Source organism: Myxococcus sp. NMCA1, assembly GCF_026810205.1.
Taxonomy (GTDB): domain Bacteria; phylum Myxococcota; class Myxococcia; order Myxococcales; family Myxococcaceae; genus Myxococcus; species Myxococcus xanthus_A.
Map to the genome: position 1 here is coordinate 1083902 of NZ_CP113950.1, position 57671 is coordinate 1141572.

Consider the following 57671-nt stretch of genomic DNA (forward strand, 5'->3'; position numbering starts at 1 on the left):
GCCGTCGAAGAGGTTGCCGAAGAAGCACGCCTCCCGCTCGCTGAACGTCGACAGCTCCTGCTCCGTGTACGACAAGGCGGCGCCCCGCGCGTTGCGGCCCAGCACGGAGATGGCGACGGGAATCCCGAACTTGTTCGCATGGGCCGCCAGGCAGGCTGAGACGATTTCTTCTTCCTGGACTGTCGCCGGTGCGCCCGTGGCCCAGTTGTGTGCCAGACCCAGGCCTCCTTCCCAGGTGTACTTCACTCCCGTCACCGGGTTGGTGTACTTGCGCTGCTGATTCCCCTTCGCCGCGCACCGGATGATGTAACGCATGATTTCATCGGCGCGTGCGGGGTCCTGGTTGAACCAGTTGGAGAATCCAGTCGTGGACAGCCCATGGGTTGACAAGCCATTGATGGACAGTCCGTTGGTCGAAAGGCCATTGGTTGACAAGCCATTGGTCGACAATCCGTTGCCCGACTCGGCCGACCCGTGGGATTCGCACAACGTCCACGTATCACCCGCGAGCTCCGCTGGACCACATGCCCCGCCTCCGAATCCCAGTGTCAGGCCCAGCAGCCCTCCGGCGATGCGCGGCCGGCGCAGGTGTTTCAGGCAGTGATTGATTCGGATTCCAGACAGAAACGCTGGCATGAGACGCATGGCTTCCCCCGTTTCGGGGAGCGAGCAATGCCTGCTCCCCGGATGCCATCAGTTCCAGCTTCCACGAACTAAAACACTGTCGCTGATGGATGAGACCAGTGTGACGGTGTTCAAGTCGTGAGAAAATATGGCTCGGCGGGAATATTCGGGTGGGGGTCTGCCCGGAGACACCTGGTGTGTGTCATGGGCGACGGCGTCACGCCCACCTGCTCGCAAGCTGATAACAGATACGTGTTTTCCGTCAGCTAATCGCTCTCGTCGAACTCCAGGGCGAGCGACGCCGCTGGGGTGAGCGCGAAGCCATCCGCGGTGCGCAGGCGCCAGGTGCCCACGTCGGTGACGGGGCCTCCCACGACCTCCGACTCCGAGGCGTCGCCGCGCGTCTCCGCCTGGCCCAGGTGGACACAGAGGTGGACGCGGGCGTTCACCGGGTCCGCCAGCTTCTGCGCCATGTCCTGGAGCACCCGCAGCGTGCGCTCCGCCTCGCGCAGGTACTCGGTGCGCTCGGCGCTGGGGGCGCCGTGGTCCAGCGGGTGCACGGCCAGCAGGGAGGTGCCGGACTGGAGCGCCAGCAGGAAGCCGCCGCCGCGCAGGCCCTGCTCGAGCCCATCCAGCACGTCCGCGAGCACCGCGTACACGGCGTCGTCATCCTGGGCGGAGGCGGCGAGGACGACCTCGGCGTGGACGGCCAGCGCCAGCCGCGTGCGGCGCGTGGGCTGGACGGGCTCCTCGGCCGCTTCGCTGAGCGCGGCGAGGAAGGCCGTCACGCTGCCGAAGCGGCGGCTGCCGTCCTTCTCCAGGCAGCGCAGCACCACCGCGTCCACCGCCGGGGACACCGCGGCGATGGCGCTGGGCCGGGGCGCGGGCGCTTCCAGGTGCAGCCGCTCCAGCTCCATCCGGTCCTCGCACTGGAAGGGATAGCGGCCGGTGATGAGCTGATGCAGCAGCACGCCCAGCGCGTAGATGTCCGTGTGCGGGCCAATGGGGCCGCCGCGGAACTGCTCGGGCGCCATGGCGTGCGCGGTGCCCAGCCGCTGGCCGGCGATGGTGAGCCCTTCCTGTGAAGGCTCGGCGTGCAGCAGCTTGGCGATGCCGAAGTCCAGCAGCTTCACCCGGGGGCGCTCACCTTCCTCCACGACGAGGATGTTGCTGGCCTTCAAGTCGCGGTGGACGACGCCCGCACGGTGCGCGGCCTCCAGCGCTCCGCAGACGGGCTCCAGGTACGCGAGCGCGCGCGTCGACGACAGCCGGCCGCGCTCCAGCACCACCTGACTGAGCGTGCGGCCGGTGAGCAGCTCCATGACGTAGTAGGGGCTGCCGTCCGGCATCAGCCCGAAGTCGTACACATCCACGATGTTGGGGTGGCGAATCTGGTTCACCACGCGCGCCTCGCGCACGAAGCGCTTGAGCATCTCCCCCTGGTCCGCCAGGTGCGGGTGGAGGACCTTCACCGCGGCCCGTCGGCCCAGGATGCGGTGCTCCGCCTCGTACACGCTGCCGTGTCCGCCCGAGGCGAGCAGCGCCTTGAGGACGTACTCCCCGGCCAGCGTGCCCGGGCCTCGCTGCGCACGGGAAGGTTCGCTCTGGGCCCGCTCGGATGCATGCAGGTCCGCTCGGGCCTGGATGCGAAAGGTGCTCTCGGAGTCCGCCGCCATGGGGTGCCTCATCCTTACACCTTTCCCCAGGGAGTCTGCGCTGGCGCCGGGTTGAATTCCCGCCGCGCCGCGGCATCGGCGTGTGGGCGTTGGTCACCCATCGGGGAGGACGTGGGCGCGTCCCGCGGGGTGTTCGCTGGCGGAAGGTCTGCTGCCCTGGAGTCGGGGGGGATTGGACGGAGGGGCCCTGGCACTGATGGGATTCAGGGGGCGTGACGCTTAGAGCGGGGATGGCGGGAGAGTGGGGCTTCGGGCGAGCGTCGGGGGGCTGCTACATGACGACGTTGGATGAACTCACGACGTGCGCGGGCCTTGCCTTGGCGCCACCGTCCTCCACGGGAGCCTGTCTCATCCTCATCAGCACCACCACGCCGGCAGCCATCGGCAAGGCCTACCGTCTGGACCAGGGCGAGCACATCATCGGCCGCGGTTCCGACGTCACCGTGCGCATCGACGACCACGGGGTGTCGCGCAAGCACGCGCGCGTCGTTCGCGCGGGCGACGGTGCCTGCCACGTCACCGACCTGGACTCCACCAACGGCACGCTGCTCAACGGCGTGCCCGTCAGCACCGCCGAGCTGATGGAAGGGGACCGGCTGCAGATCGGCACCGTCACCGTGTTCCGCTTCTCCAAGCGCGAAGTCCTGGAGCAGCGGGAGGAGCAGCTTCGCCAGGCGCTGACCGCCGCGCGCGTGGGCATCTGGGACTGGAACGCGCAGAGCGGCCGGGTGACGTGGAGCGAGCAGGTGGACCGGCTGCTGGGGCTTCCCGTGGGGAAGCTGTCCGGCCGCGCCATGGAGCTGTCGGAGGTGGTGCACCCGGCGGACCTGCCGCGCGTGAGCGAGGTGCTGGGCGCCGCGCTGGAGAAGAAGACGCAGGTGGACGTGGAGTACCGCATCGAGCCGCAGGGGAGCGGCTGGCGGTGGATTTCCTGCAAGGGTGATGTGCTGTGTGACGCCTCGGGCGCGCCGGCGCGGGTGACGGGCACGGTGATGGACATCACCGCGCGCAAGCTGGCCGAACAGGAGCTGCACCGCCAATCGCTCATCTTCGAGAGCATCTACGACGGCGTGGTGATTACCGACCTGGGCGGCGGCATCATCGACTGGAACTCCAGCGCCGAGCGCATGTTCGGGCGGCAGAAGTCGGAAGCGCTGGGCCAGACGCTCTTCAGCGTGCTGCACCCGGATGAGCCCGACCGGCTCACCGGCCTGATTCTCACCGCGCTGGACAAGCAGGGGCGCTGGTCCGGAGAGCTGGAGTTCAAGCGCCGTGACGGCACCACCTGCTGGTGCGAGTCCGTCGTCGTGCCGCTGCGCGACAGCGAGGGGCGCGCCATTGCCAACATCATGGTCCACCGCGACACGACGGAGCGGAAGCAGCTCCAGGCGCACCTGGTGGTGGCGGACCGGCTGGCGTCGGTGGGCACGCTGGGCGCGGGCGTGGCGCACGAAATCAACAACCCGCTGGCCTACATGCTCGTCAACCTGCACCTCATCCGCGAAGGGCTGGAGCGGCTGGAGAGCCAGGCGCCCGCGGCGCCCGTGGCGTCGTTGCAGCAGCTGGTGCGTGAGACAGCGGAAGGCGCGGAGCGCATCGCCACCATCGTCCGCGACCTGAAGGTCTTCGCGCGCGGCGAGCAGGAGGCGCGGCTGATGCCGGTGGACGTGCGCCGGGCGGTGGAGCTGGCGTGCAAGATGGCGGACAACGTCATCCGCCACCGGGCGCGGCTGGTGACGGAGTTCGAGCCGGTGGCGCCGGTGGAGGCCAGCGAGTCGCGGCTGTGCCAGGTGTTCCTCAACCTGCTGCTCAACGCGGCGCAGGCGATTCCGGAGGAGGGCACGCCGGGCGTGGAGCACGAGATTCGCGTGGTCATCCGCGCCGGAGAGAGGGACCGGGTGGTGGTGGAGGTCCGCGACACGGGCATGGGCATGGGCCAGGAGGTGCTGGGCCGCATCTTCGACCCGTTCTTCACCACCAAGCCGGTGGGCGTGGGCACGGGGCTGGGGCTGTCCATCTGCCACGGCATCATCGAATCCATGGGCGGCTCCATCCAGGCGGAGAGCGAGCCGGGCCGGGGCAGCACGTTCCGCGTGGTGCTGTGCGCCGCCACGCGCGAGCTGGAGGTGCTGCCGCGCCTGTCCGCCGCCATGCAGGCCAATGCGCGCGCGCGCATCCTGGTGGTGGATGACGAGCCCAACGTGACGCTGGCGCTCCAGCGCTCGCTGGCCGCGGACCACGAGGTGGCCACCGCGAACAGCGCCCAGGCCGCGCTGCGGCTGGTGAGCGACGGCGGCCGTTTCGACCTCATCCTCTGTGATGTGATGATGCCCGGGATGACGGGCATGGACCTGTACCACGAGCTGGGCCGCTGCGCCCCGGAGCAAGCTGGACGCATGGTGTTCATGACGGGGGGCGCCTTCACGCCGCGCACGGTGTCGTTCCTGCGTGACGTGCCCAACGCCAAGATTGCCAAGCCGCTGGACCTGATGCAGTTGCGCGAGCTCGTGGGCCGCTCCGCCGAGGCGGGGCGATGAGCCACCCGGTGAGTGGCCTCTCTGGAACGGACCCTTCGGAGGTCGCGCCCGCGCCCTCCCTGTCCCTGGTGACGGAGCGCCCCGCGGCGCTGGAGTTGACGACGCGCGCGCTGGGCATGGGCCTGCTCATTGGTGGGCTGCTGGCCGTCACCAATGTGTACATGGGGTTGAAGACGGGCTGGTGGGAGAGCGGCTCCGTCACCGCCGCGGTGCTGGGCTTCAGCGCGCTGGCCTCGGTGTCCCGCAGGCGCGGCGTGCCCTATACGCCGTTGGAGAACAACCTCACGCAGACGGCCGCGGCGGCCGTGGGTGCCATGCCGGCGGCGGCGGGCCTCTTGGGCGCGTTGCCAGCGCTGACGCTGCTGGGCACCTCCGTCCCGGGCTGGGGTGTTGCGGTGTGGAGCGTGGCGCTGGGGGTGTTGGGCGTACTCGCCGCGCACCTGTTGCGGCGTCGGCTGGTGGCCCAGGAGGCCCTGCCGTTTCCCACCGGCATCGCCACCGCGGAGCTGATTACCGCGATGCACGCGTCCACGGGGGGCACGGTCCGCGCGGGCCGTGGACGGCTGCTGGCGGGCGCGGGCGCGGTGGCGGTGGCGGTCACCGCCGCGCGGGATGCGTTCAAATGGCTGCCTGGGATGACGGCGCTGCCCGGCACGCTGGCGGGCCTCCCCGCCGCGTCGCTGACGTGGGGCGTGGGGTGGAGCCCCATGCTGCTGGCCATTGGAATGATGACGGGGCCGCGCCTGGGCCTGAGCATGCTGGCGGGCGCGGCGGTGGCGTGGGGCGTGCTGGCGCCGGGGCTCGCGGGCGCGGGTGTGCTGGCGGACACGCGCTACGAGACGCTCTCCGCCTGGCTCACGTGGCCGGGCGTGGGGCTGATGGTGGGCTCGGCCCTGGCGGCGCTGCTGGCTCAGGCGCGCGACTTCCTGAGCGCGGCGCGTGACGTGGGCAGCCTGGGGCGGGGCGCGGCGGTGCCGTCCTGGGCGCTGGGCGCGGGCCTGGCGGCGTGCGTGCTGGCGGTGGTGGTGGGCGCGGCGCTGTTCGGCCTCAGCGTGCCGTACATGTTGCTGGCGCTGGTGCTGGTGCTGCCCCTGTGCGCGGTGTGCGCGCGCGGCGCCGGACAGGTGGACGTGTCCCCCGTGACGCAGATGGGGCAGGTGACGCAGGTCATCTTCGGCGCGCTGCTGCCGGGGGCCATGGCGCCCAACGTCGCCGCGGGCGCCGTGGTGTCAGGCGCGGCCGCGCAGACGGGCGTCAGCATGTGGTCGCTCAAGGCGGGGCACCTGCTGGGGGCCTCCGCGCGTCACCAGCTCGCCGCGCAGCTCGTGGGCGTGCTGGCGGGTTCGGTGGTGGGCGTGCCTGTGTACCTGCTGCTGTCCAGGACGCATGGCCTGGGCTCGGAGGCGCTGCCCGCGCCCTTCGCCCACCAGTTCCGCGCGGTGGCGGAGGTGGCGGTGCGAGGGTTGGACGGGCTGCCGCCTCACGCGGCGCTGGCGGCCTGCGTGGCCGTGGGCGTGGGCGCGCTGCTCACCCTGGTCTCCCGCGGCCGGGCGGCGCGGTGGCTGCCGCTGCCGGTGGCGCTGGGCATCGGCTTCATCCTGCCGGCCTACTACGCGGTGACACTGTGCCTGGGCGCACTGGGACTGGCGGCGGCGCGTTGGCGCTGGCCCCAGGCCGCGGACCGGGACACGTCCACGCTGGCGGCGGGCGCCATCGCGGGCGAGTCGCTGGCGGGCGTGCTCATCGCCGCGCTGATGGCCTTCGGCCTCACGTAGCCGGCGAAGACTCGTGCACCTTCTCCAGTGAGCGGCGGATGCGGCCCTCCATGAGATTGGGCACGTGCCGCGCGCGCTCCAGCGCCTCGCCCAGCACGCGCGCTGCTTCTTCCCGGTCGCCCCGGCGCAGCGCCGCCAGCCCCATCATCTCCAGGACCTCCAGCGGCTCCTGCTCCACGGACACCTGCGCGGAGCGCTCGCGCAGGGACCACCACGCCTCGGGGGCGGCGTCTCGGGTGGCCAGCTCCACCATGGAGAAGAGGACCTCCTCCGACGGGCTCAGCTCCACGCCCGGCGGGCCTTCCGCCATCACCTGCCGCACCTGGGCCAGCACCTCGCGGGCACGGGTGTGCCGGCCCATCCAGGCCAGGGCCCGCGCCTGGAGCAGCAGGGCCCACGGGCGCGACGCCACCTCCGGGTGTCGTCGCTCCAAGGCAATGGCGCGAGCGATGTGGGGCGCCGCGGCGTCGGCGTCGCCGGCCTGGTAGTGCAGCTCACCGAGGTTGTGCTCGGCGAAGTACTCCCAGCCCACCATGCCCAGCTCGCGGCCCAGGTGCATGAAGCGCTCCTGGTCCTTCAGCGCCCGCGTCAGCTCCTTGCGCGCTACCCACAAGTTGCGCCGGTTGTTGATGGCGCTGCCCAGGTGGAAGTGGTCACCGCGCTCGGTGCAGGCGGTGATGACCTCGGTGAGCACGTGCTCCGTCTCGTCGATGTCGCCCAGGTTGGGAAGGATGACGGCCAGCAGCAGCTGCGCCACCACCTGCGTCTCATAGCCAGCATCGCCCAGGCGGCGCGCGCGCTCGGCGGCGGCCTCCAGGGGCATGCGCGCTTCCTGCCACTCACCCTTGCGGAACTGGGCGCGTCCCAGCGCCAGCAGCAGCCGAGCCTGTACGTAGGGCGAGGCCACGGTGGCCGCCAGGTGCTGGGCCTCCAGCGCGCGGGCCTCGCTGCGCGTGTAGTCGTTCACCCAATCCAGCGCCATGGCCTCGTCCAGCAGCAGCTCCACCTCCGTGCGCGTGTGGCCCAGCCGGCGGGCACGCTCGCGGGCCGCGGCGAAGTCCGCCAGCGAGTCGTCATACCGGCCAATGCGGATGCGCATCAGGCCCCGGCCGCGCAGCGCGGTGAGGCAGCGCAGCTCGTCGGTGGGCTCCAGCAGCTCCAGCGCCCGCGTGTACATGGCCTCGGCGTCGAGGAACGCGTGGCGGCCCCGGGCGGACTCGGCCAGGTCGATGGAGAGCGCGGCGGCCTCGTCGCGGCGCCCGGCGGCGGCCGCGTGCAGGGCCAGGCGAGGTAGGCGCTGGCGCTCACCGGCGCCGGCCGCGCTGAGGAAGTAGCGGTAGGCGGCGTGGTGGACGTGCTCGCGCTCGGCGGCGGGCAGGGTGGAGGCCACCGCCTCGCGCAGCAGCTCGTTGCGGAAGCTCAACCCTTCGTGGCGGTGGGATACCAGCAGGCCGGAGTCCAGGAGCCGCTTGGTGGCGTGGCCCGCGTCCAGGGGGAATCCGCCCGCGGCGCCTTCGCGCTCCAGCTCACGCACCACGCCTTCGGCCGTGGCCGCGGTGAAGTCCGTGCCCAGCATCGCGCACAGGCGCGCGTGCGCGGCCAGTGATGGCGGCAGCGCGCCCAGCTCGCGGTCCGCCAGCCACTCCACCAGCCGCAGCTCGGGCACCTTCTCCAGCCCGTCTGTGACGAGGTACCAGCTCCCGCCTGGCGCGCGCTGGCGCACCAGGCCCTGGCGCTTGAGGCCGCGCACCAGCTCCACCAGGTAGAGGGGGACGTATTGCGCGCGCTCGACGATGCGCTCCACCGCTTGCGCGGGCACGTTCTCCACCGGCTTGAGCAGCAGGCGGCACAGCGACTGCGCCTGGTCGGCCGCCAGCACCGGCAGGGCCAACGTGGCCTGCTTCGCGGCGCGAGTGCCCCAGGTGGGACGGCTCTTCTCGAAGCCCGGGCGCGCCAGCACGCACACCCACAGGGGGACACTGGCCTCGGCGAGGCAGGCGTACTCCAGCGCGTCCAGCGCCGTCTCCTCCGCGAAGTGCGCGTCGTCCAGGACGAGGCACAGCGGACGCTCGCGGGCATTGGCGGCCAGCAGCTCACCGGCGGCGCGCATGGCCAGCGAGCGAAGCGCACCGGGCGCGGCGGCCCAGCTCTGGAGCTCCGGACCACCGGGCGTGTACCAACCCAGCGTGGCGGCCACGCCGGGCCACAGCTCGGTGCCCAGCGTGGGGCCCAGGCGCTGGAGGATGGCGGCGCGTGTCTGCTGCTCGGTGTCCGTGTCGTCGCGCTCGAAGGCGTTGAGGGCGCACCGCAGCAGCGTGCGCAGGGTGCCGTCGGGGTCGCCCTGCACCGGCTCCCGGGAGCGCGAGCAGTACACCCGCGCGTGGGGCAGCAGCAGGCGGAGGCGGCGGGCGAGGGTGGCGGCCAGGTGGCTCTTGCCCAGGCCGCGCTCGCTCAAAACGGTGACGATGGTGGGCGTGGCGCCGCCCACCGCGGAGCGTGCGCTCTCCAGCAGCTCGGCCAGCTCCGCCTCGCGGCCCACCAGCACCTCGCTGCCCAGTTGTAGGACGGTGATGTCCGGACGGGGCGCGGCGCCTGGCGGCGCGGGGCGCAGCAGGCCCCGCAGCTCCGGCACCTCCATGCAGGGCACTTCGGGCACGGCCTCGGCGGCGGCGGGAGACAGCAGGAGGCCATGGGCCTCGGGCCCGCTGGGATAGCGGTCCTCGCGGGACAGGATGGCGCCCAGGTAGCGCGGCGCGCCGGTGGGGCGGCGCTGCACGGTGACTGCGGACACGTCCACGAGGCCGTTGGGCGACAGGCCCCGCTCCGCCAGCCCTTCCGCGGCGCGCATGGCGCGGCGCACCGGGTTCTCTCCCGCGTCCGGGTCGAAGACGGCGGCGATGCGCTGGGCGTCGGAGAAGGCCAGGTGGCCGCCATAGGAGGCCAGGGCCTTCTGGAGCGATACTGGGTTGGCGCGCGAGGTGAGGAACAGGATGGCGACGGAGCGGCGTACCTGTGCGGGGCGCGGCTCGCCCGGCGCCGCGGGCCGAGGCGTCGCGGGCTCGGTGGCGCGGAGGGCGTGCTCGAAGGCCTCGCGCAGCGCGCTGCCCAGCGCGGCGGCGTTCTCCGGACGTCGGGCGGGCTCCTTCGCCAGACAGCGCAGCACCACCTCCTCCACCGCGGGCGCCACGGGCGCGAAGTCGGACGGGGGCGGGGGGCGCAGCGACAGGTGGGCCTGGAGCACGTCCGGGGTGGGGCCGAAGAAGGGCGGCCGTCCAGTGAGCATCTCGTAGAGGAGGACGCCCAGCGCGTACACGTCCGTGCGCGTGGAGATGTCCGCGTTGCCCGCACATTGCTCGGGGGCCATGTACTCCGCGGTACCGGCGAAGCCAGACGCGTCACTGGGCGTGGAGGCATCGCTGGGCTGCGAGGCGCTCTCCGTGGTGGCGCCCCGCACCAGGCCGAAGTCGAAGACGCGCACGCGGCCCGTCGCTTCGTCGACGAAGAGGTGCTCCGGCTTGAGGTCGCAGTGGGCGAGCCCGTGCGCGTGGACCTGGGCCACCGTGTCCACCACGGCCAGCGCGCGGGGGGCCAGCTCTTCAGGGGGCAACGGTCCCGGGGCGCGGGCCAGCCGGTCCGCCAGGGTGGGCAGCGGCACGTACTCCATGGCCAGGAAGCGCGCGCCGCCCGTCAGCGCGCCCGCCTCGTAGAGCGCGGGCACCGTGGGCGGCCCGAGCACGCGCAGGGCCTCCGACTCACGGGCGAGCTGGGCGCGGCCCAACCAGTTGCTCCCACGGGCCACCTTGATGGCCACACGCAGGCCGTCCGCTGCGCGCAGGGCGCCCAGCAGCACGCCGAAGCCCCCCTGCGCGAAGACGCCGTCCACCTGGTAGCCCGGAACAGCGGGCACAGGGGACGGCGAGGGCGTGTCTCCCTGAGGAGGCGGTCCTGGCGGGCACGGCGCATGAGAGCCTTCCCATCGCCGTCCGCATGTCTGGCATCGCGGCACGGAGGGGACTCTACGTCAGGTGTCCGCCGGTTTCAGAACCCCCGGGGTCGTCTACGTACCATCCCGGGGGTCCAGAGTTTCCCACCACCGCGCTCAGCGTTCCGGGACTTCCACCGCGCGCAGCAGCGTGGACTCCGAACCCGGCATGCGCACGCGCAGGAGCAGCGCGGCGCCGGGCTTCGCGGACGTCAGCGCCTGGGCGGCGTCCGACACGCTGGCGATTTTCTGGTCGCCCACCTGGACCAGCACCATGCCCGGCACCAGTCCTCCGCGCTCGGCGGGGCTGCCCGGCTCCACGGCCACCACCTGCGCGCCGCCGTCCCGCGTGTCCGACAGCTGCACGCCCAGCCGCCTCGGCGCGGAGGCGGACGCGTTGCGCGGAAGCACCTCTTGCTCGCCATTCTGCGCGGGCCGCGTGCCCAGGGTGACGTCCATTGACTGCGCCTTGCCACCGCGCAGCAGGTCCACCTTCACGCGGCTGTCGGGCTGGAGCAGGGCCACGGCGCGCGTCAGCCCGCCCGCGGACTCCACCGGCTTGCCGTTCACGGAGGTGATGACGTCCTCCTCGCGCAGGCCGGCGCGCTCGCCCGGGCTGCCGCGGTTGACGCCTGCCACCACCGCGCCCTTCATCGCTTCCAGGCCCAGCGCCCGCGCCAGGTCCGGCGTGAGGTCCTGTACGGCCAGGCCCAGCCAGCCGCGACGCACCACGCCCGTCTCCTTGAGCTGCGGCAGCAGCGCCTGGATGAGCTTGCTGGGCACCGCGAAGCCGATGCCCGTGGCGCCGCCGACGATGGCGGTGTTCATGCCCACCACCTCGCCCTGCATGTTGAAGAGCGGCCCGCCGGAGTTGCCGGGGTTGATGGCGGCGTCCGTCTGGAGGAATTCGTCATAGGGGCCCGCCTGGATGTCGCGGGCCCGCGCGGAGAGGATGCCCGCGCTCACGCTGGACGCCAGGCCGAAGGGATTGCCAATGGCCATGACGGCGTCGCCCACGCGCAGCGCGTCCGAGTCCCCCAGCGGCACCGCCGGCAGGTTGCCCGGCGCCCCCTTCAGCTTCAGCAGGGCCACGTCGGTGAGCGGGTCGCGGCCCATCACCTCCGCGTCGAAGGCACGTCCGTCATCCAGCTTCACGCGCACCTGATCGGCGTCCTCCACCACGTGGTTGTTGGTGAGGACGATGCCGGAGGCGTCGATGATGAAGCCGGAGCCCGCGCCCTGGCGCGCCGGGCCGTTGCCTTCGCCGCCGAACCCGGGCGGCAAGCCGAAGCGCTCCGCCATGCCGGGTGGCAGGCGCTGCATGGCGGCTGACCTGCGGGGCCGCGCGCGCACCTCCACGTTGACCACCGCGCCCTTCACTGCGTCCACCAGCGGCGCCAGCGAGGTGATGCCGCCCTGGCTTCCGGCCACGGCCGGATTGAAGAGCGCCTTCTGGATGGGCGGCGCCGCCTGCGCCGGAACAGCGGCGGCGACCTGGGCGGTGGGAGCGGGCGGCGCCGCGGACGCGGAGCCAATCGCCTGGCCGCAGGCGCCAAGCGTCGCGGCGGGAAGAAGGACCAGTGCACTGAGGAAGCGGCGGGAGGGGAGCGAGCAGGCCATCGTTCGTTCTCCAATCGAGAGGGAAAATGCCGGTCCAGGCGAGGGGCCTGCGCGAGAAAGGTCCCACCTTGGAGGGGTGGAAGGTGATGCCCTGCGGCCGACTGTCCCCCGACGTCAGCAGCGGTCATCGCCATGGGGCTTCTTGCGTGAGCCCCGCGCCCGAACCGATGCTGGGAGGCATTGCAGTTGGCGGGCCAACGCTCCTCGCCCTCGGGATGCCTCGGAGCCACGGCCCGTGCGTGCCCCAGGTGCCCCATCATCCCGGGGCAAACTGCCCCGGCTTGGGGCATTTCTCCCCGGGGCAACGTGCCCCGCCCCAGCTTCTGGGGCGCCAGCGGGTCATACAGCGGGTGGAGGACCTGTCCGGAGGGTCCCTCACCCGGGCCGGCGCGCTGTCCGGGTGTGCCGCGCCTGTCCCAGAAGCGGAGCGCCTCCTTATATGAGCGACAGGGATTGGGGTTCCTGGCGGCCCAGGCATGGGAGGCGAGCGAGCCCCCGCGGGCCGGCTGGCGGGCGGGCAGGGGCCAACGCTCCAGGGGCCATGGCGTGGCACGGCGGATGCTCTTGCGTTGGGCGCCCGGCGCCGCCCCGTCCCGAAGCGGGGAAGGGGCCCAGGTGCCGGGCGTGCCCACCACACCACAAGGAGCAGCCATTGATGGGGCCAGACGAAGTCACGGCGGTCAGCGACGAGGTGCGGGAGTGGCCGCGGTCGACGCGTGAGTGGGTGTCGCGCCGCAGCGCTCCGCGCATCCTCCTGGGGGAGGACCAACCGGAGATGCGCAGCCTGCTGCGACGGGCACTGTCCCGGCGCGGGTATGACGTCGTGGAAGCCCCGGACGGCCCGGGGTTGGTCAAGGCGCTGGTGGACGGACTGCTCGCGCAGCAGACGCAGGTCCCCGACCTCATCGTCACCGACGTGCGCATGCCCGGCTTCTCGGGCATCGAGGTGCTGGCCCGCCTGCGCCGCGAGGGCTGGACGACGCCCGTCATCCTCATCACCGCCTTCGGCGATGCTCAGCTCCACCAGGAAGCGGAGCTGCTCGGCGCGGCACGCGTGCTCAACAAGCCCTTCGCCATGGAGGATTTGTGCGAGGCGGTGGAGACGCTGGTGCCGCCTCCGCGCTGAGCCTTCACGGCGCGCGTGCCCCCACTGTTCACCCTGTGTCGTGGGCCCGGCGCTAAATCCGATGGACGCGGTGGGACGGGTGCTTGCACCCTGACGGGCCTGGGTCCAGGCTCGCGCGGGGCGGTGGGCGTCGCACGAACCGCTTCACTCGAGGCGTCTCATGCGGATTCCATCCTCGCTGCTGTCCTTGCTCGCGCTGGGTGCGGCGTGCCATTGCAGCCCCACGAACCGGCCGGTGCCGGATGCGGGAGGCGGCGTGCAGGAACCCGTGCGGCGCGTGGCGCACATCATCCGTGAGTATCCCCACGCGACGAATGCCTTCACCCAGGGACTGGTGTTCCACCAGGGGCATCTCTTCGAGAGCACCGGGCACCAGGGGACGCTGCGGCAGCTGTCGCTGGAGAGCGCACAGCCGGTGTGGATGGAGCGCCTGGGGAACATCTTCGCGGAGGGCCTGGCCAGCGACGGCGAGCGCCTGTACCAGATTACCTGGACCGAAGGCCTGCTCTTCACCTGGAGCGGCATGCCGCCGCGGCGCGAGCGGACCACGCGCTACTCGGGGGAAGGCTGGGGCCTCTGCTACTGGGACGGGAAGCTGGTGCGCAGCGATGGCGGCACCATGCTCACCTTCCACGAGCCCGACGGCTTCGCCCTGCTGGGCGCGGTGCAGGTGAAGCTGCGCGGCCAGCCGGTGGAGCTCATCAACGAGCTGGAGTGCGCCAACGGCGTCATCTACGCCAACATCTGGCACAGCTCGGACGTGCTGGAAATCGACCCCGCCACGGGCACGGTGGTGGGCGTCATCGACGCGTCGGCGCTGACGCGCGCGGTGGCGGGGCAGGTGACCAACCCCGAGGCGGTGCTCAACGGCATCGCCGTGGAGCCAGGCTCGGGCCGCATCTTCATGACGGGCAAGCTGTGGCCCCGCATCTTCGAGGTGCGCCTGGACGCGGTGGACTGACGTCAGCCCTTGCGCGTGTCGTCGTCGCGCTCCAGCTTGCGGTACAGCGTCTTGCGGTCGACGCCCAGGATGCGCGCCGCCAGCGTGCGGCTTCCGCCCACCGCCTCCAGAACGCGGTGGATGTATCGCCTCTCCAACTGCTCCAACGTCACCAGCTCCGAGGCGTCCTGCGTCTCCGGCACCACGCGCGGCTGGCTGTAGTTGCGGACGCGCTCGGGCAGGTCGTCCACGGTGATTTCCTCGAAGGAGGTGAGCGCCACCGCGCGCTCCAGGCAGTTCTGCAGCTCGCGCACGTTGCCCGGCCAGCCGTAGGCGAGCAGCCGCTGGGCCGCCGCGGGGGACAGGCCCAGCACCCGCTTCCCGGTGCGCGAGGCGAACTGCTCGATGAAGCGCTGAGACAGGGCCAGCACGTCGTTGCCGCGCGCACGCAGCGGCGGCAGCTCCACGCCGATGACGTTGAGCCGGTAGTAGAGGTCCTCGCGGAAGCGGTCCTCCTCCACGGCCAGCTCCAGGTCGCGGTTGGTGGCGGCGACGATGCGCGCGTCGAAGGGCACCTCCGTGTCGCCGCCCACCGGGCGCACCGTGCGCTCCTGCAGGGCGCGCAGCAGCTTGGGCTGGAGGGTGAGGGGCAGCTCGCCCACCTCGTCCAGGAAGAGGGTGCCGCCGTTGGCCTGGACGAACAGGCCGGTGCGGGCGGCCTTGGCGTCGGTGAAGGCGCCCTTGGCGTGGCCGAACAGCTCGCTCTCCAGCAGGGCCTCCGGCATGGCCGCGCAGTTGATGGCGACGAAGGGCCCGTCCTTGCGGCGCCCGCGCGTGTGGACGGCCCGGGCCGCCACCTCCTTGCCGGTGCCGCTCTCGCCGGTAATCAGCACCGTGGAGTCCAGGTCCGCCACGCGGTCGATGAGCGCGTAGGCCTGCTTCATGGCGGGGCTCTCACCCACCACGGTGCCGCTGTCCTCGCGCCGGCCCAGCTCCTGGCGCAGCCTGCGCACCTCTTCCCGCAGGGCGCGGTGCTGCACGGCGCGCTCCAGCACCAGCACCAGCGCGTCCACGTCGATGGGCTTGGTGACGAAGTCGTACGCGCCGGCGCGGATGGCGGCCACCGCCGTCTCCAGGCTGCCGAAGGCCGTCACCACCACCACGGGGATGTCCGGGCGGTTGAGGGCGATGCGCTCGCACAATGCCAGGCCGTCCATGCCGGGCATGCGCAGGTCGGTGAGCACGACGTCGAAGTCCTCGGCGGCCAGCCGCACCAGGGCCTCGTCCGCGGACGGAAGCGCCACGGGCGTGAAGCCCCGGCGCGTGAGCCCCTTCTCCAACATCGCGCGCATCTCGCGCTCGTCCTCGACGACTAGGACGCGGCCTAGCATGTGTCCTCACCCCTTGGCAGGTAGATGGAGAAGCAGCTACCGCGTCCGGGCTCGCTGCGCACGGCAATCCAGCCGCCATGCTCCAGCATGAGCCCATAGGAGACAGACAGGCCCAGTCCGGTGCCCTCGCCCACGTCCTTGGTGGTGAAGAAGGGCTCGAAGACGTGGGACAGCACGTCCTCGGGGATGCCCTGGCCCTCGTCCTCCACGTCCAGGCGCACGTAGTCCGCCTCGGGCCCGCCCACGTCCGGGGGCGGGGTGCTCCGGGTGTGGGCCGCGCGCACGCGCACCGTGCCCGGCTGCTTCATGGCCTGCACGCCGTTCATCACCAGGTTGGTGAGCACCTGCTGCACCTGGCCCGCGTCCACTTCCACCGTGAGTCCCGCGGGGATGTCCGTCTCCAGCGTGACGCTGTTTCGCGCCGCCATGGAGCGCAGCAGTGACAGGGTGCGTTCGACCAGGCCCTGCACGTCTTCAGGCGCGCGGTGCGGCTTCCTCCGCCGCGCGAAGTCGAGGAGCTGACGGATGATGGCCGTCATGTGCTGGGCCTGCTGCGAGATGATTTGCGCGCACTCGCCCACTTCCTCGCCCTCCGCCTCGCCGGAGGAAATCATCTTCGCCCGGCCCATGACGACGTTGAGCGGGGTGCCCAGCTCATGCGCCACGCCGGAGGCCAGCTTGCCCACGGTGGTGAGCCGGTCCGCGTGTCGCAGGTGGTCCACGGCGGACAGGCGCGCGGCCGTCTCCGTGGCGAGGCGCGAGCGCGTCTCCTCCAGTTGCTCGCCCATGCGGTTCATGGCACCGGCCAACGTGGTGAGCTCGTCGCCGCGGCGCTGCGGGAGTGGCACGCGGGCGGTGAGGTCCCCCTCGCCGATGCGGTGGGCCAGGGACACGAGCTGGTCCACCGGCTCGCCCACCAGCCGGCGGCCCATGGCCATGGCGGCCACGATGAAGCCAATGGCCATGGCGGCGGTGGCGGCGAAGGTGCCCATGACCACGGTGTTGACGTACTTCTGCTGTTCGCCCAGCGACTCGGTGATTTCGATGGCGCCCAGCCGGCCGCCGATGAGCACCGGCGTGTACGAATGCAGCAGGCCGGGGTCCACGGCGGGGTCCACCATGGAGCCGTCCTTGCCCTGGAGCAGGGTCGCGAGCAGGCGCGGTGGGAAGCCGGTGAGGGCCGGGGTGCCGGGGCCGCCATCCAGCCACACCCAGCGCAGGTGGACCTGCTCCTGGAAGCGGTTGGCCTGGTGGAGCAGGGTGAGCGCCTCGCGCTCCCCGGCCAACTGCCACGCCTTGCCGATGGAGCCAGCGAGCGTGTGGCCGAGCAGCCGGTGGTCATGCTGCATGTCCAGGGCGGAGCGCTCGAGCTCGCGGCGGACCTGGACGTACTGCAAGCCCGCCATGACGGCGATGGCGAGCAGGACGAGGGCGAGGGTGAACTTGCGGGCGAGTCTCACGGGCGGTTCGAAAGAGGCTGCTCCGGTCCGTGCGCCTCGAGGGGGAGGGAGCGCACGGACCGGAGGTGGGTTCTCACAACGTACCGCGAGTGCTGCAACAAGGAAGGCGGTGTTTGCCGCACGAGCCCTCGCCGGCTGTCGGGACGGGCGGGCCGTACTTCCTTGGGCTCACGCAAAGCATCCGCTGTGCCAACGGATGGGATGCGTTGTCTCACTCGGGGATTCGTGTGCCGTGTCCCGCCCTGGACGGGGCAGATTGCCTCGGTGAGGGGCAGGATGCCCCAGCGCCCCTTGTCAAAGCCCCTTCGTTTCGTAGCTGGATGGGGCGTCGACGTGGAAGGCGAAGTCCAGGGTGCGTTTTTCGCCCGGGGCCAGTTTCACCTTCCAGGTCGCGATGCCGTCGCTGGACTGGAGCGTGTAGCCGGCGGTTGTCTCGGGCTCCAGGGCCACCTTCACGTCCTCCAGCTCAGACACGGGGAAGTGCTCGGAGAGCTCCACTTCTTCCGGGTGCGCGCGGAGGTTGTTCAGCGTGAACTGGTAGGCGTACCGGAAGCGCTGCGTGTCCTTGAACAGGCCCTTGGGGCGCTGGAGTTCCTCCACCACGCGGCGCTCCACGCGCAGGCCTTCCTCCACGCCGAAGGTCAGCTCGAAGGGGGCGCCTTGCGCCACGTGTTCCAGTGTCTGTCGCCCGATGAAGCCTGTCCCCCGGTAGAGGTCCACATCACCTGGCAGCAGCGGGAACGCGGCGGCGTTGCTCAAGCGGGCCACGCGGAAGACGACGGGGTGCAGCTTGGGGATGGTGCGCCAGTGGAACGCGGCCTTGAGCCGGGTCTGCGCCACCTGTATCCGCACGGCATGGCCATCGCCGGGGATGCTCACTCGCGCTTGTGCCGCGAACTGCACGGACAGACCCTGGGGGACGGCTTCGAGTCCCTTCGAGACCGTCGCCGTGGCGGTGCCGCCAGCGTTGGCGTGCTGTGGCTGCTCGTCGCGGCGCACAAGCACCTGACGCTCCTTCGGCCGTTCTTCCGCCAGGACATACAGCGGCTGGATTCCTGGAAGGGTGGCGTCCCGCTGCGGCTGCGCGGTGGACAGCACCAGCTTCGCGTCCGACCAGTCCTCTCCGGTGGATTGGCGCACCGTGGCCAGCGTCGTCAACTCCACCGTCCGGGTACTGTCGTTCGCACGAGCCTCGTAGGAGGGCGTCCAGCTGGCGTTCCCCATCAGGTACGTCAGCGCCACGCGGGCCCGGGTGCCTCGGGGGCAGGAGAGTCGCACCTCGACGTGGCGCTCTCGTTGTTCGGAGGCGGTTCGGAGTTTCTCCAGTTCGGTGTCTACCTCGGCGAGCTGTTTCTCCATCGCGCGCTGTCTGGCCATGGCGTCCTGGCCCTCGGTCATCGCGCGCCGCCTCACGGCCATGGCCGAGTCGAAGGCGGCCGCCCACGCGCGCGTGTCGGGCTTCGCGTTCGTCATCTCATGGGTGACGCGGTACACGGCGACGTCTGTGTATCCGCTCGCGAGTGTCTGGAGGTCGTTCGCTCGCGCCGCCGCGTCGCCCAGGGCGGCCCGCTCACGCAGCAGTGCGTCTCGGCGTGCCTCCAGCCGGGTGCGCTCTTCGCGATGGGCGTCCTCGCGCGAGTGTTCATCGGTGATGAGCCCTTCCACCGTGGCACTGTCGGCGTGGGCCCGGAGGCTGTCTGCCACGGCGGAGAGGGGAACGGCCTCGAATCGGGCACGTGTGGGACCTGTGCAGGTCACGGTCTCTTCCCGCGTGACCTGCGCACGGTCCGGATACACCACGACAGTAGACACCTTGGCGGCCGCGACGAGCGCCCACAGCGTCAGAGGTAGGGCAGGCATGGTTCGGTCCTCGGGCTAGTTCTGGTACCTCTGGTACAGACGCCAGCCCTTGGGGCGGCTCAGGGTGTATTGGAAGGAGACGGTGGACTTGCTGGACGGTGGCACCACCACGTCCCACTGGAGCTTTCCCGTTCCCTTGTCGAACTGGGGAGAGGGCCCGGCACGGACCAGCGCCACCTCCACTTTGCCGTCTTTGTTGAGCGGAAGCTGGTCCACCACGCTCACTGCCAGGGGGAAGGGGTAGGGATTGGGAACCTCGATGGTGACTTCGTACGTGCCCACCTCATCCTTGGAGATGAAGCCTTTCTCCGACTCGACGAGCCGTACGTCCCGGGCGCTGCGTACCGCGCGGTCGATGCCCAGTGGCAGGGTGAAGGACTCCCCGGGAACGATGGTTGTCAGCGTTGCGGTTCCGGCCGGGTCGGCGCCCACGAAGAGCGATGCATCCCCCCCTGGAAACACGTTCCGGGATGGGCCCTGAAGCGTTGCGACGAGGTACGTGTTCGGCGAGAGCGCAGGGAATATCTTGCGCTCCACCTGCACGGGCCAGGACTCGGAGACCAGCGGGAGGCTGCGTTCCCCCTTGTTGCTGAGGAGGGTTTCCGGGTGCTGTGAGGAGAAGGTGAGGTTGTAGCCTCCCGCAGCAGCGACTGGCGACTCCGGGGCGAAGATGGGGGGGCGCCAGCCAGGCGGTGGGGTCAGTGACATCGACCGCTGAATGGAGCCGTCCCGATTGGCGACCGGGATCCGCTTGATGAACTCCTGATCGATGTTGACGCCCATGGTCGTGGACCCGACGTCGATGGTGGGCGGGCGGCCAACAATTTCAATGGCTTCGTTTAGAGAGTCGGGAAGCAGCTCCGCATTGACTCGTAGTGTGCGGCTCGAGCGGAGCTGGATGGAGTTGCGGGCATAGGGCTTGTACCCCTCACGCTCGTACCGCACGGTGTAGGCGCCGGAGGGGAGCCTGGGGAGGAGGTACTCACCCTTGGCGTCCGTCACCGTCACGTGCTCCGCCTCACTTGATGAGGAGGTCGCGGTGACGACCACATCGGAGAGCGTTTGCCGGGACTGGGCGTCGATGATGGTACCCCGGATGGCCCCCAGTCCTCCTTGTTCGCGTTGCGCGGTGACCTGCGGCTTCGAGGCTGCGGGCTGTGTCAGGCCCCGCTCTCCGGCAAGTCGCAGCAACTGCGAGCGCAGCATTTCCTCGGCTGAGGCCGTGGTCTGGGACGGGGTGTTCGAAGCGTCCGGCGCGGGTTGAACGGACTCTTCATGAGGACGCGGCGTGGGAATGAATCGCTCCCGAATGCCCAGCTTCCAGGTGCTCAGTTTGGGCAACTCCATGGCGTTGGCGGGCAGGGCGGTGCTGAGCGTGAGCCGTGCGCTCTCCCAATCCTCGCCCGTCTCCTGGCTCACGCGGCCGTAGAAGGCCATCTGCATCCGCTGCGTCTCGGGTTGGAACTGCAACTCATAGTGGGGATACCAGCGGGCACTGGTGGCGAGGTACGTCAGCGCCACCTCCGTGGCGCCTTTGCCTGTGAGCGTGGCGGTCACTTCGACACCGGGCTCGCCGAACGTCTTGCCCAACATCGTGGCGCGCTCCTTGTACTGCTGCTGTTCCTTCTGGAGCGTCGCGGATTGCGCCTCCAGTTCTCGCATCCGGGCCTCCATCCGGGCCACGTTGTCCACGAGGAAGGACACTGCGGCGTTCCAGGTGGTGGGCGGAGTCTGGGCGCGCGCGGCTTCGCTGTCGGACTGCGCCGAGGGACGAACCCGCCGGAGCGCTTCAATCTGCGCATGGTGGACGTTTCGTTCAGCCGTGATGCGAGCGAGCGCCGCGTCAATTTCCTCCATGCTCGCGATGAGCTTCCGGGCTTCGTCATGGGAGAAGGACTCTCCCTTCACGATGCGCACGTCGACGTGGGACACCTCCGCGCCCTCGGCTTCGACGCGGATGGAGTCCGTATCCACGTTCTTGGGCAGCTGGGGAAACGTCACTCGCCGCGAGCCGGAAACCGTGAGGCTGCCGGAGCGAACCACCTGCGCCTGGTCGCTGTAGACCGTGACAGACGTGACGGGCGCATCGAGCGTCGCCCCCAACACGCCCACGGCCATCAACCCGAGTCCGAGGATGAGCATGCGTCCATGCTGGCGATGGACGCATGGACAATCACGTCATGGTTCCCGCACGAAATCCTCACGGAGGAACCGGCGCCGGAGCGTGCGCGTGACTTCCGCGTCCCACCGGGCGGAGAACACCTCCACGAAGGTGCGGCGGAAGCGCAGCGCGCACGCCAGGCACAGCAGCGTGGTGAGCAGCCCGATGACCGCGTTCTGCCAGGAGGCCAGATTCCACTGCCCCTCCCAGAACCACTCCCGCATGCTCGTGGGCCAGTAATAGTAGATGGGCCAGCCCGGGCCGCTGCCCGCGAGGTCGCAAAGCAGGTGCAGGTGGAAGGCGAAAAGGGACAGCGCCGCGACCCGCAACCGCTGGCGCGCCAGCGCCGCGCAGACCACCGCTGTCACAATGGCACCCACGTACCCGTGGAAGATGACATGGTGGTACCTGACGTAATACGCCTCGCCCGCGAGCAGCGTGAGCCCATCCAGGTCCGGTGCCAGTCCTGCGCAGGTGACGAGGATGCGGTCTCTGCGCTCACGCAGGCCCTGCGCCGCGAGCCAGGCCAGCTCGGCATGGACGATGGGATTCATGGTCGCCGCAGCCTATGCGACGACCGTGCCGCGCTTCACCCCACCACGGGCGCGCGCCGGGGCGTGCCGAGCAGCTCCAGCGTGCGCATCGCCACGTCCACCAGGGAGGAGGCACACGGGTGGCAGCCTCCACCGCAGCAGCCCGGCCATTCACCCTCCGGGTCGCGCAGCAGGGGATACACGCAGCCCCGCAGCGAGTCCGGCAAGCCGACCTCCTCGCACGCGCGGCGCAGGGCCGTCTGCACGGCCGCGTCCTTCACATCCAGCACGCACCGTTCATAACGCCCGGGCCAGCAGGCGCCAGCCCCCGGTGCAGGGCGTGCCCTTTCTAATTGCCTAAAATCATTAGGGGCCTTACGAGGCCTGTGCCGTGCCTACTCGACCTCCCACTTCCCCGACGCCCGCGGCGGTGCCGCGCTACGAGCGGCTCCGGCGCCTGGCGCTGCGCTTCCCCGAACTCGACGCGAGCGCCATCGAGACGTGCATCACCTTGCTGCGGGCTTCGCACGACTTGTCGGGGGCCTATGAGGCGCACCTGGGTCGTCACGGGCTGTCGATGGGGCGCTTCATGGTGCTGGTCCGACTGCTCACCACCGAGGACGACGACGTGGAGCGCGTGAGTGGGCTCACGCCCGCGGACCTGGCGGAGAGCTCCGGCGTCAGCCGGGCCACGATGACGGGGCTGCTGGACACGCTGGAGAAGGACAACCTCATCTCCCGCGAGGACCATCCGGAGGACCGCCGCATGTACACGGTGCGCCTCACGTCCAAGGCCCGACATCTCATCGAAAGCGTGTTGCCGGACCACTACCGGCGGATTTCCGCGTTGATGGCGCCCTTGAGCGAAGAGGAGCGCACGACGTTGCGGACGTTGCTGGCCAAGGTCACCTCAGGGCTCCCCCTGCTCAAGGAGCCCTGACTCACGACCTTGCCGCGTGGGGCCCGCCGTATCACCGACAAGCCCCGCGATGACGAGGCCGCTCAGCGCTTCGCGTGGGCGCGCGCCTGGGCGGGCTTGCGGCGGCGGGCGAACAGCGCGGCGAAGGAGAGCAGGCCCACGGCGGCCGTGATGGGCACACCCGCCGTTCCGCCGCCGGAGGCATTGCAGCCCCGAGCTCCGTCGGAGCCCAGCGGACTCTCCCCGGAGAGGATGTCCTCGGGGGTGGTGACGCCCCAGCGGGTCTGCGGCTGCGTGTCGGGCGTCCGGACGATGGGCCCGTCGGGGAGCTCCTCGGACGGCGCGTCCTCACCCGGCTGCTCAGGCGCGGGGATGGTGGGCTCGGGCACTGGTGCGGGGGGCGCGGGGGCCGGCTCCGGTGTCGGCGGCATGACCTCCTCCAGCGTCGAGGCCATGGTGAAACCGTCGTGGTACACGCTGGCCTCGGGACGGATGGCGTCGTCGCGGTACAGGCCCAGCTTCAGGTAGTTCATCTCCTTGCCGAACTGCGTCGCGACATAGGTCTTCGGCACGACGACCTCGTTGTTGTGCCAGAGCTGGACGAAGCCCGTCTTCGCGTTGGGCGACCACTTCACCTGCAACACGAAGTCGCTCCAGTCACCGCGCTTGAGCGGGGCCGTCCACAGCACCTTGCCCTTCACGCCACCCACGCGCATGTGCATCTCTTCGCCGCGCACGTAGAACTCCAGCGGCGGCGAGCCGCAGCAGCCCTCCTGGTGCCACTGCGCGAAGACCTGCCAGCTGTCGTCGAGCGGGTAGTTGGCGGGAAAGAGGGTGCTCCACTTGTAGTACCAGGTGGAGTCCGCCTTCTCCTGGCTGATGTAGAGCAATTCATTGCGATTGCCGCTGGCGTTGATGGGGTCATCACCCTGGCGCACCGTGGCCTTCAGCGCATAGCGGCCCTCGCGGACCACATCCGTCACCACCTGGAGACGGCTGTTGGAGACGCTCTGACTGCGCGTCCACTGCGAGGTATTGCCCGTCTCGAAGTCGCCTTTCCACACCACGTCCGCGGAGGCGAACGAGGGAATCAGAGACACCAGGGCGGCGAGTCGAAGCAGTTGCGTCAAGCGAGGTCCTTTCGTTCCAGGTTGGCGCAGTGGGACACTCAGGCGGACGTGCTACTTCCCGCTCGTGCCCTCTCGTAAAACCCTCGGGCGGGCGTGGGCCCGCCGTCTCAAGTGCGGGGCGAGCCAGCGTGCGGGCTCCTGGCGTCATGCCGGCTTGGGACAGTCCGGAGGCAGTGATTCCGGAGGGATGCGCGGAGGACCTGCACTCAAGGTTTTCGGCGCAAGCCGTCTCCAGGTCAGGCCGCCTGGTTCACGGCCTGACCACCCGGCGAATCGTGGGCGGGCAGTAGGGGAGGTGGGTTGGAAAAAGCGGGAGAAATGCCGCGGGTGGCAATGAGCCAGGCGTCTGTTTCTGGTCGCCCGGCCTCCGCCGGAAGTCGGTGGGGAACGGTGGATGGTGTACAACGCGGTAGTTGGGCGGCTGCTTGGGGGATGGCGCCCGAGGGGGCAGTATGTTGAAGCCGGCGTACGACAAAGTCCTGGTCCTGGCGCTGGCCACGCCCGTCTTGGTGCTGACCGTCCTTCTTGCCCGCACGCCCTCCAAGGGCAGCGGCGCACCTGTATCAGCGCAGTTCTGGGCGGAGCGGCGCTCCGCGTCACGCATCGAGGCCCGGCTCACGCACCCCGAAGCGGACCGCTACCGGCCACGCATGTCGGCGGGCGGCTGCCCCGTTACTCCCGAACCCATCCCACTGCGAGACCTCGCCCGGCTGGAGGAAGCGGGCGACCTGTCCGGTATCGCCTCCGCGTATGCCCTTCAGGGCGAGTGGAACCAGGCGGCCTCGTTCCTGGAGCGCATGCCCGCCTCTCCGGACCGCGACAGTGATTTGGCCGCGGTGTACCTCGCCCGCGGCTCGCATGAGCAGGCCTTGCGGTTGCTGGACGGCGTGCTGAAGGCGCAGCCGAAGCATGCGCAGGCCATGTGGAACCGCGCGCTGGTGCTCCAGGCGATGGGGCTCACGATGAAGGCGGCGGACACCTTCGAACAGGTGGCGCTGATGGGTGAGTCGGGCTGGAGCCGCGAGGCGAAGGCCAACGCCCGCGAGCAACGCGACGCCACGATGGAGCGCGCCCGCCGGTGGAAGGAAGCGCGCGCGGCCACGCTGGCGCTGGTGGATGACCCTCAGGCACCTCTTCCGCTGGAGGCGGCCCGCAAGGACCCTGGCATCGTCCGGCAGGCCTTCTATGAAGTGGTCCGCGCGGCGCCGTCGAAGGAGCGCGTCCTGGCCCTGCTGCCCCTGGCGCAGGAGCTGGACCGCGGTCACGGCGGCACCGCGCTGACGGACTACGTCAAGCGGGTGAGCGGCCGGAACTTCACGCGCCGCGGCGTGCTGTCGCGCGAGTACGCGTCGCTGGTGCGCGGCAAGCTGAACCAGCCGGACAAGCTGCTGGAGCGGGTGCTGGCGTCGGGAGAGGACGACCTCTTCCTGGGCACGGCCCAGCACACGCGGGCCACGCGCCGCATGTTTTCGCAGGTGGTGGAGCGGGCGAAGCGCCAGAACGACCCCTGGTTCAACCTCTACATCGAGCGTGAGGAGGCCATCCGCGAGACGGCCGAGGGCCAGTGGTGGAAGGCCGAGCAGCGCATCTTCAACGCGCTCCAGCGCTGCCGCGAGGGCGGCCTGTCCGCGCGCTGCGTGGACCTGGAGCTGCGCCTGGGCATCCTCTACGCCGACCTCCAGCGCCTCACCGAGGGCGAGCAGCATGCCCGCACCGCCTGGGCCTGGGCGCGCCAGCTCCGGGAATGGGACATGGAGTTCACCGCCCTGGAGGCGCTGGCCGCCATCACCCGCTCACGCGGGGACTTCGCCAGCTCGCGTGCCTATGTGGAGGAGTGGTCCGCCCGCGGGCACGACAACTGCGTCTGGCCCCGGGAGAACCTGGCCCACACGTACTACCTGGACAACCGCATGGACGACGCGCGCCGCGAGGTGGACGCGAACGCCGCCTGCGAGAAGGAGCCGCTGAGCCTGCTGTTCGCCGTCAACCTCGCGGAGCTGTCGCGCACCCGGCCGAAGCCTGGGGACGAGGCGTTGCTGCGGCAGGCCCTCACGTGGGCCGACCACAGCAACCCCATGCCCAGCGACGCGGTGTATGCCCGTTACGTGGAGGGCCGCTTCCTGCTGGATTCCGATAGAGCCCGGGGGCTGGCGCTGCTGCGGCAGACCATCACCGAGGCGGAGGCGTTGCCTCGGGGAGATTCACTGGCGCGCGAGGCCTGGGCGCTGAGCTATTCGTCGCTCGTCACGGACGCGGGCAAGGCGGGCGAGTACGCCCAGGCGCTGGAGTTGATGGCCGCGCAGCTCGGCACGCCCGTGCCTCAGCGCTGCGCCCTGGCGGCGGCGGTGCATGGCGAGCGCACGGTGCTGGTGGCGCGCGGGACGCAAGGCCAGGTGCTGGGCCACTACGAGACGGATCGGCAGGGGCCATTCAGCCGCGCGGACACCTCGCGGCTGGTGCCGGATCGGCTGCGTGAGGTGTTGCGTGGCTGCGAGCGCGTGGACGTGCTCGCCTGGCCGCCTGTCTTCGGCCGCACGGACCTGTTGCCCCCGGAGGTGCCCTGGAGCTTCCGGCTCGGCCGCACGGCCCAGCCGCGCACCGCGCCCAACGCCCGGCGGCTCGTCGTCTCCAGTGTGGATGCGCCCGCGCTGCTCCAACTGCCGCGGCTTCCTCCGTGGCTGCCTTCCCAGGACCCGGAGGCGGTGCCGCTGCAGGTGCTGTCCGGCTCGGACGCCACGCCCGCGCGCGTGCTGGCGGACATGCGGGACGCCACCGAAATCGAAATCCACGCCCACGGCATCATGGACCCGGCGCTCTCGGATGCGTCGCTGGTGGTGCTGTCCCCGGAGACGAGCGGCCGCTACGCGCTCACCGCGGACGTGGTGCGGCAGCAGAAGCTCACGGGGGCGCCCATGGTGTTCCTGGCGGCGTGCAGCGCCGGCCGCGCGGCGAGCACCACCACCAGCCACGAGCCCTTCAGCCTGCCCGCGGCCTTCATCGACGCGGGCGCGCGGGCGGTACTGGCCTCCACGGTGGACATCCCGGATGCCGCCGGCCGCTTCTTCGATGGGGTCCGGCGCCGCATCCGCGAAGGCGCCGCGCCGGCGGTGGCGCTGCGGGACGAGCGTCAGCGCTGGTTGGAGCGGGACAGCCGTGCCGGGTGGACCCGGCACGTCATCCTCGTGGAGTCATATTGAGTGCAGGCGGCCGCGCGGTGCGGCCGTCTACTGCGGAGTCCTCAGGTGCGTGTTGCCTCCCGGGAGCTGGAAATGATGGAACGTGACAGTGGCGCTCACGTCCAGTGCGCGCACCCAGTGCCACCACCCCACGGGCAGGAAGAGCAGCTCGCCCGGCTCCACCACGCCCTCCAGGACGGTGGCCTCGCCGTAGAGCGGGAAGCTCGCCGCGTCCGGGCTCGCCGCGTCCACGGAGCTGAAGGTGCCATGGCGCGGGTAGACGAGGTGGCGCTGGAAGGACGGCACCAGCCGCACGTGCTTGCGGCCCATCACCTGGCCCAGCAGCACGTTCATGTTGTCGTGGTGGAGCGGGGTGACGGTGCCCGGTGGGCCCAGCAGCAGCGTCGTCATGTCGGGACGCAGCTCCGGGTCGATGATGCCGGCGGGCGCGCGGATGTCCTCGCGCAGCCGGGCCAGTCCGTCGCGCTTCCAGTTCTCGTTGCGCGGCACCATGTAGAAGTCGTTCGTCTCGCCGCCCGTCTCCACCCGCTGGACGTAGTCGCGCAGCTTCACCACCTGGCGGTGTTTGTCGGGCTGCGAGGCATGGTCCGGGTTGGTGTCGCGCCCGGACATGATTTCCACCTCCACGTCCCCGAAGCGCTCCCGGAAGTCCGCGAGCGACCAGCGGCGCATCGCCGGCCAGTCCTCCATGAAGCCTTGCAGCACCACCGGCTGGTGACCGAAGTAGTAGCGGGTGAAGAACTCCTCCGGGCTCACCCCTCGGCGCTTCTCCAGCGTCACCGCGCCGGACTGGCGGTGCAGCTCCGCGTAGAGGTCCGCCAGCGCCTCCAGCCACTCGTAGCGTCGGCCAATCCGCCGCGCCGCCACCACGTAGGGGTGCGCCTGTGCCGCGGCGATTTCCCGCTGCGCCAGCGAAGCCTCCACGCCCGCATCCACGAGCACCCGCTGCGCGTCCTCCGCGCTCACGCCCAGGGCGAGGTTCTCCGCCAGCCAGGTGTGCCACTCCAATGCCAGGCGCGAATCTTCCCTGTTCATTCAGAACTCCGTGAATTCCATGTCGCGAGTTGCCCCGTCAGATGCGCGGGGTTGGCGCGTGTCATGATAAGGACTGTACGTGTTGCCGTATCATCCATGTCTAGCTTTCAGACCATCCCCATCGCGAGGTGCGAGCGCTCATGACGCCCGTCGAATCCCTTATGGCCGGTAGCTTGGATTCCGAGTCCGGTGAAGCCCATGTCAAGAACACCTACGTCAACTGCGACACGGCCAGCGTCGCCCCGCGCAAGCGGCTCCCGCTGCCGCCGCCAGCAGTTCCTCCCCTGGCCGGGCCGGAGCATCCGAGCGCCAGCTAGGCCCGCTGATCTCCAGGCCCGGGCGGGGATTTTCACCCTCCCGGGCATTTTTCTGCCCGGGGCCTTCTTTTTTTCTTCTCAAGGATTGGGCCGCTGCGCGTCTTTGACTGGGTAACGCGCAGGCGCGCATGTGAGTGGGGCTGAATGTCCAACCTCTTCAACCGGGAACGGAGGCGCTTCGAAGCGTTCATCCGTCAGCATCGGCCCAGCCTTCTGGGGCTGGCCCGCCGGTTGTGTGCCCGCTCCAGCCTGGAGCCGGAGGACCTCGTCCAGGAGACCTTCGAGCGGGCGATGCCGGAGTTCGAGCATCTGAAGGACCGGACGGACTCCGCGGCGGCTGCGTGGCTGTGTACGACGATGACGAACCGCTTCCTGGACTATTGCCGCCGCCAGCGGACGGAGTCCCGGGGGATGCCACACCTGGCGCTGGTCCAGGACTTGGCGCTGTCACCGGAGGAGACCCAGGAGAACTGGGAGCTGGTGAGCACCGACGCCTTCCAGAAGGCCATCGAGCGGCTGAAGCCTCACCTGCGTGACGCCTACCGCCTGCACGCGGAGGGCAAGCGCTACAACGCCATCGCCGAGCATTTCAATGTTCCCGTGGGCACCGTGGGCAGCTGGCTCACCCTGGCCCGTAGGGATTTGAAGGAACTGCTGCTGCCCCAGGTGGCGGTAGCCCGGGAGCAGGGGGCCACGAGCTCATGACGACGCCATGCACCAATCTGCACCTCTTCGTGGACGGAGAGCTGTCCGCTCCCGACGCGGAGGTCTTCCGCCAGCACCTGGGACGTTGTCCTGAATGCGAGGCGGGGCTGAGGGACCTGCTTCAATTGGAGCTGCTGGCCTCCCGCGCCCTGGGTGGTAGCGCCAGCGCCGCCGAGCCGCCGCCCGCGAAGGTGACGCCGCTGCGGCCGTGGATGCAGCGGATGTCCCGCACGGTGGTGCCGGTGGCGTTGGCGGCGGGGCTGGCGGCGGTGGGCGTGTTCCGTCTCCAGGCGCAGCCAGAGGCCCCCACCGACGTGTGGCTGGCGGGCGCGGACGTGCGGACCTTGGAGGCGCGGCTCAGCCACCCGATGGCGGACCGCTTCCTGCCCTACGAGCCGATGCGCGGCACGTCCGGCGCCGCGAACCCGCTGCCGCTGCGTCCCCTGGCGGAGCTGGAGGAGCAGCAGGACTTCCGGGGCATCGCCGCCGCCTATGCGCTGCGCGGGGACTGGCAGCAGGCGGAGTCCTTCCTGGCGCGGGCACCGGCCTCGGCGGACCGGGACAATGACCGCGCGGTGGTGGCCCTCAGCGGTCAGCGGTGGGAAGAGGCGCTGAACCTGCTCGGTGGCGCGCTGCGCCAGGAGCCGCGGCATGCGCAGGCACTGTGGAACCGGGGGCTGGCGCTGCGGGGACTGGGCCTGCTGAAGCAGGCGGAGGCGTCGTTCCGCGACGTCGCGTCGCTGCCGGGCCAGGCGGCGGGCTGGAAGGTGGCCGCGGAGAAGCGCGCGGACGAGATGCGCGCGCTGCGTGACGCGGAGGCCGCGCGGTGGCAGCGCCTGGTGCGGGAGACGTGGACGCAGCTCACCGAGAAGACGGCGGATGCGGCGTACCTGGTACGGCAGCAGCCCGCGGTGACGCGTGCGGCTCTCTATGAAGCGGTGCGTACGGCCACTTCGGCGGACGCGGTGGCCTCGCTGTTGCCGCTCGCCGCGGCGTTGGACCAGTTGGGTGAAGGCACGGTGCTCCAGGACTACGTCCGGGATGCGGCGTCCCGCGACTTCAAGGTGCGTGCGCCGCTGGCGGAGGACTATGCGCGGCTGGTGAAGGGGGCGGTGGTTCCCGGTCTGCTGGAGCGGCTGCGCGTCTCCCAGGAGACGGACCTGTACGTCGGCGCGCTGCTCCTCACGGGCGAGGCCGCCCGGGATGCGGAGTCGCTCAAGGCCCTGCAGCGCTATGCCCATGGCTCCAGGGACCCGTGGCTCAACCTGCTGGCCGAGCGTGAGCGGGCCCGGAGCGAGGAGGCGTCCGGCCGCGCGGCCAACGCCGAGCACCTGCTGCTGGCCACGCTCCGCACGTGTGGTGCCTACAACACGCTCTTCCCGTGCGCTGAAATCAACTGAGCGCTCGCTTCGGATGACGTCGCGCGGAGGCCGGCCTGCGACAGGGCCGGCCTCTTGCTTTTGTGGGCTTCGTGCAGGCGCGTGTCTGGCACCGGGCGAACGCGGGACTCGTGAAGGACGCCCCTGGCGTGTCGTGGCAGGCTCTGGCGGTTGGTTTCTTTCGCCCAGGAGTCGGCCGCCATGCCCCTGTCACCCCCTCGGAACATGAAGGACTACGAGGCCACCCGCCGGGACTTTCGCTGGGAGCGGCCCGAGCACTTCAACTTCGCGGCCGACGTCAGCGACCGGCACGCCGCCGAGCGCCCGGAGGCGCTGGCCCTGCTGTGGTCCGACGAAGCCGGGCAGGAGCGGCGCTTCACGTGGGAGGACTTGCGGCGGCGCTCGCTGCACGCGTCCCGCTTCCTGACGGAGCAGGGGCTTCGCCGGGGGGACCGGGTCTTCATCATGATGCCGCGCGTGCCGGAGTGGTGGTTCCTGGTGCTGGGCTGCATTCGCGCGGGCATCGTCTTCATGCCGGGCACGCCCATGCTCACGCCGAAGGACATCCGTTACCGGTTGGAGGTGGCGGAGGCCCAGGCGGTGATTGCGGACGTGAGCTGCCTGGAGCGCTTCGACGGCCTGGTGGGGGCGGCGGGCAAGGTCCGCACCTGGGTGTCGGTGGGCGAGGGCGCGCCGTCGCCGTGGGTGCGCTACGTGTCCGGTGTGGCGGAAGCGGGCGCGGGCGCGGCCTTCGAGCCCACACGCGCGGATGCGCCGCTGCTCATCTACTTCACGTCCGGCACCACGGGCATGCCGAAGATGGTGCTGCACACGCAGGCCAGCTACGGGCAGGGGCACGTGATTACCGGCCGCTACTGGCTGGACCTGACGCCGGAGGACCGGCACCTGACGCTCAGCGACACCGGCTGGGCCAAGTGCGCGTGGGGCAAGCTCTTCGGCCCGTGGAGCCAGGGTGCGTGCAACGTCGTCTATGACTTCCGTGGCCGCTTCGAGCCCGCGAAGCTGCTGAAGGTGCTGGAGACGCAAAAGGTCACCACCTTCTGCGCGCCGCCCACCGCGTGGCGGGCGCTGGTGCTCCAGGACTTGAAGGCCTTCGACATGTCCTCGCTGCGGCACACGGTGAGCGCGGGCGAGCCGCTCAATCCGGAAGTCATCGACACGTGGAAGGACGCCACCGGGCTGCACATCCATGAGGGATACGGGCAGACGGAGACGGTGATGATTGTGGGCATGTTCCCATCGATGGCGCCGCGCGTGGGTTCCATGGGCAAGCCGTCCCCGGGCTTCACGGTGAGCGTCATCGACGACCAGGGCCAGGAGGTGGCGGACGGGCAGGAGGGGGACATCGCGGTGCGCGTGGCGCCCGAGCGGCCCGTGGGGTTGTTCCAGGGCTATCTCGGGGACGACGCGGCCAACGCGGCGTGCCGGCGTGGCGACTGGTACGTGACGGGAGACCGGGCCGTGCGCGACGCGGACGGCTACTTCTGGTTCGTGGGACGCGCGGATGATGTCATCAAGACGTCGGGCTACCGCGTGGGGCCCTTCGAGGTGGAGTCCGCGCTGCTGGAGCACGACGCGGTGGCGGAGTCGGCCGTCATCGGTGTGCCGGACGAGAAGATTGGCCAGCGGGTGAAGGCCTTCGTGGTGCTGGCGCCGGGGCATACGGCATCCCCGGCGCTCGCGCAGGCGTTGCAGGAGCACGTGAAGCGGACGACGGCGCCCTACAAGTACCCGCGTGAAATCGAGTTCGTCACCGAGCTGCCCAAGACGGTGAGCGGGAAGATTCGCCGCGCGGAGCTGCGCGCCACGCGGACGTAGCGGGCGCGCCGTCAGGCTTCGAAGAGGACGGGGAAGCCCAGGAGCGCGCTGCCCTCCTGGGTGAACCAGCCCTCCGCCACGGCCGCGTGCTGGGTGAGGGTGTGGATGTCGCGGAAACGGCGCTGGAGTGATGCGCCATCGCGCACGGACGTGGCGCCGCCCGCGTGGTAGCAGGCCGTCACGACCTCGGCGGCTGTCTCCACGGCCCACGTCAGGGTGGAGGACACCTGCGGCGCGAGGGCGAAGGCCTTCATCGGGGACTGCTGGCAGGCGTCCCAGAACACCTCGCCCATGCGGCGGAGGGCGTCGTGAGCGGCGCGGGCGCCCGTCTCCGCGCGTCCCAGCCGGTTGCGGAACACGGGGGAGTCCACGAGCGAGGTGCGCGCATACAGCCGGCGCTTGCCCGAGCGGGCCAGGGTGAGCAGGTCGTCCACCGCGCCCTGGGCGATGCCCACCGCCACCGCGCCGATGTGCATGGCGTAGTGCAGCACCGGCACCACGAAGTTGGCGCCCGGCACGGAGGGCTGGCCGGTGAAGATGTCGAAGGTGCGTTGCTGGGGGACGAAGGCGTCGATGGCGATGTCGTGGCTGCCGGTGCCGCGCAGGCCGAGCACGTCCCAGTGCTCGATGATGCGGACCTCGCTGGCGGGGAGCAGCATGGCGCGCGTCTCGGGCAGGCCCTCGGCGGGGCCAGCGCGGGGCTTGCCGTCTGGGCCCAGGACGACACAGTTGCCGAACAGCCATTCACTCTGGCGGCAGCCGGTGGCGAAGTTCCAGTGGCCGGTGACGCGGTAGCCGCCGTCCACCTGCACGGCCTTGCCCTGGGCATTGAAGGCGCCGCCCACGGTGGCATTGGGCCCGGCGGCGTAGACGGCGTCGAACTCCTCGCGGAGGAGGAGGGCGAAGAGTTGGGGGCTCTCCGAGGCAATCATCATCGTCCAGGCGGTGGAGGCGTCCGCGCGGGCCAGCTCGGAGAGGACGTCCAGCCCGGTGACAAGATTCAGCTCCAGCCCGCCATGGCTGCGAGGGACAAGCATCCGGTAGACGCCGATGTCCTTCAGCGTGGCGATGACGTCCAGGGGGAGCTGCCGTGCCTGCTCAATCTCCCCGCTGCGAGCGGAGAGGGCAGGGGCCAACTCACGTACCGCATGCAGCAGGTTCGCTCCGGCATCCAGCGTCATGGTCGAGGCTCCGGAAAGAGAGCTTCAAAGATGCCTGATGCTCGATGTCTGTGAAAGGTGCAGTGCGCTAATCGTTTCAAGTCCTGCTCGCCAGGGCATTGCATGAGCAGGAATTGCTGTGTTTGTGGCCCGGGCGTCCTGGTGAACGCCCGGGTCAAGCCGGCCCCGTGCTACTTGCCCCACTCCGTGTGGACGAAGCCCGCTTCCGGTCTGTCCTTGCGCTGATACGTGTGCGCGCCGAAGGCGTCACGCTGCGCCTGGGTGAGGTTCTGCGGCAGCTCCGCGGTGCGGTAGCTGTCCAGGTACGCCAGCGAGGAGCTGAACACCGGCACGGGGATGCCCACGCGCGTGGCTACGCCCACCACCTGCCGCCACGCGGGGGCCATGCGCTCCAGCACCGGCGCGAAGGCGTCGGACACCATCAGGTTGGGCAGCGTCGGCTGTTGCAGGAAGGCCTCACGCAGCGGCGTGAGCAGCTTCGCGCGGATGATGCAGCCACCCCGCCAGATGCGCGCCAGCTCCGCCAGGTTGATGTTCCACTGATACTCCTGGGACGCCGCCTGGATGAGGCGCATGCCCTGCGCATACGTCACCACACGCGCCGCATAGAGCGCGTCATGCGTCCACGCCGCCAGCTGCGCCTGCTCCTCCTTGCTGAGCTGCCCCACCGGGCCGTTCAGCTTCGGCGCGGCGGCCACGCGTTCGTCCTTCATGGAGGACAGGATGCGCGCGTCCAGTGACGCGGCGATGGAGGGAATCGGGACGCCCAAATCCAGCGCCACCTGCACCGTCCACTTGCCGGTGCCCTTCTGGCCCGCCTTGTCCAACACCAGGTCCACCAGCGGCTTGCCCGTCTCCGGGTCCTTCTGGCGCAGCACCTTGATGGTGGTCTCCAGCAGGAACGAGCCGGCGATGCCATGGTCCCACTTGGACAGCAGGTCCGCCAACGCGTCCGCGTCCAGCCCGAGCCCGCGGCGCAGCACGTCATACGTCTCCGCGAGCAACTGCATGTCCGCGTACTCGATGCCGTTGTGCACCATCTTCACGAAGTGCCCGGCACCGTCCGCCCCCACGTAGGTGACACACGGCCCCATGTCCGTCATCGCGGCGATGGCTTCGAACACCGGACGCACCAGCTCGTACGCCGCGGGAGCACCACCCGGCATGATGGAGGGGCCGTTGCGCGCGCCCTCCTCGCCGCCGGACACGCCGACGCCCAGGAAGTGGATGCCCTTGGCCTTGCACTGCTCCTCGCGGCGGCGCGTGTCCAGGAACCACGAGTTGCCGGCGTCCATGATGACGTCGCCTTCCGCCATCAGCGGCAGCAGGCGCTCCAGCATGGAGTCCACCGCCGCGCCCGCCGTCACCATCAGCAGCACCTTGCGCGGGCGCTCCAGCCGCTGAACGAAGGCCTCCAGCGACTCGGTGCCCCAGACCTCGGGGTGTCCGTGCTTGCGGTGCATCTCATCGATGCGCTCCACATGCCTGTCCCACACGGCCACTCGGAAGCCGTGGTCCGCGATGTTGAGGGCGAGGCTCGCCCCCATGACGCCCATTCCCGCCACGCCGAACTGCGCGCCCGCTGCCTCACTCATCGTTGATTCCTCCTGGAAGGTTCGCGACTGGGAGCCCTCACCGCCCGGCGGCGGCGGGGTCCAGCATCCACTCCGAATTCGTCACCCGGGCGGCGGGGAGGCTCAGGTCCCCCGCCAGCGCCCGGCGCACCGTGTCCTGCTTGCCCGCCCCTGATACGAGGGTCAGCACGTGCCGCGCGGACCGCAATACCGGCAGCGTCAACGTCATCCGCCAGGGCGGCGGCTTGGGCCCCACCACCGCCAGGACGCGCTGCTCGGATTCCTCCAGCGCGGGGTGGCCGGGGAAGAGGCTGGCCGTGTGCCCGTCCTCTCCCATGCCAAGCAGCACCACGTCCAGGACGGCAGGCAGCTTCGCCGCGTAGTCCTTCGCGGCGGCGTCCCGGTCCTCGCGCTCACCCTCCATGCGGAACACCTGTGACGGCGACAGCCGAAGAGGACGCAGCAGGGTGTCCTCCACCATCCGGTAGTTGCTGTCCGCGTGGTCGGGCGGCACGAAGCGCTCGTCCACGAAGTAGACGTCCACGCGCTCCCAGGGAAGCACCTGCGCCGCCAGCGCCCGGTACGCGGGCCCCGGCGTGCTGCCGCCCGACAGGGCCAGGCTGACGCGACGCTGGGTGGCGAGCGTGTCCTGGAGCGCGCGCGCCATCCACACCGCGGCCTCCCGGGGCAGGGATTCGGTGGGCACGACGTGCGTGCGCGCGGCGCTCACAGTCCGGTCCACCGGCGGCCATCCCGGGCCAGCAGCGCAGCCGCGGCATCCGGGCCCGCGCTGCCACCGGTGTAGCCGTGCGCCGGTCCGCCCTCGCCGGACTCCAGGGCTTGGAGGATGGGCGTCACGAAGGTCCACGCCTGCTCCACGCTGTCCTGCCGCGCGTAGAGGGTGGCGTTGCCGCGCATGCAGTCCAGCAGCAGGCGCTCGTAGGCCTCGGGGACCGGCCGCTGGAAGGTCTCCTGGTAGTTGAAGTCCATGGTGACGCCCGCGATGTTGACGTCCTCGCCAGGCACCTTGGATTCGAAGGAGAGCGCGATGCCTTCCTGGGGCTGGATGCGCAGCGTGAGCACGTTGGGCTGCAGCCGCTGGCAGGTGGCGCCTTCCCCGGAGAAGAGGCTGATGGGCACCGACTTGAAGTGGATGGACACCTCCGTCACGCGCCGCTTCAGCTTCTTGCCCGCGCGCAGATAGAAGGGCACGCCCGCCCAGCGCCAGTTGTCGATGTTCATCTTCATGGCGACGTAGGTCGGCGTGCGCGAGCCGGCCTTCACGCCCTTCTCCTGGAGGTAGCCCTCGTACTGGCCCGCCACCACCGCGCGGGACACCTCGCGGCCCTCCATCGGGCGCAGCGCGCGGATGACCTTGTTCTTCTCGTCGCGGATGTCCTCGGCGCCGAAGGACACCGGCGGTTCCATTGCGCACAGCGCGAGCACCTGGAGCAGGTGGTTCTGCACCATGTCCCGGATGACGCCCGTCTCGTCGTAGAAGCCGCCACGCCCCTCCACGCCCAGCGTCTCCGCCGCGGTGATTTCCACGTGGTCGATGTTCTGCCGGTTCCACAGCGGCTCGAAGATGGCGTTGGCGAAGCGGAAGACGAGGATGTTCTGGACCGTCTCCTTGCCCAGGTAGTGGTCGATGCGGAAGATCTGCCGCTCGTCCAGCACCGCCGCCAGCTCGCGGTTGAGCGCGCGGGCGCTCTCCAAATCGTGGCCGAAGGGCTTCTCGATGATGAGCCGCTGCCACGGGCGCTGGTCGGCCTGTTCCTGGCGCTTCAGCAGCCCCGACTCCGACAGGCCGAGGAGGATTTGGGGGAAGGTGGAGGCCGGGGTGGCCAGGTAATAGAACTGGTTGCCCTGGGTGCCGAACCTCTGGGCGACCCGGTCGAGCTCCTCGCGCAGGCGCACGAAGGACTTCGGGTCGTCATAGCCGCCGGAGATGAGCTCCAGGCGCGGGGCGAAGTCCTTCCAGACGGCCTCGTCCAGGGGCTGGGTGCGGGCGAACTTCAGCAGGGACGCCTTCACATGCTCGCGGAAGGCCTCGCTGTCTCCTTCGGAGCGGCTGAAGGCGACGACGGCGAAGTTCTCCGGCAGCAGGTGGTCTCTCGCCAACTCGAAGAGGGCCGGGAACAGCTTGCGCTGGGCCAGGTCTCCGGTGGCGCCGAACAAGACCAGCGCGCACGGGTCGGGCCGCCGGGCGCGGAGCAGCGGGTCTCCTTCTCGGGGATGGGTCTCGATGTGCAGGCCCTGATGCGCGTCCATTCGCTGCCTCCCTCCGGGTTGGGTCCGGCGGGCACCTTACGCCTTCCGAGTGGTCACCGGGCAAGTGCGAGTGCGGGCAGTGACGCCGGTCCGACGTTGCGGAGCGTGCCTGCTCCGCGCTCTTCAAGGCAGGCAGAGCAACTGGTACCGTTGGGTGTCGTGCTGCCTCACTTCGCGCAGGTCGACACGGCACGCCTGTTCAATGTCTCCGAAAGGCGACACCCGACCCCACAGACGGCGCAGGCGGCTCTGCTTCGCCTTGAAGTCGTCGGGCGATGCGTAGGCGCGGATGTTCTTGTAGTGACCTTCCAGCACCTCGCAGACGCGGCGAGGGTCGGCTCGCGCATACTCGCCCCGTCCGTGGACCTCGATGTAGAGGATGGGCTTGTCCGGACGTTCGAGCGTGGCCCGCATGCCGGCCAGCACGTCCAGCTCGAAGCCCTCTACGTCGACCTTCACGAAGTCCACGCGTGACAGGCCCTGCTTCTGGACGAAGCCGTCCACGGTGACGACCGGGACGGTGATGCCCTCCGCGCCCTCTTCGGGAACGTGTCCGTTGAGGCCCGTGGCGAAGGTGATGACGCCTTCCTGCGAGCCCACCGCCGCTTGGATGGCCTGGCAGTCGCGCAGGTGGTTGTTCCGGAAGTTGGCGTCCAGCTCCGCGTAGTTCTCCGGCTCGGGCTCGAAGCTGAAGAGCTGTCCCAGCGGGCCGATGCGGCTGCGCAGGTACATGGACAGGTAGCCGATGTTGGCCCCCACGTCGAAGGCCACCATGCCCGGCCGCAGATGCGGCGCGATGAGCGGGAGGTCCGACAGGAAGTCGTCGCCCTGCAGGTACAGCAGCATGTGCGTCGTGCTGCGGTGGGCCTTCAACGTCAGGTCGTAGCCGAACAGCCTGCGCTGGACCTCGAGCGGCTGCTGACCATTCAGTTCCAGCAGCAACCGCGCCGTGCGCAGCTGGCTGAAGGGGACGAACGTGTGGGCGAGTCGGGCGGCTCGGAGCGCGGGGTCGATGGGACGCATGGGGGCGCTCCCGTCTTTATGGCAGCGGAAGGTCCACGGGCAAGGAACGGCGGATTGCCCTTGGGGGCAGTCCCCATGGCGCCCTTCAGTCCGGCTGTCTGGATGGGAGGGGCGCGGCCGTGGGAAGGCGGGGCTGTCAGGAGAGGGGCGTGGGATGGGCCCGAAGGTGGTATGCCTGGGGCCTCGCCATGAAGTACGCCGTCACGCTCTGGTTCTGGGTCGTCTTCCTGCTCACCGCCCCGGTGCTGTTCACCCTGGGCGCGTTGCTGCTCGTCGTCACGTACCCGTTCGACCGGGACCGGCGGCTCTTGCACTCACTGGTCTGCCGTTGGTGCTACGGCCTGTGGCTGCACGCGTCCCCGGGCTGGCGCACGCGAATCGAAGGCCGTGAGCTCATTCCGCTCGGGCCCTGTGTGATGGTGGTCAACCACCAGTCCGCGGCGGACATCCTCGCCGTCATGGGCCTGTTCCATCCCTACAAGTTCGTGGCGAAGGCGTCGCTGTTCTCGCTGCCACTGGTGGGGTGGATGATGACGCTGCTGGCCTACGTGCCCATCGTCCGGGGCTCGTCCACCGCAATGAACCAGCTCCTGGACCCGTGCCGGCGCTGGCTCCGTCGTGGCATGCCGGTGCTCATCTTCCCGGAAGGGACGTACTCCAAGGGCGGGCAGTTGCTGCCCTTCAAGCGGGGCGCCTTCCAACTCGCGCTGGAGGAGCATGTGCCGGTGGTGCCCGTGGTGGTGGAGGGCACGCCAGGGCTGCTGGACGGAGACGGCCCCTGGATGAGTCCCACCGCCTCCATTCGCGTGCGCGTGCTTCCCGCGCTGCCGCCGGAGTCCTTCGGTCCGGACTCACAGGTGTTGGCCACGCAGGTTCGCACGCTGTTCGAGCAGACGTTGGCGAAGACGGGCTGATCGTCTCCGCGCACGCGCCTGTCGACGGTCAATCCCCTCTCCTGGTGCAAACAATGGGGGGCGGAAACACTGACACAATCCAATACAGGATGGGTGAGCCCTCGCGAACGTATCAGGCGTGCTGAGGGGCACATTGCGCGGGGGAGGGCAGCGCGAGTGAGCTATCCTCAACAGTCATGCGCTCTACTTTGATGTTACTTGGGTTGTTAGGGCTGTCTTCGCCCGGATGGGCCGCGGTGCCCTCCGGCTTCGTGGAGACGCCCTTCACCTCCAATACCCTCACGCAGGCCACGGGGATGGCATGGGCGCCGGACGGTTCAGGCCGCCTGTTCATCACCCGCAAGACGGGCGAAATCCGGGTGGTGTCGCTGAAGGACGGCCAGCCCGAAACCCAGCCGGGAAACAGCACGCTGGTGACGCAGGTGTTCGCGACGGAGCCTTCCGTCTACACCAGCAGCGAGTGGGGCCTCATCGGCATCGCGTTCGACCCGAACTACGTGGTCAACCGCTACGTCTATTTCTTCGTCACCGTCTCCGCGTCGGAGCAGCAGATTGTCCGCTACACGGATGCGAACAGGACGGGCACGGCGCGCACCGTCGTTGTCAGTCGGCTGCCCACGCGGGGCGCGAACCATGACGGCGGCGCCATTGGCTTCGGCCCAGACGGAAAGCTGTACTGGTCCATTGGCGACCTGGGCAACGGCACGGGCGTGAATGCGGACCTGACGTCGATGGCGGCCAAGGTGAGCCGCGCGAACCCGGATGGCACGCCCGCCAGCGACAACCCCTTCAACGACGGCGTGGGCCCCAACAACGAGTACATCTGGGCGCGCGGCTTCCGCAATCCCTTCACCTTCACCTTCCAGCCCACCACGGGCCGGTTGTGGGTGAACAGCGTGGGCGCCAACTACCAACAGGTCTTCGTCGTCGCTCGCGGAAGCCATGCCGGCTACAGCGACTACGAGAACAACCAACCCAGCACCAACGGTTACATCTCTCCTGTCGTCAAGTACCGCACCAACGGCGCCGACAGCCGCAACCTCGCCGCGGGCGGCGCCGTGCGCAGCAGCGGGGTGGCCACCTTCACCACCACCGGGAACCATGGCTTCCGCAAGGGTGAGCGGCTCACGCTCAGCGGTGTGGGGGATGCGAGCTTCAATGGCCTGTTGCTGGTGGCCAGCGTTCCTTCTCCCACGACCTTCACCGTGTCGCAGCCTTCGCTGCCGGACGCGGCGAGCAGCGGGGGAACGGCCACGACGCAGGAACTCGGTGGTTCCATTGCCGGTGGCACCTTCTACGACGCGACCCTGTTCGACGAGGCGTACCAGGACAACTTCTTCTTCGGGGACTTCAACACCGGTCAACTGACGCGAGTCACCCTGGAAGAGGACAACTCGGTGGCCACGGTGGACGAGTGGGCCACCGGCTTCACCTCGCAGGTGGACATGTCGGTGGGCCCGGATGGCGCGCTCTACACCATCGGCGTGTCGGGCGGCGTCCTGCGGCGCATCACGCCCGAGACGCCGGGACAGAAGTTGGTGGTGTCTGGACTGCAGCCGCGCGTCGAGGAGGGCGGTCGCGCTGCCTTCACCGTGCGCCTGGCCGAAGCGCCGGCCTCCGATGTCTCCGTGCAGGTCTCCCGCGCGCTGGGCGGCTCGGAGGACCTGAGCATCGTCAGCGGCGCTGCGCTCACCTTCACCGCGACCAACTGGAACGTGCCCCAGGTGGTGGCGCTCACCGCGGCGGTGGACGAGGACACGACGCCGGATGTCGCCACCTTCATGGTGGTGGCGGACGGGCTGCGGGAGGTGGCGGTGGTGGCCACCAGCATCGACAACAACTCGCCGCGCCTGGTGCTGACCGAGTCGCAGGTGACGGTCGTGGAGGGCGGGACGGCGACCTTCGGCGTGTCGCTCTCGCAGCGGCCCCCGCGCAACGTCACGGTGACCGTGGCGCGCACCCGCGGGGACGAGGACCTCACCGTCCAGTCCGGGGCGACGCTGAGCTTCACCACCTCCGACTGGAACACGCCCAAGGACGTCACCCTGGCCGCCGCGCCGGACGCGGACGCCGAGGACGGCACGGCCATCATCACCGTGGCCGCCCCGGGCGTGGACGCACGTGAGGTGGAAGCCTTCGAGCAGGACACGACGCTCCTGCCGCCCGTCATCCTCTCCGCGCCGGTGACCCGCGCGGTGGTGGGCAGTCCGTACCGGTATGCGGTGCAGGCGACGGCACGGCCCGCGCCCACGTATGCGCTGGTGAGCACGGCAGCGGGCATGAGCATCGATGCCGCCACCGGTGTCATCACCTGGGAGCCCACCGAAGCGGGCACGGTGGAGGTCTCCGTGCGAGTGAGCAACGGCGCCGCGCCGGACGCGGTGCAGGACTTCACCATCACGGTGAGCCCGGACGCGCCGCCCACCGCCATCCTCACGCGTCCCGAGGACGGTGAGCACGTGTCCGGCACCACGGCGGAGTTCTACGGCGACTGCCAGGACGACGTGGGCTGCACGCACGCGGAGTTCTACGTGGACGACGTGCTGCGCTACACCGACGAGCGGACCGAAAGCCCCTACTCCTACGGCGGCGAGCCCAGCCGCTGGGACACCACGGACCTGACGCCGGGCTGGCATCGCGTTCGCTTCGTCGTGGTGGACTCGACGGGGCAGCAGGGCTCCGCCGAGGCGACGGTGTGCGTGGGGGATGTCCCCTGTGAGTCGCCGCCGTCGGATGCGGGGACGGATGCTGGAACCGATGCCGGGACGGACGCGGGAGCGGATGCGGGCACCGAGCCTCCGCCTCCCAACGAGCCGGGCGGCTGCAACTGCAACGCGATGCCGCTGGCGCCGTTGGCTTGGGGCTCGCTTGCGTGGCTCGTGCTCCAGCGGCGGCGGTCGCGTCGCAGCTGAGCGCGCCTGGCCGCTCTTTGCGCGCGCGGCCCTGTTCGGCCACCTCGTACAGGGCATCGCTCAGCAGAAGCGCTGGAGTCACCATGGACTCCAGCGCTTCGACGCTGTTGGGCATCCAGAGCTTTACCGCCTGGAGCCGCTCGTCCTCGAGGCTGAAGTTCCCGAAGTGGCGGCAAAGCACCATGAGCGGATGCCGCACGCGCGGGGCTCGCGGCGTGTCAGCAGGGGCTCCAGCCTCATGACTGGGTGCCTTCCTGTCCAGCGCCCTCCGACCGCCACTGGGTATGGCCGCGCGTGCCCTGCACTGCGTCGGCCAGCTCACGCACGGGCGTCAGCAAGCCGTACAACTCGATGGGGGTGCATGGGACGTCGTCTATCACCTCCGCAGACAGGACGCCGTTCTCGATGGAGAAGGTCTCGAAGGCGCGGGCCAGGTTCAGCAGGGGACGCCGCATGCCCGCGCTGAGGAGGATGGCGCGGGCCTGAGGGGTGACGTTCTTCAGGTCCAGCACGGCGTCGAGGCCGGCATCGCCAATTTGCTCGTCCTGCACGCCGAACAGCTTGAGGAACTTGTCGCCCAGCCCCTCGGGCCGGATGACCACCTCGCGCGGAAAGTCGTCGCCGAGCTCGTGCCGGACGATGGTGGCGATGCGGTACGCCTTCTGTTGGTGGCGGTACTCGGTCTCCAGGGTGAGTGGACGCCCGGCGTAGCTGCCCTCCATCTTCAAGGTCCCCGCGGAGTACATGAACCTGCCGGGCGTCGGCATGAAGGACCAGCCACGGGTGGTCGCGAAGTCCTGCCAGGCCTGGATTTGCTGCTTCCAGCGGCGCCAGCGGAAGTAGCCAACGATGCTCGAGACGCCGACGCCCGCCCCGAGGATGCCGGCGAAGATGCCAATTTGTAGCCCGGTCATTCCCGCGAGCATCTCCGCTCGGAGCGTATTGGCCAACCCCCTCCGTGCGTGAGGGCCTCCAGAGGGGACGTGGCGGGGCGTCTTCTCCAGAACGGCTAGGAATTACAGGAACTTGCGCGCATGTCAGAGTGAGGGAGTAAGGGAGCAGGCGCCCGCCGCTTGGAGCGAGCAGCCCTCTGTTGGAGGCTGCCCGCTGGCCAGAGCGCCACGGGAAAGAGGGAGGGTGGACGCCTGATGCGCCTGCTGCACACGTCGGACTGGCACCTGGGACACACGCTGTACGACGTCTCGCGGGATGCGGAGCACGCCGCCTTCCTGGACTGGCTGCTGGAGACCCTGGAAGCGCAGTCCGTGGATGCGCTGCTGGTGGCCGGGGACATCTTCGACACGGCGAACCCCAGCGCGGAGGCGCAGGCGGCCTGGTACCAGTTCGTCGCGAAGGCGCGGCGGCGGATGCCCCGGCTGGATGTGGTGGTGATTGGCGGCAACCACGACTCGGCGGCGCGGCTGGACGCGCCGGACCCGCTGTTCGCGGCGCTGGGCGTACACGTGGTGGGCGGACTGCCGCGGGCCCGAGGCGCCATGGACCAGGAGCGGCTGCTGGTGCCGCTGCATGACGCGAAGGGGCGGGTGGGTGCGTGGGTGGCGGCGGTGCCGTACCTGCGGCCCTCGGACCTGCCGCCCGCTCCCGGGGACATGGGAGACCGGCTGGTGGAGGGCGTGCGCGCGGTGTACGCGGAGGCGCTGGCCGCGGCGCGGCGCAGGCGTCAGGCGGGACAGGCGCTGGTGGCCATGGGGCACTGCTACATGACGGGCACGGAGCTGTCCGCGTTGAGCGAGCGAAAGATTCTGGGCGGCAACCAGCACGCGCTGCCCGTGGACCTGTTCCCGGAGGACGTGGCCTACGCGGCGCTGGGGCATCTGCACAAGGCCCAGCGGGTGGGTGGGCGCGAGGGAGTTCGCTACAGCGGCTCGCCGTTGCCCCTGTCGCTGTCGGAGGCGGGCTACCGGCACCAGGTGCTGCTGGTGGAGTTGGAAGGCGACGCGCTGGGCGAGGTGCAAGCCCTGCCCGTGCCCCGGACCACGGACATGGTGCGCGTGCCTTCGCGGGACGCGGCGCCCCTGGACGCGGTGCTGACGCAATTGGAGGGCTTGCCGGCGCACGACGCGGACACGCTGGAGTGGCGGCGGCCCTACCTGGAGGTGTGCGTGTCGTTGCCCCGGCCGGAGCCCGCGCTGCGGCAGAAGGTGGAGAAGGTGCTGGAGGGGAAGGCGGCGCGGCTGGTGAAGCTGACGCCCGCCTATACCGGGACGGGAGGCGCGCTGGCAGAGGTGCAGCCGGGTCTCTCCCTGAAGGAACGCACGCCCGAGGACGTCTTCCGCGCGCGTTACGCCCGTGACTTCGAGGAGCCCCCCGCGCCGGCGCTGCTGGAGGCCTTCCATACGTTGCTGACCGACGTGCAGGAGGAGTCGCCGTGAAGGTGCTCGCGATTCGCGGTTCCAACCTGACGAGCTTCGCGGGTGACTTCGCGCTGGAACTGGACCAGCCGCCGTTGGACCGGCTGGGCCTGTTCGCGATTACCGGCGCCACGGGCGCGGGCAAGAGCACGTTGCTGGATGCCCTGTGCCTGGCGCTGTTCGACCGCACGCCCCGGCTGGGGGGACGCGGCGGCGCGCCGGTGGGGCGCGCGGACGAGGACGAGGACGCGCGGCTGTCCGCCTACGACGTGCGCGGCATGCTGCGCCGGGGCGCGGGCGAGGGCTACGCGGAGGTGGACTTCCTGGGCAAGGACGGGCGGCGCTACCGGGCGCGCTGGTCCGTGTGGCGCGCGCGCAACCGCGCCGAGGGGCGCTTCCGGCCCCAGGAAATGCAGTTGATGGACGTGGTCACCGGGCAGCTCACGGGCCGCACCAAGGGCGAGGTGCTGGCCGCCATCCAGGAGCGGCTGGGGCTGTCGTTCGACCAGTTCCGTCGCTCGGCGCTGCTGGCGCAGGGCGAGTTCGCGGCCTTCCTCAAGGCGGATGCCAGCGAGCGCGCGGAGTTGCTGGAGCGGATGACGGGCACGGAGGTGTACAGCCGCTTGTCCATGGCCGCGCATGAGAAGAACAAGGCGGAGCAGGAGTCGCTGGCGAAGCGGGCGCAGGGACTGGCGGCGATTGCGCTGATGCCGGAGGCGGAGCGCGCGGCGGCTGCGGCGGCGCTCGGTGAGGAGGCCCGGGCGCGTCAGACGGTGGAGGCGCTGCTCAAGGACGCGGAGGGCGCGGCGGCGTGGCATGTCGCGCGGGCGGGGCTGCGGGAGGCGGAGCAGGCGGCGGAGGCGAAGGCGCAGGCGGCCAGGACGGCTCTGGAGGAGGCGGCGCCGCGCGCGGCACGGATGGAGGAGGTCCGCGAGGCGGAGACCTTCCGGGGCCCGGTGGCGGCGGTGGAGGCCGCGGAGCGCCGGTGGGCGGAGGCGGAGGCGGCGCAGGTGGCGCGGGCGTCGGAGGTGGAGGCGGCGCTGGCGGAGACCTCGGCGCGGCGGGTGGGGCAACTGGAGGCGGAGACCGCGCGCGCCGCGGCGCAGGAGCGGGAGGTGGCGACGCGCCCCGCGTTGGAGGAGGCGGCGCGCCTGGATGCGCGGCTGGAAGGTGTCTCCCATGAGGCGCGTGAGGCGCGGGCACGGGCGGAGAAGTCCCAGGCGGCGTTGGTGGAGGCGAAGGGGGAGCTGGACGCCGTGCTCGCGCGCGAGGCCGAGGCACGGGACAAGGGGGAGGCCGCGCGGCACTGGCTGACGGAGAAGGCGCACTGGGTCGCGCTCACGAGCGAGTGGCCGCGCTGGCAGCGCGAACTGGAGCGCTACGAGGGGGCGCAGGGCGAGCGGCGCAAGGCCCGTGAGGAGTCCGGACGGCTGCTCGGTGAGGTGGAGGGACTGCGCGAGACGGTAGGGCTTCGGCGGGAGGAGCGGGATGCCGCGGTCCGTGCGGAGGAGATGGCCCTGGCCGCGGCGACGCATGCCGAGGCGGCCGTGGGGACGGAGACGGGCGCGCAGCGGCGGGCGCAGCGTGAACGCCTGTTGGCGCGGCAGGAGGCTGTCCGGGGCCTGAAGACCGCTCACGAGGGGCTCGTCGCGGATGAGGCCGAGGCTCGCGAGGCGGGCACGGAGGTGAAGGCGGCGAAGGCGGAGGTCGAGGCCGCGACGGCGGAAGCGCGCGCGGCGGAGACTCGGCGGACGCAGGGGGAAGCCGCGCTCAAGGAGGCGCAGCGCTCGCTGTCGCTGGCGCAGGCGACGCAGGGCTATGCGTCCCACCGTACATTGCTGAAGGACGGTGAGGCGTGCCCGTTGTGCGGCGCGGAAGAGCACCCCTACGCGCGCGAGGTGTCCGCGCTGGATGGGCTGGTCGCGGAAGCCGCTTCGCGTGTGGAGGCGCTGGAGGAGGAGCGGACCGCGGCCACCCAGGCGGAGGTGGCCGCGAGCGCTCGGCGCGCGGCGGCGAACGCACGTGCCGGACAGGCGGAGGCGCGCAGGCAGTCCGCGGAGGCCCGCGCGGAGGCGCACGGCGAGGCCTGGCGGAAGGGGTGTGCCTCGTGGCTGGCGTCCATTCGGGAAGAGGGGGCGGAACCCGGCGCATCATTGCCGCCGGCCGTGGGCGGCTCGCCCGAGGCGGGCGCGTGGCTCGACGCGGTGCGTGCCGAGCTCGCGGAGCGGCTGGCGGCGCTGAAGGCCGACGAGCAGGCTGCCGAGTCACTGGCCCGCACGGCGCGCGAGGCCCGCGCGGCGCTGGAGACGCAGCGCACGCGGCGCGAGGTGGCGGCGGAGTCGCTGCGCCGGGCGGAGGAGGCCCTGTCACGCGCGGAGTCGGTGCTCAAGGACGTCCATGCCCGGCTCGAGGCCGCCGAGCAGACGCTGCGGCAGGTGCTAGCGGAGGTGTCACCCGTCTTCACCGCGGACGTGGGCTGGGAGCGGAAGCTGGAGGAGGACCCGGCCACCTTCCGCCGCAAGTGTGGAGAGCGGGTGGTGATGTGGAAGGGCAAGGAGGAGGCCCGGCTGAAGGCGGAGGAGCGCGAGGCCGAGGAGCAGCGTCATCGCGCCCGGGCGCAGGGCCTGGTGGAGGTGAGCACCCGCCACGCCGAGGAGCATCAAGCATTCGCCGTGCGCAAGGAGCAGGAGCGCGGCGAGCTGACCCGCGCACGCGCGGCACTGCTGCACGGCCGTCCCACGGCGGAGGTCCGCGCCGAGCTGCAGGCACGACTGGAGGCCACGGAGTCGGCCTTCGAGCAGGCCCGTGAGCGCGCCGAGGCAGCGCATCAGTCGGCGCAGGTCGCCACCGCCCGTGCCGAGGATGCCGTGCGCGCCAGGGCGGAGGCGTTGGCCCTGCGTGAGTCGGAAGGCGCCGCGCTGACAACGCTGCTCGCCACGCGTGGGACCACGCTGGACGCCGTGCGGATGCTGCTGTCATTCGACGCGGCCTGGCGTGAGGCGGAAGCCCGCGCGCTGTCGGCCCTGCGCGAGGCGCTCGCCCAGGCCACCGCCGTGCTGGCGGAGCGAAGTGAGCGTCGCGCGCGGCACGAGGACTCCGGTCCTCCGTCGCTCTCCGAGCAGGACGCGGGCGCCGAATGTGAGCGGCTGCGCGCGGAGGTGGAGGCCCGTCGTCATGCAGAGGCCACGCTGCACGCGCGGCTGGAGGCCGACGACACGGCGCGGGCGCGGCACGGCACCGAGGCCGCGGCCCTGGAGGAGGGCCGCCGCGCGGCGGAGGTGTGGAAGGTGCTGGGCGACCTCATCGGCTCGCACGACGGCAAGCGCTTCAAGGTCTTCGCCCAGAGCCTCACGCTGGATGCCTTGCTGTTGCACGCCAACGCGCACCTGCGGGAACTCGCGCGGCGTTACCGGCTGATGCGCGTGCCCGGACACGACCTGGACCTCCAAATCGTGGACGGGGACATGGGCGACGAGGTCCGCAGCGTGGCCAGCCTGTCCGGCGGTGAGAGCTTCCTGGTGTCGCTGGCGCTCGCGTTGGGGCTGGCGTCCCTTTCGTCGGAGACGACGCAAGTGGAGACGCTCTTCATCGACGAGGGCTTCGGCACGCTGGACCCGGAGACGCTGGAGGTGGCCCTGGCCACGCTGGACGCGCTCCAGGCCACGGGCCGGCAGGTGGGCATCATCTCGCACGTCAGCGGCATGGCGGAGCGCATCGGCGTGCAGGTGCGCGTGGTGAAGCAGGGCGGCGGGCGCAGCCGGCTGGTGGTGGAGGGCGACCCGGGCATGGTGCCTCCTTCCATGGGACAGCAGGAGGTGGCGTAGCGGACCCTGGCGGGCTCAGGTCTCCATCAGCCCGCGCACCACCGCGGCCACGGCCAGGGGCGTGGCCACGCGGTCATCACTCAGCGGCGCCAGGGCCCGGGCGAACTGCTCCGCGGAGCCGAAGCGCTGCGACGGGACGGGCGCCAGCGCGCGGTCCAGCACCAGCGCCAGCGCGTCGGGGACGCCGGGCACTCGCACGCGCACGGGGGTCACCCGGCCGCCGCGGATGGAGGACTCCACCTGCTCCTCCGGGCCGGAAGGGAAGGGCGACTCCAGCGCCAGCAGCTCGTAGAGCAGCACCGCCGTCGCCCACAGGTCCACCGCCACGGACACGTCGCCCGCGAGCAGCTCCGGGGAGCGGTAGTGCTGCTTGCCCAGTCGCCGGATGTCCTGCACCGCGCCCGCGCGGGAGCGCGCCACGCCGAAGTCCGCCAGCTTCACCTCGCCCGTGCGGGACAGCAGCACGTTGTGCGGGGACACGTCACAGTGCACCACGCCCAGGGGGCGGCCCGTGGTGCTGACGGCATGGTGCGCGTGCGACAGGGCCTCCAGCACCTGCCGGACGATGAGCACGGAGATGTCGATGGGCAGCTCGATGCGGCGGCGGCGGCACCGCGCCAGCACGCGGCCCAGGTCGGGGCCCTCCACCAGCTCCAGCGCCAGGTAGCCACCGTCCGGCAGCTCGCCGTACTCCACGAAGCCGACGATGTACGGGTGGCGCAGGCAGCGGGCGAGCTCGGCTTCGTGCAGGAGCTGCTCGTGGGCCTCCGCGTCTCTCATGCGCTCGGGACGCACGCGCTTGAGGGCCACCTGCGCTCCGGCATGTGGGCCCTGCTTCATCCGCGCGAGAAATACCTCCGCCATGCCGCCGCGTCCCAGCCGGGACAGCAGTTGGAAGCGGCCATGGTCGCGAGGCCAGATTTCCCGCACGTTCTCCATCACGTTCAGCCCACGCCACCCGCGAGGCTCGCCAGGTAGTCGTCCAGCGTCTGGGAGAAGGTGGCGTCGTCGTTGAGGAACGCCAGGCCCACGCCGCCCGTATACGGGTCGTCCACCACGTGGACCACCACCGCGTCGCCCTGCAGGCGTTCGCCGTTGGGCAGCTTCACGTCCACGGTGACGACGCTGTCGGGCAGGGGCCGGTGCGCGGTGCGCACGAAGAGGCCGCCGTTGGAGATGTTGAGGGCGTGCTCACGCACGAAGTCCAACTCGGTCCGGAACTCCATTTCCAGCTTCACGGCGAAGCGGCGCCCGCGACGCTGAGGCCCCTCCGGCGGGCGGACGAGCACCTGGTGAGGCTGGTTGCTGGGAGCGGGAGCAGGCGCCTCCACGGGCTTCGGGCTCGTTTGAGGCACGGAGGCCGCGGTGCCACCCACGGTGGGCCCCGCGGGACGCACGCTGCTGACGGGCAGCGTGGTCAGGTGCTGCTGCAACACCCGCGCCGCGGCAGAGCATTCGTCTCCCCGGTAGGTGGTGCCGCCCCCGAAGGCCGCCGCGCGAAAGGCATCTCGCTCCGCCTTGGGCAGACGCCACAGCTCCACGAAGGTGCCACCACTGCGCTTCGCATCCTCCGCGAGCCGCTCCACGGCGGAGCGTGGATAGCCTGGAGCCTCCACCTTCAATTCAATACCCGCTTCCTCCGGGCGCAGGGCCACCACGAGCTGGAGTGACTGCGCGGAGGTGAGCACCTCGCCAATCCCTTCCACCCAGGCTGCCACGCGCTCCGGGGGAGCCGAGCCATTCCATAATGCCGCAAGACCGAAGACGGGCACGGGCGCGACGATAGCCGAGCCCTTTCAACCCGCGAACCCCGTTTGCCAACAGCCTGAGCGCAATCCAGCCACATCACTGGACTGGGATCATCCAGACCCCGACTCAGAGTTGCCCCAGGGGAACAGGTACTCGGAAACTCCCGCGTTGTTCTCTATTATGGAAGTCTGCTTCGACTCACCCCCCACCTGGAGTCGGAGTCATGGAGTCAAAGACGATGCGCAACTCCCTGATGAGGTACTTCTCCTGCGCGTTGCTGGCAGCGTCGTTGCTGACTGGCTGCGGCGGTGGGAAAGACCCTGACCCCAATCCACAACCGAACACCGATGCTGGCCCCGGCGGTAACGGGGACGGCGGTACGGATGCCGGCCCGCTTGAAGAAGACGCGGGCGTGATTCCGGATCCGGACCCCGATCCGGGTGAGGTGCCCACGGATATCGATGACCCGGACAACTCGACGAAGGACTCCGACTGTGACGGCCTGACGGACGCGGAGGAGTTCGCGACCATCTATCCCGGCGGCGCGAAGACGAACCCCGGCCTGCGCGACACGGATGGCGACGGCATCCGCGACGGCGTGGAGGTGGGCCGCACCTCGAGCCCCGACCCCAGCTGCAACTTCCCCGGTGACCAGGACACGACCACGCGCACCTCGCCGGTGTTGGCGGACACGGACGGCGACGGCATCCCGGACGGTCTGGAGGACCTCAACCGCAACGGCCGGAGGGACCCGGGCGAGACGGACCCGAACGCCATCGACTCGGATGGTGACGGCCTGTCGGACGGTGCGGAGGACGCCAACCGCAACGGCGTGGTGAGCCCCGGTGAGACGGACCCGCGCAAGCGCGACACGGACGGCGACGGCCTGGATGACGGCCTGGAGTCGCGCACCGGCACCAACCCGCTCGCCCCGGATTCGGACGGCGACACCTGCAGCGACGGTGACGAGGACGTCAACCGCAACGGCATCGTGGACGGCAACGAGACGGACCCGCGCGTGGCGGACTGCGCCGCGTCGATTCCGGACGCCGACTTCGACGGCATCCCGGACTCGGTGGAGATTGCGACGGGCACGGACCCGAACAACGCGGACACGGACGGCGACGGCATCCAAGACGGTGTCGAGGACAAGAACCGCAACGGCCGCGTGGACGCCGGTGAGACGGACCCCCGACTGGCGGACACCGACTGCGACGGTCTCCAGGATGGCCCGGGCCGCAATGGCTTCCGCGGTGAGGACACCAACGGTAACGGCCGCGTGGACCCGGGTGAGACGGACCCGACCAACCCCGACACGGACGGTGACGGCCTGCTGGACGGCCTGGAGCTGGGCGTGACGACGGCGCAGGCGCCGCGTCAGAACTGTGGCTACGTGGGCGACGCGGACCCGACCACCACCACGTCCCCGACGAACCCCGACAGCGACGGTGACGGCATCCAGGACGGCGCGGAGGACGCCAACCAGAACGGTCGCGTGGACGAGGGCGAGCTGAACCCGAACGACCCCGCCGACGGCGCGGCCAACACGCCGGCGGGCCAGGCCTGCCGCACGACCAACCTGCGCACCGTCACCTTCAAGGAGGAGAACGGCGCGGACCTGCGGCTGGCGCTGCCCTCCACCTTCACGGACGCCAACCTGCGCACCATCCGCGATGGCAACAACGCGGTGGGCATCATCGGCTGGGACGCCACCAAGCAGGTGACGCTGATTGCGTACAAGCGCGGTCGCGTGGGCTCGTCGTCCAACCCCACGAATGACGAGGCGGGCATCCGCTCTGCGTCGTTCAACTCCGCCACGCGTGACTTCCAGCAGACCTTCAACACCTGGGACGGCTACGCCGCGCTGTCGGCGCGTTACGCCATGTCGGGCGGCGCGGACCTGAAGACGTTCACCAACACCCTGACCCGCTCGCTGGTGCCCGGAAGCACGGGAGAGCTGACGGGAACGGCCGGCATCACCGGGCCCTTCACCATGCAGGCGCAGTACGTGCACCGCTCCGACCAGAGCGTGGTGGTGGTGCTGGCCATCACCCCGACGTCTCGTTACAACGAGGCGGGCAGCCTCTTCACGACGGCGGACACGGCGGGTGGCTCGGCGCTGGCGCAGTTCGGTGACGCGGACGCGGTGCAGTGCGAGAAGTTCACCGTGCGGCAGGCGGTGGTGGACTTCATCTTCGTGGTGGACGACAGCGGCTCCATGGCCTCGTCGCAGCAGTCGCTGGCCAACGCGGCCTCGGCCGTGGCGGCCAAGCTGGCCAACGCGACGCTGGATTATCGGCTGGCGATGGTGAGCACCACCTATACCTATGGCAGTGGTTCGAACTCGGGGCTGCTGCGTGGCTTCACGCAGAACATCAACCAGTTCCGGGCATGGCTGACGCAGAACAGCACCTGCGGCAGCAACGGCCAGTGCACCACCGTCACCATCCCCGCGGGGACCCAGCCCACCACCTGTTCGTCCAACTCGCAGTGCTGGGTGGGGCAGAGCGGAAACGGCACGGAGCGTCCGCTGGAGGCCGCTCGCGCCGTCATCAACCTGTTGGCCTCACCCGGTGGCGGTGGCACGGCGGAGACGCGCTTCCGCGCGGGCGCCAAGGTCGTGGTCGTCATCCTGACAGACACGCGGGACCAGTCCAGCGGCACCATCGATACGTACAGCCAGTACTTCCTGGGCACGGGCAACGAGCCGGGGACGAACCGCAACCCGCTGAATCAGCCCATCGACGTGCACGGCATCCTCTGCCCGCATGAGAACGCCACCAACGACACCAGCACCTGGTGCCAGACCCAGGAAGACCCCCGGAACCCGCGGCACCTGGACATCATCCAGGCCACTGGCGGCGTGTACGGCAGCATCCGGGACTCGAACGCCATCACCACCACCATCAACGCCATCATCGACAGCGTCATCGCGTCGGTGGGTTACCGGACGCAGAAGCCGCCCATCGGCGCCTCGCTGAAGGTGGCCATGGACGCGGTGGCGAACGCGTCGCAGTGCCCCACGCCGGGAGACCTGCCACGCAGCCGTACTCACGGCTTCGACGTGGACGGCATCAGCCGCGCGGTGTCCTTCTACGGCGGGTGCCGCCCGCAGAACGCGGGGACCACCCAGGCGGCGCTGTCCTACCGCTACTGGACGGACCGCACGACGAACCCGAACGGCATCCCCGCGCCGTGCGCGGCGGACCCGTACCACGACCCGAACGACCCGGACTTCTGCGAAGGCAAGCTGACGTGCAACCGCACCACGGACCAGTGCGAGTGCCCGGCGGACTGCGGCGGCGGCGGTGACCCGGGCCAGGTGTGCAACACGGACCCCTCGGTGTGCGCCTTCACCTGCGCGCCGGACTGCGGCGGCACGTGCGGCACCTACGAGACGTGCAACACGGACACCTGCTCGTGCTCGTGCGTCCAGTCGGCCACCTGCGCGCCGGGCTTCAAGTTCGACTCGAACGCGTGCGGCTGCGTGTGTGACACCGGGGCGCTGAACTGCGGTGACCGGTACCAGGCGGACCCCAACACGTGCGCCTGTGCCTGTAAGTCGGACTGCGGCGGCTGCGGTCCGAACTCGGTCTGCAACCAGAGCTACTGCGCCTGCGAAGGCATCATCGGTTGATGATGCGGAAGCGCTCCGGCCTTCGTTGAAGAAGGAGGCCGGAGTCAGCAGGGCTGAAAGAAAAACGCCCCGGGGCCTGCTGGCTCCGGGGCGTCTTCATTTCATGGCCAGGCTTCCTACGGCTTCGCGGGCTTCACCGCCGCCAGCCCCTGGGGCGCGGCCTGGATGCGCAGCACGGGGTAGACGCGGAGCTGGACGTCGCGGGCCGGGTGGCGCTCATAGAAGAAGCGCAGGCGGGCGCGCGCGTCCTTGGCGAAGGCCGGGTCCTTCAGCTTCGCTTCCCACTCCGCCTTCACCGAAGCGTCCTTCGCGAGCAACTCCCGTGCGAAGGGCTCCAGCACGTAGTCCTCCACGTACTCCTTCTGCTCGAAGTGGGCGTTGAAGAAGCCCCAGGACAGCAGCGAATCCGGCCCCGTGGGCTCAAACAGGTGCGCGACCAGCTCCACGCCCTCCTGCGCCACCGGCACGTACAGCGTACCCGCGGGAATCTGCTGCGTCTGGGGCTCCCACGCGCCCTTCACGTTGAGCGTCTGCCGGTTCTCCACGGACTGGATGCTCCACTTCGCCTCGGTGGCGCGGAAGCTCTCCACCGCCGCGCTGGCCACGGGCTTGGAGAGGCGCTGCGAGCGCAGGCCGTGCGCGGCCAGCTTCGCCTCCACCCAGGCGGCGTGCGCGGGCGGCACCAGGTAGCCACCCGCGGGCAGCGAGGCGGTGAGCGCGGGCTGAATCTCCTCGAAGTAGGGCACCTTCCAGATTTGGGGCTTCGTGTCGTCGTAGCGAATCCACGTCTGGCCGGACACGTCGGAGGCGCCCCGCTCATAGGCGTAGCCCCGGAAGTCGATGGTCCGCTTCTGCTCCGTGTTCTTCCACGCGAGGACCACCTCGCGCGTCTTGCCGGCCGCGTCCGCCGCGTCCGCCGCCTTCACCGCCGCGCGCAGGGCGGCGCCGTCACGAGCCACCAGCCGCAGCAGGCTGGCCACGATGTTCCGCGTGGCCTTCACGCGCTCCGCATAGGGCTTCCACGAGTGCGTCTCCACCAGCACGCCGAAGCGGCGGTTCGCGGCCCAGTAGGCGTGGCTGAAGCGCGGCGGCGGCACGCCGTAGGCGAAGCCGGAGCTGGGGTCATCGTCCTCGATGAAGGACGGGTAGAAGGGCACGGGCAGGTGCTGCTGTGACTCCAGCTCGGTGAAGAGCTCCTCGCGCAGCTTCACGCCCAGCTCGCGCAGCGCGGCCGGCCCGGACTTCTGCGGCTCGATGCCCACGGACACGTCATGCTCGAACTTGGCGCCGTTGGTGGCGTGCAGGTCGGCGTAGACGAGCGGGTCCCACGCGTGGAGGTACTTCAGCAGGGCCACCATCTCTGGGGCCTCCGCCTTGGCGTAGTCGCGGTTGAGGTTGAGGTTCTGCGCGGTGGCGCGCCAGCCCATCTCCTCGGGGCCATTTTGATTGGGACGGTGGTTGGGGCCGAAGCGCTCATGGCCGTCCACGTTGAAGACGGGGACGAAGACGGCGGTGACGCGCTTGAGGACGCCGGGCTGCTCCTTCCCGGCGAGCAGGTCGCGCAGCAGCCAGAAGCCAGCGTCCTTGCCGTCAATCTCACCGGAGTGGATGCCGCCCTGGAAGAAGACGACGGGGCGCTGCTTGCGCGCCGCGGCGGCGGGCGTGAGGGTGCCATCCGCGCTGGCGACCAGCGCGAGCAGCGGCCGGCCTTCCGGCGTGGTGCCAATCGTGTCGCAGCGGACCTTGCCGGGGAACGCCTTGGGGAAGGCGCGGCAGAGGGACTCCACTTCCGGGTAGCGGCCCGTGCGCGTCCAGCCGCTCTGTTCGGAGACGGTGGTGAGGGACGACGGTGCCTGATGCAGCGTCATGGCGAGGAGGGTGGGCAGGAGCATGCCCTTCCCACAACATAGCCCCTGGTGGGTTTCAACCGCGGCGCACGGTGAGTGTTCCACCTACCGGCAGCACTTCGACGCGCTCACGCGCCAGGCCCCGCCGGGTCCACTCCGCGTCCAGGCGGCGGGGCGGCTCGTCGAGTGGCTCGTCGGTGAGCTTGAAGGTGCCCCAGTGCATGGCCAGGAAGCGCGCGGCGCCCAGGTCCTCGAAGGCCTGCACGGCTTCCTCGGGGTTCATGTGCTGACGGCGCATGAACCAGGCCGGGTCATACGCGCCAATGGGCAGCATCGCGGCGTCGATGCCCGGGTAGCGCAGGCCAATCTCCTTGAAGCCCTCGAAGTAGGCGGTGTCGCCGGAGTGGAAGACGCGAGCGCTGGAGCCTTCGATGACGAAGCCGCCCCAGAGCATCTCGTTGACGTCGTTGAGGCCGCGGCGGCTCCAGTGCTGCGAGGGGACGAAGTGCACCGTGACGGCGCCCACCTGCGTGGAGCGCCACCAGTCCAACTCCGTGACGTCCAGGCCCGAGCCCCTGAACACGGGCGCATGGCCCAGGCCGGTGACGATGGGGGCGCCCACCTGCTCCAGCGTGGGCAGGTCCAGGTGGTCGTAGTGGTTGTGGGAGACGAGGCTGGCGGTGATGGGCGGCAGCTTCTCCACCGGGACGCCCGGCGGCACGTTGCGCCGGATGACGCCGCTGATGGCATCGCGCAGCACCGGGTCGATGAGCAGGGACAATCCGTCCAACTGCACGAGCCAACTCGCATGCCCCAGCCACGTCAGCCGGGCGCCTTCGCCTGGCGCGGGCGGCGTGGCGAGCAGTGCGAGGTCGGGCTCCACGCGGGGGACCTCTGCACGGGCCGGGGACTTGCGGCGGCGGCCGGCGAGCTTGTCGGCCACGGCCCACTTGAAGACACTGCTGAACGGCTGCGGCCCGCTGCCATCGAGGTTCTTGAACCGCAAGGCCATTGTGCTCGCTCCCTCGTCTAGCGGGGCTGGGAGGGCCCCGCGCGCGTGCCCCTGTCATGCTCGGACCGGGCACGGCGCGCAAGCAAGACGTGGCGTCCGTCAGAAGGCGGGCACCACCGCGCCGCCGTAGGTGGACTCGATGTAGCGGCGCACCTCGTCGGACTGGAGCGCCTTCACCAGCGTGCGCACCTCGGCGCGCTGCTCGTCGCCCTGACGCACGGCGAGCACGTTGGCGTAGGGGTTCTCCCGCGCGGCCTCACGCGCCAGCACCTTCGCGTCCAGCTTCAGGTGCTTCTGGGCCTCCAGGAAGTAGTTGCCGTTGATGACGGCGGCGGCCACGTCCTCCAGCGTGCGGGGCTGCTGCTCCGCATCAATCTCCCGCAGGTCGAGCTTGCGTGGATTGCCCACCACGTCCCGCACCGTCGCCGTGGCGCCCGCGCCCTCGCGCAGACGCAGCAGGCCCTGGGCTTCGAGCAGGCGCAGCGCCCGCGCGAGGTTGCTGGGGTCGGCGGGGAGCGTCACCTGAGCGCCCTCCGGAAGCTCCGCGAGCTGACGGAACTTCGTGGAGTAGAGCGCCAGGGGCTCCAGGTGCACCGGGCCGGCGCTGGTCAGCGCGAGCTTCCTGTCGCCAGCGAAGCGCTCCAGGTAGGGCTCGTGCTGGAAGTAGTTGGCATCGAGGTGTTTGTCCGCGAGCGCGATGTTCGGCTGGACGTAGTCGGTGAACTCCACCACGTCGACGCGCACGCCCTCGCGCAGAGCCACGGCGGCGGCGGCGCGGAGAATGTCTCCGTGGGGCACCGGGTTGACGCCGACCTTCAACGTGCGGGCGCTGGAAGACTCGCCCGAGGACGCCTCCTGCTTCTGGCAGGCCGTGAGCAGCAGCGTCACGGAGAGCAGCAGCGGGGTGAGCAGGGAACGAGAGGGGGACTTCATGTCAGAAGACTCCAGGGACAACGGGAAGGAGAGGGCGCGTCAGCGCGACGAGCGCGCGCGGGTGTGGTCGAAGCGGGAGGCCAGCGCGTCACCCAGCCATTGGACGAGCTGCACCAGCACCAGCAGCACCACCAGGCAGCCCAACATGACGTCGGTGCGGAAGCGCATGTAGCCGTACTTCACCGCGAGGTCGCCCAGGCCACCGCCGCCCACCGC

General features: G+C 70.4%; 39 protein-coding genes (2 of these 39 running past the window's edge). 15 read left to right on the forward strand and 24 right to left on the reverse strand.

The genetic code is table 11. From position 1 onward, the window contains the following. Positions 1-645, reverse strand: the 5' portion of a protein-coding gene (locus OZ403_RS04760; protein WP_140797299.1) for a hypothetical protein. The gene continues 387 nt to the left of window position 1, outside the view; 645 of the gene's 1032 nt are visible here — the first part of the coding sequence; its start codon is at positions 643-645; its stop codon lies beyond the left edge, outside the window. Between the two features lie 245 nt (positions 646-890). Then, positions 891-2300 (reverse strand): serine/threonine-protein kinase, encoded by a 1410-nt coding sequence (locus OZ403_RS04765; RefSeq protein ID WP_140787708.1) that lies wholly within the window; start codon positions 2298-2300, stop codon positions 891-893. A gap of 230 nt (positions 2301-2530) precedes the next feature. On the opposite strand from OZ403_RS04765, the gene OZ403_RS04770 reads away from it, so the two are divergent. Then, on the forward strand, positions 2531-4837 hold the full coding sequence (locus OZ403_RS04770) for a PAS domain S-box protein (RefSeq protein ID WP_140853108.1): 2307 nt from the start codon (positions 2531-2533) through the stop codon (positions 4835-4837). After that, a complete protein-coding gene (locus OZ403_RS04775) occupies positions 4834-6612 on the forward strand; it encodes an OPT/YSL family transporter (protein WP_140873325.1) in 1779 nt (592 codons plus the stop codon). Before OZ403_RS04770 ends, OZ403_RS04775 begins: the two co-directional genes overlap by 4 nt. Here OZ403_RS04775 and OZ403_RS04780 read toward each other — a convergent pair. Both OZ403_RS04780 and OZ403_RS04785 read right to left on the reverse strand, forming a co-directional pair. Beyond that, positions 6605-10618: a serine/threonine-protein kinase gene (locus OZ403_RS04780; RefSeq protein ID WP_268783587.1), complete on the reverse strand. Its 4014-nt coding sequence runs from the start codon at positions 10616-10618 to the stop codon at positions 6605-6607. The genes OZ403_RS04775 and OZ403_RS04780 overlap by 8 nt on opposite strands. 93 nt (positions 10619-10711) lie before the next feature. Continuing rightward, positions 10712-12214 (reverse strand): Do family serine endopeptidase, encoded by a 1503-nt coding sequence (locus OZ403_RS04785; RefSeq protein WP_140860694.1) that lies wholly within the window; start codon positions 12212-12214, stop codon positions 10712-10714. 655 nt (positions 12215-12869) lie between these two features. Between OZ403_RS04785 and OZ403_RS04790 the strand changes: the two genes are divergently transcribed. Then, positions 12870-13340, forward strand: a complete 471-nt coding sequence (locus tag OZ403_RS04790; RefSeq protein ID WP_140787719.1) for a response regulator — start codon at positions 12870-12872, stop codon at positions 13338-13340. Positions 13341-13500: 160 nt separating this feature from the next. Then, positions 13501-14301, forward strand: coding sequence for a glutaminyl-peptide cyclotransferase (locus OZ403_RS04795; protein WP_268783588.1), 801 nt, complete (start codon positions 13501-13503; stop codon positions 14299-14301). A gap of 2 nt (positions 14302-14303) precedes the next feature. Here OZ403_RS04795 and OZ403_RS04800 read toward each other — a convergent pair whose 3' ends face one another. The 6 genes from OZ403_RS04800 to OZ403_RS04825 all read right to left on the reverse strand — a co-directional run bounded on the left by OZ403_RS04800 (position 14304) and on the right by OZ403_RS04825 (position 21975). Beyond that, entirely contained in the window at positions 14304-15671 is a 1368-nt protein-coding gene (locus tag OZ403_RS04800; protein WP_268783589.1) for a sigma-54-dependent transcriptional regulator, read from the reverse strand. Then, positions 15665-17131 carry a sensor histidine kinase gene (locus tag OZ403_RS04805; protein ID WP_268783590.1) on the reverse strand — a complete coding sequence of 489 codons (1467 nt, stop codon included), beginning with the start codon at positions 17129-17131 and terminating at the stop codon, positions 15665-15667. The genes OZ403_RS04800 and OZ403_RS04805 overlap by 7 nt, the downstream gene beginning before the upstream one ends. 294 nt (positions 17132-17425) lie before the next feature. Continuing rightward, positions 17426-18991, reverse strand: a complete 1566-nt coding sequence (locus tag OZ403_RS04810; protein WP_268783591.1) for a mucoidy inhibitor MuiA family protein — start codon at positions 18989-18991, stop codon at positions 17426-17428. A gap of 15 nt (positions 18992-19006) precedes the next feature. Next, a complete protein-coding gene (locus OZ403_RS04815; protein WP_268783592.1) occupies positions 19007-21133 on the reverse strand; it encodes a mucoidy inhibitor MuiA family protein in 2127 nt (708 codons plus the stop codon). A gap of 36 nt (positions 21134-21169) precedes the next feature. Further along, positions 21170-21706, reverse strand: a complete 537-nt coding sequence (locus OZ403_RS04820; protein ID WP_140787729.1) for a metal-dependent hydrolase — start codon at positions 21704-21706, stop codon at positions 21170-21172. 35 nt (positions 21707-21741) lie between these two features. Continuing rightward, the gene (locus OZ403_RS04825; protein WP_140787731.1) at positions 21742-21975 is read right to left on the reverse strand and encodes a hypothetical protein; all 234 of its coding nucleotides are present in this window, start codon (positions 21973-21975) and stop codon (positions 21742-21744) included. Between the two features lie 101 nt (positions 21976-22076). Between OZ403_RS04825 and OZ403_RS04830 the strand changes: the two genes are divergently transcribed. Beyond that, positions 22077-22625: a MarR family winged helix-turn-helix transcriptional regulator gene (locus tag OZ403_RS04830; protein ID WP_140873335.1), complete on the forward strand. Its 549-nt coding sequence runs from the start codon at positions 22077-22079 to the stop codon at positions 22623-22625. A gap of 62 nt (positions 22626-22687) precedes the next feature. Here the strand turns inward: OZ403_RS04830 and OZ403_RS04835 are convergent, their stop codons facing one another. Further along, positions 22688-23734: a heparin lyase I family protein gene (locus OZ403_RS04835; RefSeq protein WP_140787734.1), complete on the reverse strand. Its 1047-nt coding sequence runs from the start codon at positions 23732-23734 to the stop codon at positions 22688-22690. Between the two features lie 452 nt (positions 23735-24186). On the opposite strand from OZ403_RS04835, the gene OZ403_RS04840 reads away from it, so the two are divergent. Then, entirely contained in the window at positions 24187-26931 is a 2745-nt protein-coding gene (locus OZ403_RS04840; RefSeq protein ID WP_268783593.1) for a CHAT domain-containing protein, read from the forward strand. A 27-nt stretch (positions 26932-26958) separates the two neighbouring features. On the opposite strand, the gene OZ403_RS04845 is transcribed toward OZ403_RS04840, so the two are convergent. Next, positions 26959-27966 carry a cupin-like domain-containing protein gene (locus OZ403_RS04845; protein ID WP_140873339.1) on the reverse strand — a complete coding sequence of 336 codons (1008 nt, stop codon included), beginning with the start codon at positions 27964-27966 and terminating at the stop codon, positions 26959-26961. Positions 27967-28127: 161 nt separating this feature from the next. Here OZ403_RS04845 and OZ403_RS04850 point away from each other — a divergent pair, with 161 nt between their 5' ends. The 4 genes from OZ403_RS04850 to OZ403_RS04865 all read left to right on the forward strand — a co-directional run bounded on the left by OZ403_RS04850 (position 28128) and on the right by OZ403_RS04865 (position 32206). After that, a complete protein-coding gene (locus OZ403_RS04850) occupies positions 28128-28283 on the forward strand; it encodes a hypothetical protein (protein ID WP_268783594.1) in 156 nt (51 codons plus the stop codon). Positions 28284-28427: 144 nt separating this feature from the next. Further along, the gene (locus tag OZ403_RS04855) at positions 28428-28988 is read left to right on the forward strand and encodes an RNA polymerase sigma factor (protein ID WP_140787738.1); all 561 of its coding nucleotides are present in this window, start codon (positions 28428-28430) and stop codon (positions 28986-28988) included. Next, positions 28985-30388, forward strand: a complete 1404-nt coding sequence (locus OZ403_RS04860; protein ID WP_268783595.1) for a zf-HC2 domain-containing protein — start codon at positions 28985-28987, stop codon at positions 30386-30388. Before OZ403_RS04855 ends, OZ403_RS04860 begins: the two co-directional genes overlap by 4 nt. 180 nt (positions 30389-30568) lie before the next feature. Further along, positions 30569-32206, forward strand: coding sequence for an acyl-CoA synthetase (locus OZ403_RS04865; protein WP_174259984.1), 1638 nt, complete (start codon positions 30569-30571; stop codon positions 32204-32206). An 11-nt stretch (positions 32207-32217) separates the two neighbouring features. On the opposite strand, the gene OZ403_RS04870 is transcribed toward OZ403_RS04865, so the two are convergent. The 5 genes from OZ403_RS04870 to OZ403_RS04890 all read right to left on the reverse strand — a co-directional run bounded on the left by OZ403_RS04870 (position 32218) and on the right by OZ403_RS04890 (position 38255). Continuing rightward, positions 32218-33387 (reverse strand): acyl-CoA dehydrogenase family protein, encoded by a 1170-nt coding sequence (locus tag OZ403_RS04870; RefSeq protein ID WP_268783596.1) that lies wholly within the window; start codon positions 33385-33387, stop codon positions 32218-32220. 170 nt (positions 33388-33557) lie between these two features. Then, the gene (gndA, locus tag OZ403_RS04875) at positions 33558-34982 is read right to left on the reverse strand and encodes an NADP-dependent phosphogluconate dehydrogenase (RefSeq protein WP_140787742.1); all 1425 of its coding nucleotides are present in this window, start codon (positions 34980-34982) and stop codon (positions 33558-33560) included. A 37-nt stretch (positions 34983-35019) separates the two neighbouring features. Then, complete coding sequence (pgl, locus tag OZ403_RS04880) at positions 35020-35691, reverse strand: 6-phosphogluconolactonase (protein WP_140796347.1); 672 nt, start codon at positions 35689-35691, stop codon at positions 35020-35022. Then, the gene (gene zwf / locus OZ403_RS04885; protein ID WP_140797320.1) at positions 35688-37232 is read right to left on the reverse strand and encodes a glucose-6-phosphate dehydrogenase; all 1545 of its coding nucleotides are present in this window, start codon (positions 37230-37232) and stop codon (positions 35688-35690) included. The genes pgl and zwf overlap by 4 nt, the downstream gene beginning before the upstream one ends. A 123-nt stretch (positions 37233-37355) precedes the next feature. Further along, positions 37356-38255, reverse strand: a complete 900-nt coding sequence (locus OZ403_RS04890) for an FkbM family methyltransferase (protein ID WP_268783597.1) — start codon at positions 38253-38255, stop codon at positions 37356-37358. Positions 38256-38443: 188 nt separating this feature from the next. Between OZ403_RS04890 and OZ403_RS04895 the strand changes: the two genes are divergently transcribed. Next, entirely contained in the window at positions 38444-39169 is a 726-nt protein-coding gene (locus tag OZ403_RS04895) for a lysophospholipid acyltransferase family protein (protein WP_140787746.1), read from the forward strand. A gap of 176 nt (positions 39170-39345) precedes the next feature. After that, the gene (locus OZ403_RS04900; RefSeq protein WP_268783598.1) at positions 39346-42081 is read left to right on the forward strand and encodes a PQQ-dependent sugar dehydrogenase; all 2736 of its coding nucleotides are present in this window, start codon (positions 39346-39348) and stop codon (positions 42079-42081) included. Positions 42082-42317: 236 nt separating this feature from the next. On the opposite strand, the gene OZ403_RS04905 is transcribed toward OZ403_RS04900, so the two are convergent. Further along, positions 42318-42995: a hypothetical protein gene (locus tag OZ403_RS04905; protein ID WP_237081747.1), complete on the reverse strand. Its 678-nt coding sequence runs from the start codon at positions 42993-42995 to the stop codon at positions 42318-42320. A 234-nt stretch (positions 42996-43229) separates the two neighbouring features. Between OZ403_RS04905 and OZ403_RS04910 the strand changes: the two genes are divergently transcribed. Then, positions 43230-44474, forward strand: coding sequence for an exonuclease SbcCD subunit D C-terminal domain-containing protein (locus OZ403_RS04910; RefSeq protein ID WP_140787750.1), 1245 nt, complete (start codon positions 43230-43232; stop codon positions 44472-44474). Continuing rightward, on the forward strand, positions 44471-48277 hold the full coding sequence (locus tag OZ403_RS04915) for an AAA family ATPase (RefSeq protein WP_268783599.1): 3807 nt from the start codon (positions 44471-44473) through the stop codon (positions 48275-48277). The genes OZ403_RS04910 and OZ403_RS04915 overlap by 4 nt, the downstream gene beginning before the upstream one ends. A gap of 15 nt (positions 48278-48292) precedes the next feature. Here OZ403_RS04915 and OZ403_RS04920 read toward each other — a convergent pair whose 3' ends face one another. After that, positions 48293-49216, reverse strand: a complete 924-nt coding sequence (locus OZ403_RS04920; RefSeq protein ID WP_140858181.1) for a serine/threonine-protein kinase — start codon at positions 49214-49216, stop codon at positions 48293-48295. Between the two features lie 5 nt (positions 49217-49221). Beyond that, the gene (locus tag OZ403_RS04925; protein WP_140797326.1) at positions 49222-50049 is read right to left on the reverse strand and encodes a TIGR02266 family protein; all 828 of its coding nucleotides are present in this window, start codon (positions 50047-50049) and stop codon (positions 49222-49224) included. A gap of 215 nt (positions 50050-50264) precedes the next feature. Between OZ403_RS04925 and cglD the strand changes: the two genes are divergently transcribed. After that, positions 50265-53663, forward strand: a complete 3399-nt coding sequence (cglD, locus tag OZ403_RS04930; protein ID WP_268784849.1) for an adventurous gliding motility lipoprotein CglD — start codon at positions 50265-50267, stop codon at positions 53661-53663. A 116-nt stretch (positions 53664-53779) separates the two neighbouring features. Here cglD and OZ403_RS04935 read toward each other — a convergent pair whose 3' ends face one another. From OZ403_RS04935 to OZ403_RS04950, 4 genes are all read right to left on the reverse strand, one after another. After that, the gene (locus tag OZ403_RS04935; RefSeq protein WP_268783600.1) at positions 53780-55555 is read right to left on the reverse strand and encodes a M14 family metallopeptidase; all 1776 of its coding nucleotides are present in this window, start codon (positions 55553-55555) and stop codon (positions 53780-53782) included. Positions 55556-55586: 31 nt separating this feature from the next. Beyond that, entirely contained in the window at positions 55587-56522 is a 936-nt protein-coding gene (locus tag OZ403_RS04940; RefSeq protein WP_140787760.1) for an MBL fold metallo-hydrolase, read from the reverse strand. A 99-nt stretch (positions 56523-56621) separates the two neighbouring features. Next, positions 56622-57455, reverse strand: coding sequence for a MetQ/NlpA family ABC transporter substrate-binding protein (locus OZ403_RS04945; RefSeq protein WP_268783601.1), 834 nt, complete (start codon positions 57453-57455; stop codon positions 56622-56624). Between the two features lie 39 nt (positions 57456-57494). Continuing rightward, positions 57495-57671: the end of a methionine ABC transporter permease gene (locus OZ403_RS04950; RefSeq protein ID WP_268783602.1), read on the reverse strand. 495 nt of this gene lie beyond the right edge of the window; only the last 177 of its 672 coding nucleotides appear in the window; its start codon lies off the right edge, out of view — the gene reads right to left on this strand; it ends in the stop codon at positions 57495-57497.

Excerpts from the sequence above, each read along its gene's own strand:
- OZ403_RS04815 (WP_268783592.1), bottom strand. The coding sequence starts at position 21,133 with ATGCTCATCCTCGGACTCGGGTTGATGGCCGTGGGCGTGTTGGGGGCG.
- OZ403_RS04800 (WP_268783589.1), bottom strand. The coding sequence starts at position 15,671 with ATGCTAGGCCGCGTCCTAGTCGTCGAGGACGAGCGCGAGATGCGCGCG.
- OZ403_RS04790 (WP_140787719.1), top strand. The coding sequence starts at position 12,870 with ATGGGGCCAGACGAAGTCACGGCGGTCAGCGACGAGGTGCGGGAGTGG.
- OZ403_RS04840 (WP_268783593.1), top strand. The coding sequence starts at position 24,187 with ATGTTGAAGCCGGCGTACGACAAAGTCCTGGTCCTGGCGCTGGCCACG.
- zwf (WP_140797320.1), bottom strand. The coding sequence starts at position 37,232 with ATGGACGCGCATCAGGGCCTGCACATCGAGACCCATCCCCGAGAAGGA.
- OZ403_RS04855 (WP_140787738.1), top strand. The coding sequence starts at position 28,428 with ATGTCCAACCTCTTCAACCGGGAACGGAGGCGCTTCGAAGCGTTCATC.
- cglD (WP_268784849.1), top strand. The coding sequence starts at position 50,265 with ATGCGCAACTCCCTGATGAGGTACTTCTCCTGCGCGTTGCTGGCAGCG.
- gndA (WP_140787742.1), bottom strand. The coding sequence starts at position 34,982 with ATGAGTGAGGCAGCGGGCGCGCAGTTCGGCGTGGCGGGAATGGGCGTC.
- OZ403_RS04770 (WP_140853108.1), top strand. The coding sequence starts at position 2,531 with ATGGCGGGAGAGTGGGGCTTCGGGCGAGCGTCGGGGGGCTGCTACATG.
- OZ403_RS04890 (WP_268783597.1), bottom strand. The coding sequence starts at position 38,255 with ATGCGTCCCATCGACCCCGCGCTCCGAGCCGCCCGACTCGCCCACACG.
- OZ403_RS04935 (WP_268783600.1), bottom strand. The coding sequence starts at position 55,555 with ATGCTCCTGCCCACCCTCCTCGCCATGACGCTGCATCAGGCACCGTCG.
- OZ403_RS04845 (WP_140873339.1), bottom strand. The coding sequence starts at position 27,966 with ATGAACAGGGAAGATTCGCGCCTGGCATTGGAGTGGCACACCTGGCTG.
- OZ403_RS04920 (WP_140858181.1), bottom strand. The coding sequence starts at position 49,216 with ATGGAGAACGTGCGGGAAATCTGGCCTCGCGACCATGGCCGCTTCCAA.
- OZ403_RS04820 (WP_140787729.1), bottom strand. The coding sequence starts at position 21,706 with ATGAATCCCATCGTCCATGCCGAGCTGGCCTGGCTCGCGGCGCAGGGC.
- OZ403_RS04900 (WP_268783598.1), top strand. The coding sequence starts at position 39,346 with ATGCGCTCTACTTTGATGTTACTTGGGTTGTTAGGGCTGTCTTCGCCC.
- OZ403_RS04765 (WP_140787708.1), bottom strand. The coding sequence starts at position 2,300 with ATGGCGGCGGACTCCGAGAGCACCTTTCGCATCCAGGCCCGAGCGGAC.
- OZ403_RS04870 (WP_268783596.1), bottom strand. The coding sequence starts at position 33,387 with ATGACGCTGGATGCCGGAGCGAACCTGCTGCATGCGGTACGTGAGTTG.
- OZ403_RS04910 (WP_140787750.1), top strand. The coding sequence starts at position 43,230 with ATGCGCCTGCTGCACACGTCGGACTGGCACCTGGGACACACGCTGTAC.
- OZ403_RS04895 (WP_140787746.1), top strand. The coding sequence starts at position 38,444 with ATGAAGTACGCCGTCACGCTCTGGTTCTGGGTCGTCTTCCTGCTCACC.
- OZ403_RS04850 (WP_268783594.1), top strand. The coding sequence starts at position 28,128 with ATGGCCGGTAGCTTGGATTCCGAGTCCGGTGAAGCCCATGTCAAGAAC.
- OZ403_RS04945 (WP_268783601.1), bottom strand. The coding sequence starts at position 57,455 with ATGAAGTCCCCCTCTCGTTCCCTGCTCACCCCGCTGCTGCTCTCCGTG.
- OZ403_RS04860 (WP_268783595.1), top strand. The coding sequence starts at position 28,985 with ATGACGACGCCATGCACCAATCTGCACCTCTTCGTGGACGGAGAGCTG.
- OZ403_RS04865 (WP_174259984.1), top strand. The coding sequence starts at position 30,569 with ATGCCCCTGTCACCCCCTCGGAACATGAAGGACTACGAGGCCACCCGC.
- OZ403_RS04905 (WP_237081747.1), bottom strand. The coding sequence starts at position 42,995 with ATGACCGGGCTACAAATTGGCATCTTCGCCGGCATCCTCGGGGCGGGC.
- OZ403_RS04795 (WP_268783588.1), top strand. The coding sequence starts at position 13,501 with ATGCGGATTCCATCCTCGCTGCTGTCCTTGCTCGCGCTGGGTGCGGCG.
- OZ403_RS04775 (WP_140873325.1), top strand. The coding sequence starts at position 4,834 with ATGAGCCACCCGGTGAGTGGCCTCTCTGGAACGGACCCTTCGGAGGTC.
- OZ403_RS04785 (WP_140860694.1), bottom strand. The coding sequence starts at position 12,214 with ATGGCCTGCTCGCTCCCCTCCCGCCGCTTCCTCAGTGCACTGGTCCTT.
- OZ403_RS04940 (WP_140787760.1), bottom strand. The coding sequence starts at position 56,522 with ATGGCCTTGCGGTTCAAGAACCTCGATGGCAGCGGGCCGCAGCCGTTC.
- OZ403_RS04810 (WP_268783591.1), bottom strand. The coding sequence starts at position 18,991 with ATGCCTGCCCTACCTCTGACGCTGTGGGCGCTCGTCGCGGCCGCCAAG.